This is a genomic window from Amycolatopsis sp. CA-128772 (assembly GCF_002904295.1).
GTDB lineage: Bacteria > Actinomycetota > Actinomycetes > Mycobacteriales > Pseudonocardiaceae > Amycolatopsis.
Window position 1 is genome coordinate 1 of sequence record NZ_PPHG01000071.1, and the last position, 55797, is coordinate 55797.

51 protein-coding genes, 2 tRNA genes, 3 pseudogenes and 1 riboswitch (1 of these 57 only partly in view) are annotated in these 55797 nt (G+C 72.2%); of the genes and pseudogenes, 28 read left to right on the plus strand and 28 right to left on the minus strand.

Going from position 1 to position 55797, the window contains the following annotated elements; translation table 11 throughout:
* The coding region (locus C2L59_RS24980) for a ferritin-like domain-containing protein (RefSeq protein WP_103352122.1) at positions 1-892 on the minus strand (892 nt) is incomplete at its 3' end.
* A 307-nt stretch (positions 893-1199) separates the two neighbouring features.
* Here C2L59_RS24980 and C2L59_RS24985 point away from each other — a divergent pair.
* Entirely contained in the window at positions 1200-2090 is an 891-nt protein-coding gene (locus C2L59_RS24985; RefSeq protein WP_103351946.1) for a hypothetical protein, read from the plus strand.
* A gap of 57 nt (positions 2091-2147) precedes the next feature.
* Positions 2148-3860 carry a hypothetical protein gene (locus C2L59_RS47560; protein ID WP_103351947.1) on the plus strand — a complete coding sequence of 571 codons (1713 nt, stop codon included), beginning with the start codon at positions 2148-2150 and terminating at the stop codon, positions 3858-3860.
* 501 nt (positions 3861-4361) lie between these two features.
* Here the strand turns inward: C2L59_RS47560 and C2L59_RS24995 are convergent.
* Positions 4362-4730, minus strand: a complete 369-nt coding sequence (locus C2L59_RS24995; RefSeq protein WP_103351948.1) for an ATP-binding protein — start codon at positions 4728-4730, stop codon at positions 4362-4364.
* Between the two features lie 379 nt (positions 4731-5109).
* Between C2L59_RS24995 and C2L59_RS25000 the strand changes: the two are divergent.
* From C2L59_RS25000 to C2L59_RS50415, 9 genes and pseudogenes are all read left to right on the plus strand, one after another.
* A pseudogene (locus C2L59_RS25000) lies at positions 5110-5406 on the plus strand (fasciclin domain-containing protein); the annotation flags it as partial.
* A 508-nt stretch (positions 5407-5914) separates the two neighbouring features.
* Positions 5915-6139, plus strand: coding sequence for a hypothetical protein (locus C2L59_RS25005; protein ID WP_233223658.1), 225 nt, complete (start codon positions 5915-5917; stop codon positions 6137-6139).
* 215 nt (positions 6140-6354) lie between these two features.
* On the plus strand, positions 6355-6759 hold the full coding sequence (locus C2L59_RS25010; protein WP_370444770.1) for an ABC transporter permease: 405 nt from the start codon (positions 6355-6357) through the stop codon (positions 6757-6759).
* A 78-nt stretch (positions 6760-6837) separates the two neighbouring features.
* Positions 6838-7710, plus strand: a complete 873-nt coding sequence (locus C2L59_RS25015; protein WP_103351950.1) for an SDR family NAD(P)-dependent oxidoreductase — start codon at positions 6838-6840, stop codon at positions 7708-7710.
* 46 nt (positions 7711-7756) lie between these two features.
* A complete protein-coding gene (locus tag C2L59_RS25020; protein WP_103351951.1) occupies positions 7757-8326 on the plus strand; it encodes a TetR/AcrR family transcriptional regulator in 570 nt (189 codons plus the stop codon).
* A gap of 962 nt (positions 8327-9288) precedes the next feature.
* On the plus strand, positions 9289-9486 hold the full coding sequence (locus tag C2L59_RS25030) for a DNA methyltransferase (RefSeq protein WP_233223675.1): 198 nt from the start codon (positions 9289-9291) through the stop codon (positions 9484-9486).
* A 62-nt stretch (positions 9487-9548) separates the two neighbouring features.
* A pseudogene (locus C2L59_RS49180) lies at positions 9549-9725 on the plus strand (DNA methyltransferase); the annotation flags it as partial.
* Between the two features lie 190 nt (positions 9726-9915).
* Entirely contained in the window at positions 9916-10146 is a 231-nt protein-coding gene (locus C2L59_RS50410) for an Arm DNA-binding domain-containing protein (protein WP_199199246.1), read from the plus strand.
* A 152-nt stretch (positions 10147-10298) separates the two neighbouring features.
* Positions 10299-10889: pseudogene (locus C2L59_RS50415) on the plus strand (tyrosine-type recombinase/integrase); the annotation flags it as partial.
* On the opposite strand, the gene C2L59_RS49190 reads toward C2L59_RS50415, so the two are convergent.
* Both C2L59_RS49190 and C2L59_RS25045 read right to left on the minus strand, forming a co-directional pair.
* Positions 10799-10993, minus strand: coding sequence for a hypothetical protein (locus C2L59_RS49190; protein WP_233223660.1), 195 nt, complete (start codon positions 10991-10993; stop codon positions 10799-10801). The pseudogene C2L59_RS50415 and the gene C2L59_RS49190 sit on opposite strands and share 91 nt — an antisense overlap.
* Before the next feature lie 137 nt (positions 10994-11130).
* Positions 11131-11203: transfer RNA gene (locus C2L59_RS25045), tRNA-Lys, on the minus strand.
* 165 nt (positions 11204-11368) lie between these two features.
* Here C2L59_RS25045 and C2L59_RS25050 point away from each other — a divergent pair.
* Positions 11369-12565, plus strand: a complete 1197-nt coding sequence (locus C2L59_RS25050; RefSeq protein WP_199199247.1) for an Ig-like domain-containing protein — start codon at positions 11369-11371, stop codon at positions 12563-12565.
* Here C2L59_RS25050 and proP read toward each other — a convergent pair.
* The 3 genes from proP to orn form a co-directional block, all read right to left on the minus strand.
* Complete coding sequence (proP, locus tag C2L59_RS25055) at positions 12562-14013, minus strand: glycine betaine/L-proline transporter ProP (protein WP_103351955.1); 1452 nt, start codon at positions 14011-14013, stop codon at positions 12562-12564. The two genes, C2L59_RS25050 and proP, sit on opposite strands and share 4 nt — an antisense overlap.
* An 84-nt stretch (positions 14014-14097) precedes the next feature.
* Positions 14098-14173 (minus strand) — tRNA-His (locus tag C2L59_RS25060).
* A 77-nt stretch (positions 14174-14250) separates the two neighbouring features.
* A complete protein-coding gene (gene orn / locus C2L59_RS25065; protein WP_103351956.1) occupies positions 14251-14859 on the minus strand; it encodes an oligoribonuclease in 609 nt (202 codons plus the stop codon).
* A gap of 81 nt (positions 14860-14940) precedes the next feature.
* Between orn and C2L59_RS25070 the strand changes: the two genes are divergently transcribed.
* Positions 14941-16494 carry a helicase HerA-like domain-containing protein gene (locus C2L59_RS25070; RefSeq protein WP_370444772.1) on the plus strand — a complete coding sequence of 518 codons (1554 nt, stop codon included), beginning with the start codon at positions 14941-14943 and terminating at the stop codon, positions 16492-16494.
* Between the two features lie 66 nt (positions 16495-16560).
* Positions 16561-16938: a DUF3224 domain-containing protein gene (locus C2L59_RS25075; protein WP_103351958.1), complete on the plus strand. Its 378-nt coding sequence runs from the start codon at positions 16561-16563 to the stop codon at positions 16936-16938.
* A 112-nt stretch (positions 16939-17050) separates the two neighbouring features.
* Here the strand turns inward: C2L59_RS25075 and C2L59_RS25080 are convergent, their stop codons facing one another.
* From C2L59_RS25080 to C2L59_RS25090, 3 genes are all read right to left on the minus strand, one after another.
* Positions 17051-18064: a S1C family serine protease gene (locus C2L59_RS25080; RefSeq protein WP_103351959.1), complete on the minus strand. Its 1014-nt coding sequence runs from the start codon at positions 18062-18064 to the stop codon at positions 17051-17053.
* Between the two features lie 98 nt (positions 18065-18162).
* Positions 18163-19485 (minus strand): M20 family metallopeptidase, encoded by a 1323-nt coding sequence (locus tag C2L59_RS25085; protein ID WP_103351960.1) that lies wholly within the window; start codon positions 19483-19485, stop codon positions 18163-18165.
* A gap of 39 nt (positions 19486-19524) precedes the next feature.
* Complete coding sequence (locus tag C2L59_RS25090; protein ID WP_103351961.1) at positions 19525-20274, minus strand: class I SAM-dependent methyltransferase; 750 nt, start codon at positions 20272-20274, stop codon at positions 19525-19527.
* 154 nt (positions 20275-20428) lie between these two features.
* Here C2L59_RS25090 and C2L59_RS25095 point away from each other — a divergent pair, with 154 nt between their 5' ends.
* The 3 genes from C2L59_RS25095 to C2L59_RS25105 all read left to right on the plus strand — a co-directional run bounded on the left by C2L59_RS25095 (position 20429) and on the right by C2L59_RS25105 (position 23770).
* Positions 20429-21334 carry a DNA-3-methyladenine glycosylase gene (locus tag C2L59_RS25095; RefSeq protein ID WP_103352123.1) on the plus strand — a complete coding sequence of 302 codons (906 nt, stop codon included), beginning with the start codon at positions 20429-20431 and terminating at the stop codon, positions 21332-21334.
* Between the two features lie 263 nt (positions 21335-21597).
* Positions 21598-22350: a M50 family metallopeptidase gene (locus C2L59_RS25100; RefSeq protein WP_103351962.1), complete on the plus strand. Its 753-nt coding sequence runs from the start codon at positions 21598-21600 to the stop codon at positions 22348-22350.
* A 187-nt stretch (positions 22351-22537) separates the two neighbouring features.
* On the plus strand, positions 22538-23770 hold the full coding sequence (locus tag C2L59_RS25105) for an aldehyde dehydrogenase family protein (RefSeq protein WP_103351963.1): 1233 nt from the start codon (positions 22538-22540) through the stop codon (positions 23768-23770).
* A gap of 270 nt (positions 23771-24040) precedes the next feature.
* Here the strand turns inward: C2L59_RS25105 and C2L59_RS25110 are convergent, their stop codons facing one another.
* Positions 24041-24292: a hypothetical protein gene (locus C2L59_RS25110; protein WP_103351964.1), complete on the minus strand. Its 252-nt coding sequence runs from the start codon at positions 24290-24292 to the stop codon at positions 24041-24043.
* A gap of 84 nt (positions 24293-24376) precedes the next feature.
* On the opposite strand from C2L59_RS25110, the gene C2L59_RS25115 reads away from it, so the two are divergent.
* A complete protein-coding gene (locus C2L59_RS25115; protein ID WP_103351965.1) occupies positions 24377-25468 on the plus strand; it encodes a dihydrofolate reductase family protein in 1092 nt (363 codons plus the stop codon).
* 10 nt (positions 25469-25478) lie between these two features.
* Here C2L59_RS25115 and C2L59_RS25120 read toward each other — a convergent pair whose 3' ends face one another.
* The 5 genes from C2L59_RS25120 to cobN all read right to left on the minus strand — a co-directional run bounded on the left by C2L59_RS25120 (position 25479) and on the right by cobN (position 34198).
* Entirely contained in the window at positions 25479-26690 is a 1212-nt protein-coding gene (locus C2L59_RS25120) for a chitinase (protein WP_103351966.1), read from the minus strand.
* Between the two features lie 307 nt (positions 26691-26997).
* Positions 26998-28071, minus strand: coding sequence for a cell wall metabolism sensor histidine kinase WalK (locus C2L59_RS25125; RefSeq protein WP_103351967.1), 1074 nt, complete (start codon positions 28069-28071; stop codon positions 26998-27000).
* Positions 28068-28724, minus strand: a complete 657-nt coding sequence (locus tag C2L59_RS25130; RefSeq protein ID WP_103351968.1) for a response regulator transcription factor — start codon at positions 28722-28724, stop codon at positions 28068-28070. Before C2L59_RS25130 ends, C2L59_RS25125 begins: the two co-directional genes overlap by 4 nt.
* A 36-nt stretch (positions 28725-28760) precedes the next feature.
* The gene (locus tag C2L59_RS25135; protein WP_103351969.1) at positions 28761-30590 is read right to left on the minus strand and encodes a glycosyltransferase family 39 protein; all 1830 of its coding nucleotides are present in this window, start codon (positions 30588-30590) and stop codon (positions 28761-28763) included.
* A 44-nt stretch (positions 30591-30634) separates the two neighbouring features.
* Entirely contained in the window at positions 30635-34198 is a 3564-nt protein-coding gene (gene cobN, locus C2L59_RS25140; protein WP_103351970.1) for a cobaltochelatase subunit CobN, read from the minus strand.
* A gap of 50 nt (positions 34199-34248) precedes the next feature.
* Positions 34249-34322: riboswitch (cobalamin riboswitch) on the minus strand.
* Between the two features lie 86 nt (positions 34323-34408).
* On the opposite strand from cobN, the gene C2L59_RS25145 reads away from it, so the two are divergent.
* A complete protein-coding gene (locus tag C2L59_RS25145) occupies positions 34409-35137 on the plus strand; it encodes a hypothetical protein (protein ID WP_103351971.1) in 729 nt (242 codons plus the stop codon).
* Here C2L59_RS25145 and C2L59_RS25150 read toward each other — a convergent pair.
* From C2L59_RS25150 to C2L59_RS25160, 3 genes are read right to left on the minus strand one after another with little or no spacing between them, the layout of a single operon-like run.
* On the minus strand, positions 35134-35367 hold the full coding sequence (locus C2L59_RS25150; protein ID WP_103351972.1) for a helix-turn-helix transcriptional regulator: 234 nt from the start codon (positions 35365-35367) through the stop codon (positions 35134-35136). The genes C2L59_RS25145 and C2L59_RS25150 overlap by 4 nt on opposite strands.
* Positions 35368-35369: 2 nt before the next feature.
* A complete protein-coding gene (locus C2L59_RS25155; RefSeq protein WP_103351973.1) occupies positions 35370-36221 on the minus strand; it encodes an ABC transporter permease in 852 nt (283 codons plus the stop codon).
* Positions 36218-37144, minus strand: a complete 927-nt coding sequence (locus C2L59_RS25160; protein ID WP_103352124.1) for an ABC transporter ATP-binding protein — start codon at positions 37142-37144, stop codon at positions 36218-36220. The genes C2L59_RS25155 and C2L59_RS25160 overlap by 4 nt, the downstream gene beginning before the upstream one ends.
* A gap of 110 nt (positions 37145-37254) precedes the next feature.
* On the opposite strand from C2L59_RS25160, the gene C2L59_RS25165 reads away from it, so the two are divergent.
* The 4 genes from C2L59_RS25165 to C2L59_RS25180 are packed head-to-tail and all read left to right on the plus strand — an operon-like array spanning position 37255 to position 40755.
* On the plus strand, positions 37255-37569 hold the full coding sequence (locus tag C2L59_RS25165; protein WP_103351974.1) for a DUF6191 domain-containing protein: 315 nt from the start codon (positions 37255-37257) through the stop codon (positions 37567-37569).
* 5 nt (positions 37570-37574) lie between these two features.
* Positions 37575-38648 carry a precorrin-3B synthase gene (locus C2L59_RS25170; protein WP_103352125.1) on the plus strand — a complete coding sequence of 358 codons (1074 nt, stop codon included), beginning with the start codon at positions 37575-37577 and terminating at the stop codon, positions 38646-38648.
* A complete protein-coding gene (locus C2L59_RS25175; RefSeq protein ID WP_103351975.1) occupies positions 38645-39268 on the plus strand; it encodes a precorrin-8X methylmutase in 624 nt (207 codons plus the stop codon). The genes C2L59_RS25170 and C2L59_RS25175 overlap by 4 nt, the downstream gene beginning before the upstream one ends.
* Positions 39265-40755: a precorrin-2 C(20)-methyltransferase gene (locus tag C2L59_RS25180; protein WP_103351976.1), complete on the plus strand. Its 1491-nt coding sequence runs from the start codon at positions 39265-39267 to the stop codon at positions 40753-40755. The genes C2L59_RS25175 and C2L59_RS25180 overlap by 4 nt, the downstream gene beginning before the upstream one ends.
* A gap of 34 nt (positions 40756-40789) precedes the next feature.
* Here C2L59_RS25180 and C2L59_RS25185 read toward each other — a convergent pair whose 3' ends face one another.
* From C2L59_RS25185 to cbiE, 6 genes are all read right to left on the minus strand, one after another.
* Entirely contained in the window at positions 40790-43882 is a 3093-nt protein-coding gene (locus tag C2L59_RS25185) for an arabinosyltransferase domain-containing protein (RefSeq protein WP_103351977.1), read from the minus strand.
* Between the two features lie 18 nt (positions 43883-43900).
* Entirely contained in the window at positions 43901-44560 is a 660-nt protein-coding gene (gene bluB, locus C2L59_RS25190) for a 5,6-dimethylbenzimidazole synthase (RefSeq protein WP_103351978.1), read from the minus strand.
* Entirely contained in the window at positions 44557-45276 is a 720-nt protein-coding gene (locus tag C2L59_RS25195; RefSeq protein WP_103351979.1) for a cobalt-precorrin-6A reductase, read from the minus strand. The genes bluB and C2L59_RS25195 overlap by 4 nt, the downstream gene beginning before the upstream one ends.
* Complete coding sequence (locus C2L59_RS25200) at positions 45273-46289, minus strand: Gfo/Idh/MocA family protein (protein WP_103351980.1); 1017 nt, start codon at positions 46287-46289, stop codon at positions 45273-45275. The genes C2L59_RS25195 and C2L59_RS25200 overlap by 4 nt, the downstream gene beginning before the upstream one ends.
* A complete protein-coding gene (cobM, locus tag C2L59_RS25205) occupies positions 46286-47047 on the minus strand; it encodes a precorrin-4 C(11)-methyltransferase (protein WP_103351981.1) in 762 nt (253 codons plus the stop codon). Before cobM ends, C2L59_RS25200 begins: the two co-directional genes overlap by 4 nt.
* A gap of 199 nt (positions 47048-47246) precedes the next feature.
* Complete coding sequence (cbiE, locus tag C2L59_RS25210; RefSeq protein WP_233223661.1) at positions 47247-48374, minus strand: precorrin-6y C5,15-methyltransferase (decarboxylating) subunit CbiE; 1128 nt, start codon at positions 48372-48374, stop codon at positions 47247-47249.
* A 116-nt stretch (positions 48375-48490) separates the two neighbouring features.
* Here cbiE and C2L59_RS25215 point away from each other — a divergent pair, with 116 nt between their 5' ends.
* The 5 genes from C2L59_RS25215 (at position 48491) to C2L59_RS25235 (ending at position 53830) form a co-directional block, all read left to right on the plus strand.
* Positions 48491-50440, plus strand: coding sequence for a putative cobaltochelatase (locus tag C2L59_RS25215; protein ID WP_103351983.1), 1950 nt, complete (start codon positions 48491-48493; stop codon positions 50438-50440).
* Positions 50440-51054: a cob(I)yrinic acid a,c-diamide adenosyltransferase gene (cobO, locus tag C2L59_RS25220; RefSeq protein WP_103351984.1), complete on the plus strand. Its 615-nt coding sequence runs from the start codon at positions 50440-50442 to the stop codon at positions 51052-51054. Before C2L59_RS25215 ends, cobO begins: the two co-directional genes overlap by 1 nt.
* On the plus strand, positions 51048-52379 hold the full coding sequence (locus tag C2L59_RS25225; protein WP_103351985.1) for a cobyrinate a,c-diamide synthase: 1332 nt from the start codon (positions 51048-51050) through the stop codon (positions 52377-52379). The genes cobO and C2L59_RS25225 overlap by 7 nt, the downstream gene beginning before the upstream one ends.
* Entirely contained in the window at positions 52372-53388 is a 1017-nt protein-coding gene (gene cobC, locus C2L59_RS25230) for an Rv2231c family pyridoxal phosphate-dependent protein CobC (protein ID WP_103351986.1), read from the plus strand. Before C2L59_RS25225 ends, cobC begins: the two co-directional genes overlap by 8 nt.
* An 85-nt stretch (positions 53389-53473) precedes the next feature.
* The gene (locus C2L59_RS25235) at positions 53474-53830 is read left to right on the plus strand and encodes a VOC family protein (RefSeq protein ID WP_103351987.1); all 357 of its coding nucleotides are present in this window, start codon (positions 53474-53476) and stop codon (positions 53828-53830) included.
* Here the strand turns inward: C2L59_RS25235 and C2L59_RS25240 are convergent.
* The 3 genes from C2L59_RS25240 to cobT form a co-directional block, all read right to left on the minus strand.
* Positions 53814-54500: a YafY family protein gene (locus C2L59_RS25240; protein WP_233223662.1), complete on the minus strand. Its 687-nt coding sequence runs from the start codon at positions 54498-54500 to the stop codon at positions 53814-53816. The two genes, C2L59_RS25235 and C2L59_RS25240, sit on opposite strands and share 17 nt — an antisense overlap.
* A gap of 32 nt (positions 54501-54532) precedes the next feature.
* Positions 54533-55273: an adenosylcobinamide-GDP ribazoletransferase gene (locus tag C2L59_RS25245; protein ID WP_233223663.1), complete on the minus strand. Its 741-nt coding sequence runs from the start codon at positions 55271-55273 to the stop codon at positions 54533-54535.
* Between the two features lie 322 nt (positions 55274-55595).
* A protein-coding gene (cobT, locus tag C2L59_RS25250) for a nicotinate-nucleotide--dimethylbenzimidazole phosphoribosyltransferase (protein WP_103351988.1) crosses the window boundary here: on the minus strand, positions 55596-55797 show its 3' portion. 812 nt of this gene lie beyond the right edge of the window; 202 of the gene's 1014 nt are visible here — the last part of the coding sequence; its start codon lies off the right edge, out of view — the gene reads right to left on this strand; the stop codon is at positions 55596-55598.

Genomic DNA, 55797 nt, shown 5'->3' on the forward strand with positions numbered 1-55797 from the left:
TGGTCAGGTAGACGATGTTGAGGACCTGGCCGGGGGAGCGGCTGTAGGCGATGCCGTTGGCGTCGGTGGGGACGATGTTGGCGTTGCCGTGGCCGTCGATGACGCCCTGGTCGTCGTCGGCGGGGCCGTCGAGGCTGTCGCGGGCGTTGGACAGCTTGACCGTGGCCTTGCCGTCGCCGCGCTGGTAGAGGGCGCTGCGGATGTTGCCGGCGTGGTAGGCCTCGACGGCGAGGATGCCGGCCGCGGCTTCGAGGTAGGTCTTGTTGGTGATCAGCGGGGCGGCACCCTTGTAGGCGGTGACGCCGACGTCTTCGAACAGGAAGGCGGCGAGCAGGAAGTTTTCCTCGCAGGCGAAGGCGTCGAAGCTGCGGCCCGGCTTGACCAGGCCGGCGGCTTGGGCGGCGGCGGTGAAGCTGGACTGCAGGTCGATCGCCGGGCGGCTGACGGCGGCCGAGCCGAGCGCCGAGCGCAGGAACTGGACGTGGGCCTTCTCGTCGGCCGCGATTTCCTGGGCGTACTGGCGGGCGGCCTTGGTTTCGAAGCGGACCGCGCGGCCGCCGGTCACGCCGCCGCGGGTGCCGGTGCCGGTGGTCATGGCGTCGGCGAGGCCGCGGCCGGTGACGGCGTGCAGGTAGAACTCGGCTTCGAGGTACTCGAGGTTGAGGGCGAAGTTGAGGACGGCGCCGTCGCTCACCTCGGCCGCGGCGGCTTCGGCAGCAGCGGACGGCCGGGCCGTCGCGGCGGCCGCAGGTCCGGCGGCGAGCCCGCCGAGGGCGCTCGCTCCGACGACTCCGAGGCCGGTCATCCCGGCGGCTTTGAGGAAGCGGCGGCGGTCCTGGTCGTTCTCGGCACTGCGGTTGATCATCGACGCGGCATAGCGTTTGCCAAACACGGGTGATCTCCTAACCCGCCCGCGCGCGAACGAGCGGGCGTAGCCCACCGCCGGCTCCCGGCGCTGGGACGGATCCTTTCGTGGACGTTTCCCTTTCGAAGCTGACCGCGCCGCGGATGGGTCGGTCTCCCGAGCCGGTGGATCAATGACTTCACTCGCCGGAAATTGCTCGGCCGTACCCACGACTCAGCGGTAGTAAACACGTTGGAGTGAAATAAAAAACTTGGATCTCCGCCCAATCCGGTGATGCTCTTCGCCTCGAACCCTGACTGACGGTGAAGTCCAGACCGGAAAGGGGGTGAGATGGATGGATACTTCCCAGACGGATCACGCGCTGGTCCGGCACCCGGTGGTGCTTCGGGTGCTCGTGGTGGCCGGCGCGTTGTTCGGATTCACCCTGCTGGCGTTGGCCGTGTCGGCGGCCGCGGACGCTTCCGAAGGTTCGCCCCCGCCCGACCGGCCCGGCCTGCTCGAGGGCGCCGGGCACACGGTGCACGGCGTGCTTGAGCCTGTCGAACCGGTCCTGAAGCCGGTCACGGGCGCTGTGCACGAGGTGACGTCGCAGGTGGCTCCGGCGGTGAAGCCGGTGACGAGCGGGCTCGAGCCCGTGCTCGCGCCGCTGACCCGCCCGGTGCTGCGGGCGGCGGAACCGGTGCTGACGGCCTTGCGGCCGGTCACCGAGCCGGTGCTGCACGCGGTATCTCCGGTGACGTCGCCCGTGCTGCGCGCGACTGCTCCGGTGACCGCGCCGGTGGCGCGGGCGATCGGAGCCGGCCACGTGACCGGTCAGCCGGCGAAGGCCACACCACGCGGAGAAATCACTGCTCCGCCGGTGGCGGCTGCACCGGTCGCGCCGGTCATGGCGATCGACCGGACTGCTGCGGTCGTCGACGAGCAGGGCGGCGATCAGCGTCGTCGTGATGCGCAGGTCGGTGCCCGGCACGTCGCCGGGGACGCGAATGCGGATACGGCCGGCGTTGCGGGTCCGATGTCCGGATCCGGCGGCGGACCACCCGCCGACGTGGCCGGCCTGAGTGGAGCGATGTCGGCGGGCTCCGGTGGTCAGCACGGCGGCGAGTACGCCGTGACCGCGGCCGGCTCGGTCATACCGGGCGCGGATCGCACGTGGCGGGCACCGCCCGCCGGGGTGTGGTCGTTGCACTGGCTGGAGTACTACGGCAACGACCACCCGAGCTGACGGTCCCTTTCCACTTCCGGAAATCCACAACGGACAGATGGCAAGGAAAGGGAAGTCATGCACAAGTACGTGCGACGCGGCCTGACCGCCGCGGTCATCTCCGGCGGGTTCGTCCTGCTGGGATCAGCGGTGGCCAGTGCGGACACCGGCGACTCGGGCCCGCTGGGCGGGCTCGGCACCACGCTGCACTCCGTGGCCTCCGGCGTGTCGGCCGGCGGCCACGGCGGGGACTCCGGTTCCGGCGGGAACGCCACCAGCAGCAACAACGCGGTGAGCGGGAACTCCGGCAATTCGGGCAGCTCCGGCTCCACCGGGCACAACAGCGCTTACGGCGTGTGTGTGCTGGCCAAGTGCAGCACCTCGGTGTCCTCGGGCAACTCGGGGAACACGGGCGCGACCGGCTCGACCGGGAACGCCTCGAACACCGGCACCACCACCGGTGGGCACTCCGGCAACGCCGGCCACGGCGGCTCCGCAACGTCGACCGCGTCCGGCACGAACACCGCCGGCTCGCGTGGCGGCCTCCTCGGCGCCGTCACCGGTACCGCCAAGGGCGGCAACGGTGGCGACTCCGGCGACGCCGGGAACGCCACCAGCGACAACGCCGCGGTGTCGGGGAACTCCGGCAATTCCGGGAACTCCGGCTCCACCGGCGGCAACAGCGCCTACGGCCTGTGCCTGCTGGCGCAGTGCACCACCACGGTGACCTCGGGCGACTCCGGGAACACCGGCGCCACCGGCTCGACCGGCGACGCGACCAACACCAGCACCACCACCGGCGGCAACTCCGGCAACGCGGGCCACGGCGGCGACGCCACCACGACCGCGTCCGGCCACAACTCCGCCACGAACAACGGTGGCCACGGCTGGGGCTGGAACCGTCACGACCAGGGCGGCAAGACGAGCGTCCTGGGCTCGGTCACCGGCACCGCCAAGGGCGGCAATGGAGGCAACTCCGGCGACGCTGGCAACGCGAACAGCAGCAACAGCGCGGTGACCGGGCACTCCGGCAACTCGGGTGACTCGGGTTCCACCGGCGGCAACACCGCCATCGTGTGGACGCTCGGCGGCCAGAACAACGGCCGCGGCCACCACCACGGCCGGAAGCACGACTGCGGCTGGAACAACAGCGGCAGCGGGAACCACGAGGGCACGCAGTCGGCCACCACGGTGACTTCGGGCGACTCCGGTGACACCGGCGCCACCGGTTCGACCGGCGACGCGTGGAACACCAGCACCACCACCGGCGGGAACTCCGGCTGGGCGGGCAACGGTGGCGACGCCACCGTCGTGAGCACCGGCCAGAACTCCGCCACGAACAGCGGTGGGCACGGCTGGGGCTGGAACCGGCACGGCCAGGGCGGCAGCAACACCGGCGTCCTGGGTGTGGTGACCGGCACCGCCAACGGCGGCAACGGTGGCAACTCCGGCGACGCCGGCGACGCCACCAGCCACAACAACGCCGTGACCGGCACGTCCGGCGACTCGGGTGACTCGGGCTCGACCGGCGGCAACACCGCCGTCACCTCGACCCGCGGGCACGAGCAGCAGGGCCGCCACCACGGTGGCTGGAACAACGAGGGCGACCACTCGAGCACCACGGTCACCTCGGGCGACTCCGGCACCACCGGTGCCACCGGTTCGACCGGCGACGCCGGGAACGACAGCACCACCACCGGCGGGAACTCCGGCCGGGGCGGCAACGGCGGCGACGCCGGTGTCCACGCCTCGGGTTGGAACACCGTCGCGCACACCCCGCACACCGTCTGACGGTTCACCGGGGAGCATGAGGAGCGGGGGCACCGGATTCCGGTGCCCCCGCTTTGTCGTGCGGGATGGGCCCAAAGGCCGAAACCCTGGCCTCTCCGACGACACTGGTGCGGGTTCCCGCGCTCCAAGCCGGGTTCAGCTGGATGTGGTCGGCTACGCCGTCGCCGCTGCGTTCCGGGAAAACTCCCCGCCACGAGCGTAGCTGGCGGGCATGCCGGCGAGGCCCGTGCGGCTGACGTCCGTGGCGAACCTACGCGATGGACACAGCGCACCGTGCCGACCACGGCGAGCGCCCGGACGCGGCACTGCGTGGCTCAGGCCGGGGCCTGGCGGGTGGGTGCTTCCAGCGACAAGGTGGAGTGCAGGCCCAGGCTCGTCAGCTTGCGCCGGGCGGGCTCGGAGGCCACGACACGCAGCGTCGGGGGAATCGTCGTGCGTTACCGCCCGGATGGGTGGAACCTGGGGCGTGCTGTATCGAGTCGGTGGTGCCCGACCGCCGACTCACATCGCGGCCGGGAACACCTTGACGGGAACCAGCGCCCACACGACCTTGCCGCGGCTGTCGGTGCGGACACCCCAGTCCAGGGACAGCTGGCCCACCAGCCGCAACCCGTACCGCAGCGTGACGACCCGGACCGCGTCCGCCACCGGGTCTCCGTCGCCGACCTCGACCAGCACGTTCTCCGAAGTTCGGCCGGCTCGCAGCAGCCTCGGTGTCGTCGCATGACGATAGGCGTTGCCGACCAGCTCGTCGACCACCAGCAACACCGCACCGAAACGGTCGTCAGGGTCCGCATCCGGCAGCAGCGCCTCGACGATCGCCGCCCGCACCTCCCGCAGATCCGGCCGGCCGGTGAGGTCGACGGTCACATCCGCCGCCCACCTTGCCCGCCGCCTCGTTCCGCGCCCGTCGTCGATGTTCACGCCGTCCCTTCCTTCCACTCCGCCTTATCCGTGTTCGGCGCCGCTGCGGGGAATGGATGGGGGCCGATCAGGGGAGATTGCGGGACACCATCGCGACGGAGCAGTCTGCTCGGCCGAGGGTTCCGGAGAGGCATTGAAGCAGCAGCGGCCGCGGAAAAGGACCGGGGCAGGGGTGGGCGTGGACGGCTGGGGCTGCTCGCGGCCCTTCACGGCGTGATCGCAGGATTTGCCCGAGGCAGCCGGGATCCCTGTGCAACCGCGCCCAAGCTGAAGAAGTCGCGCAGGATCCGGCTGTGGACTGTGTTCGCAGCTGCCGCAGGGTTCGGCCGACCCGGCGTTCGCCGCGCTGGGTGACGCCAAGTTCACCGAGCTGGCCGGTAAGCCGGCCGAGCTGGCGCCGATTCTGCAGTACCACGTGGTCGGCAAGCGCTACGACGCCAAGGGCCTCGCCGCCGCCGAGTCGCTGGAGCCGCTGAACACCGCCGGTGGCCCGGTGAAGATCGCGGGTCCCGGCGAGAACATGACCGTCAACGGCGCGAAGATGTTGTGCAGCAACATCCCCACGAAGAACGCCACGGTCTTCGTGATCGGCAAGGTGCTGACGCCGGGCACCAACAAGTAACTCCAGCTCCCGGGCAACACACCTTTCCCCCGGGGAAGGCCCGGGAAATGCGGCGGCCGCGCCACATTGGTGCCTTCGACCGGCGGCGAATTCCGGGAGGTCCGCTGCTGAGGGACGCCAAAGCGGCGGCGTTCCGCCGGTCGTCGTCACCGCCGGATCGCTCCAGGGCCGTGCCGGCGGCCGGCCCCCTGCCGGCTGACTTTTCGTCGGATTGCTCGAGCGGGACTCTTCAGTTCGTACGAGTAAGCGCGGCTGTCGGCGATAAGCGAATCAACAAGCGATCCGTGTGCACGGGGGCGGCTCGTCGCGGGCTCGCCTGGGCGGGTGAAGTTCTGCCCGCGGCCGAGTGGCGGGAAAGTCTCCCGAGCGCGAGGCGGGGCGAGACGGGCGCCGCCGGCCGCGAGGAGGAGCCGCCGATGCTCGGCGCCAGCGACCCGACAACAGCCCCCGCACCTCCCGGCCGGGTCGAGGTCACCGTCACTGCGTCTCCGACGACGGCGACAAGGTGATGGCCGCGATCCACTTCACCCTCAGCGCGCCGGCGTCACCGCCGACCAGCTCGGCCAGCTCGGCGGCACCGACGTCGTCCGCGGCTGCTCCGTCGACGTCGGCGGCCCCGAGCGCCGCCGCGACGAGCGGAAAAATCTCGGCGTGGGTGTGGATCTTGATCGGCGTTGTCGTCGTGGTGGCCGCGGACGTCGTCGGGCTGCGGCTGCGGCGGACCCGGGAGTAGCTCAGCGGCCCGGACGTGGTCGGGCCGGCCGATGCGCTCGACGACCGTCCCGCGCTGCTCGGCTCGCATGCGGGGGAGCAGCTCGGCGCGGCCGTCCGGGTACCGGACGACCGGCCAACCCCGGCAAGATCCTCGTCAGCAGGCCGTCCGACGCGCTGAAGGCCAAGCAGCTTTCCGACACGGCGTTCTCCGGGCTGCTGCTCGGCCTGGCCGCCGTGGCGCTGCTGGTCGGTGCCGTCGGGGTGGCCAACACGATGATCATCTCGGTGCTGGAACGCACCCGCGAGATCGGGCTGCGGCGCGCGCTCGGCGCCACCCGGCGGCACGTCCGCGGCCAGTTCCTCGCCGAGTCGGTGGCCCTGTGCCTGCTGGGCGTGCTGGCCGGCGCCGCCGTCGGCACGCTCGTCACGGTGGATCACGCGGCGGCGCGGGGCTGGCCCACGGTCATTCCCCTGACCGGGGTAGCCGGTGGGGTCGGCGCCGCGCTGGTCGCCGGCATCCTCGCCGGGATTCACCCGGCGGTGCGGGCGTCGCGGCTGCCCCCCCGACCGAGGCGCTCGCCACCTGAGGCCGCCGACTGCCTTGCGTGCGTGGCAGCCCTGAGCAGACCAGCCGACTAAGTGGATAAGCCATCCGATCAATGCTATCTTCACGTTGAAACGGATGAACTATCCGTATAGCGCGAGGAGAGATACGTCATGAGGCAGACAGCGGTGGTCACGGCGGGGACCGCGGGGATCGGATTGGAGACCGCGCTGGGGCTGGCCGCGGCCGGGTTCGCGGTCACGGTCATCGGGCGGGACGCCGAACGGGGCGCCCGCGCGGTCGAGCGGATCAGCGGAACGGGTCCGGCGCATCCGGCCCGGTTCCTGCGAGCGGATCTCGCGTCGCTCGACGAAGTGCGCGGGCTGGCGGACCGGATCGCCGCCGAGCCGCTGACCGTGCTGGTCAACAATGTCGGCGCGATGTTCGCCGAACGCCGGGAGTTCGGAGGCGTCGAGGCGTCGTTCGTCGTCAACCACCTTTCGCCGTACCTGCTGACCGAACTGCTCCTGCCCACGCTCGAGGCCGGTGCGCCGAGCCGCATCGTGAACGTGACGTCCGGCGCGGTCGGCGTCGCCAAGCGGGTGTTCGACGCCGTCGAGCCGCCCGGCGGGTACTACGGCTTCCACTGGTACGGCCGCGCCAAGCTGGCCAACCTGGCCTACACGCTCGATCTCGCCGCGCGGCTGGACGGCACGGGTGTTTCGGTGTTCGCCGCGGATCCCGGCGGCGCGGCGACCGGCATGACCACCGGCACGATGACCGACCCGAAGATCGTCTCGCCCGGATTGCGGCTGCTGTGGCCACTGGTTCGGCGCAAGTTCGCCCGCTCCACTTCAGGCCCGGCCTCCGTGGCGGCGCGGCCGTCGATCGTCGCCGCCACCGACGACACGCTCACCGGCCGGACCGGTGTCGTCATCGGCCCACGGGCGCGCCCGGTTGCGCCGTTGCGCGCGGCGGCCGATCCCCGTGTCGCCGACGCGGTGCGGCGGCTCAGTGCACGGCACGCGCCGATCGCCGCCGGTTGAGGCGAAGGGGCGGCGATCCGGACAAGTCATCCGTTATCCTCGGCGTATGACGACCACGTCGTTGCGCAAGGACGCCGCCCGCAACCGGGACCGGATCGTCGCCGTCGCCCGCGACCTCGTCGATGCGGGAACGGTGTTGCAGCTCAACGACATCGCCCGTCGTGCCGGAATCGGTGTCGGCACCGTGTACCGTCATTTTTCCACCGCCGAAGCGTTGTTGGAGACCGTCGCGACACCTTGTCTGGAGGCACTGGTAGCCGAGGGGGAGAAGGCGCTGGCCGACACCGATCCCTGGCACGCGCTGGAAAGCTTCCTGCGATGCACGGTCGAAGCACAGGTGAGCGACGCGTCGCTGTCCCCGGTCACCGCGGCCGCGACGGACGCCTTGGCGCACACGACGGAACTCAAGCAGTCCCTGCGCTCGATCGGCACAACGCTGTTGGAACGAGCACGACAGGCCGGCGTCGTCCGCCCGGACCTCACCGCGGCGGATCTTGTCCCGCTCATGTGCGGTATCGCCTACGCTACGCAGATCCACAGTGAAACGTCCGCCGACGTGGTCGCCACCGCTCACCGCTACCTGACCGCACTGCTCGAAGGATTGCGACGTGTGTGATGCCGCGAGTGGAGGCGGCTGCTCAACGTGATCGCTGTGGGCGACGATCCCGGCGTCGCCCTCGACGACCACGACCACGACCACGGCTCCGCCGGCCGGAGCCGGCCGGCGCGGTCGACGAGCCGTCGCAGTTCCCGCTCCCGGCCGACCATCGGAAGATCCGCGTGCACGGTGACGGCCACGGCGATTCGCCTCCGCTCGTGATCCGGGCGAACAACACGATCGGCGATGCTCGATCAGCGGCATGTACGGATGTCCGTGATGGGGCCTCTCTTCACCAGCTTCGCCGGCCGGGTGGCCGGCGCAGGGTGGCGTGGACTCCTCATTCCGTCCGGGGGCCGGGTTCGGAGTCCTCCGCGAAGCCGGCCCGGTCTCCTGTCGTGGCGGGCGAGGGCGGGTGGTCGTCGACGGTCATGGAGTTGTGGACGCGTGCGGTTTCGGTGGTGAGGCGGAGGAGGGCGCGGCTGGGTCTGGCGGGCAGGGCGGAGATCAGGCGGGCGCCGTGTGCCAGTCCCTGTACGCCGAGGGCGAGATCTGGGGATCAGGGTCTTCGCCGCGCTCAAGGCGGACGCGTGGCTGCCGCGTACGTGCTCGGCCATCGCGCGTTCGTAAGCGGGGAAGGCGCGCTCGTGGTCGCAGCCCGCTCGCGCCAGCTCCCCGGCGAGGACGTACGCGCCGACGACGGCCAGGGTGGCGCTGCCGCCGACGGCCGGGCCGGGGCAGTACCCCGCGTCGCCGACGAGCGTCACCCTTCCGCTTGCCCAGGTGTCCATGCGGAGCTGGGTGATGGAGTCGAAGTAGAACGCCGGGGTGCGGCCGAGCTCCTGCAGCCAGCGATCCACGTCGGGGCGCAGGCGGGCGAACGCACCGCGCAGCAGCTCCTTCTGCCGGGGTAGGTCGCGGTGGTGGCAGCCGAGGTCGCGCTCGTTGCGGAACAGGAACAATGCCCGCGCCTCGTCGAGGTGCCGCGTGCCGTAGATGCCGGCGGCGCGGCCGACGCCGACGTTCTCGACCCGTTCAGTGGTGGCGGCACCACCGGAGTCGCGGCCCGCGCTCTTGGCCGCCGCTTCACCGGCATCGACACCAACCCCGACTACCACCGGATCGCGCGGCGCCGACTTGCCCACGTCCCCGGCGCCGAGCATCGGGGTGCGCAATGACGCGACCTGTAGACACGACAGTCAGGCTGAGCGTGGGCGATGCGGTGGAGGTGGTCGCCGAGATGCCGCCGGCGTCGGTGAACTGCGTGGTGACATCGCCGCCGTATTGGGGCTTGCGTGACTACCGCGTCGCCGGCCAGTACGGAGCCGAGTCCACTGTAGATGGCTACGTGTCGCACCTTGTCGGATTGTTCGACCACCTGCGTCGAGTCCTCTCCCACGACGGGACAGCCTGGCTGAACCTGGGCGACTGCTTCGGCGGCTCGTGGGGCAGCTACGTCGCCGACGGATCGGCGGCACGGACAGCGTCAGCGCGAGCCGCAACCGGCTACGGCGTGCATCGGCCGCCCCAATCGGCTCACCGAAGCAAAGACCTGGTCGGGGTCCCTTGGCGGGTGGCGCACTCGTTGCAGCAGCGAGGCTGGATCGGTGTACAAACGCTGCTCCTGCAAGGACGGCAACGGCCGAAGCCTGGGGGCGGAGTGCCCGAGGCTGGAGCAGAGCAAGCACGGGCAGTGGTGCTACCGGATAGAGCTTCCCGCCGACCGTGCGGGAAAGCGCAGGCCCAAGCGGCGCAGCGGGTTCGCAACCGCGAAAGAGGCGCAGAAGGAGCTGGATCACATCAGCGCGCCGGGGCCGAGGTGCTGGAGCACCCGCTGATGGACGATGTGTTCACCGGGTTCCTGGCGAAGAAAAAGAAGACCCGCAGCCGCAACACCTACCGCTCGTACGAGTCGCACGTGCGCCTCTACCTCCGGCCGCACCTCGGGCACATCCGCCGGGACAAGCTGCGGGTGGCGCACCTGGAGGGGATGTTCGATGCGATCGTCGAGCACAACGACGTGATCGCCGAATACCGGGCCAGTGGAGACCCCCGCAAGATCGAGGCGGTGAAGTGGCAACGCCCGGTCGGACCCACCTCGATCCGGCGGATCCGCGAGACGCTGCGAGCGGTGCTGAGCCCTGCGGTCAAAGAGGGCCTGATCGCGCACGTCGGGCTCCGTCGCGGGGAGGCGTGCGGGCAGCGGCGTTCGGACACCTACCTGGATGCGGCCACGCTGGAGGTGGCAAACCAGATCGTGCAGTACGGCTGGGAGACCGGCGAGTCCGCGCCCAAGACCACCTCGTCCGAAGGGCTCGTTGCCCTGGACGCTGACACTGTCGTCGTGCTGCGCCAGCATGAGGCCAATCAGGACGCGGCTCGTGCCCGGCTTGGCAGCGACTGGGTCGACACCGACCTGCTGTTCACCCAGCCTGACGGCAGCCCGCTGCACCCGGCCGATGTCACCGCCCGGTTCCAGGAGCTGACTCGTCAGGCCGGGTTGCCGCCGATCCGGCTGCACGATCTGCGGCACGGCGCGGCGACGCTCGCCCTAGCCGCGGGCGCGGACATGAAGGTCGTGCAGAACATGCTGCGGCACTCGTCGATCACCGTGACGATGGACACGTACACCACCGTGCTGCCCGAAGTCGCGCTGGCCGCGGCCGAGGCAACCGCCAAGATCATCCCGCGGACGGCATCGCGACCGCTCGGGCACATCTCGGGCTCTTCACCGACCATTGTGGACGGAAGGGAAGTGGAAGAAGCGATTCCGGATACCACAAAACCCCAGGCCGAAGAGAATCAGACCTGGGGAGTGGGAGTGCGCCATCAGGGACTCGAACCCCGAACCCGCTGGTTAAGAGCCAGCTGCTCTGCCAATTGAGCTAATGGCGCCGGTGTCTGCCGTGGTTTCCCTTGGCGACGTGGAAAAGATTAGCACCCCGTCCGGACGGCCGTTCCAGGGGGGTCCCCTTACCGGGTTCCGACGTTGCCGCCCCGGTGTCGCGGCTGGTCGGGCACACTGTAGTCGGACATCGACGACTAAACAGGCGGGTGGGCATGCGGGGTTCGATCGGCTCGGGGGCGCGGCTGCTGGGGGCCGCTGTGGTGATCGGGCTCACTGTGGGTGGTTGCAGTAGTAGCCCTTCGGGTGAACTTCCGCAGGCGACAGCGCCCGCGAGCACCAGCGCCGCCGCCCAGCCGAAGGCCGCCGTGCTTGCCTTCGCGCCCGCGAAGGACGCCAAGAACGTCGCGCCCGGGGAGCCGGTGAGCGTCACCGTCACCGATGGGAAGGTCGGCGACGTCGTCCTCACCGGTGCCGACGGCAAGGTCGTGGCCGGGAAGGCGCGGGCCGACGGCTCCGGGTGGGACTCCGCCGAGCCGCTCGGCTACAACAAGGCCTACAAGCTGACCGCGACCGCCACCGGCACCGACGGCAAGCCGGTGACCCAGGAGTCGTCGTTCACCACCGTCAAGCCCGCGCGGCAGCTCGGCGTCTCGGTGAACCTCGTCGACGGCGAGACCGTCGGCGTCGGGATGCCGCTGATCTTCACCTTCACCGGCAACGTCACCGACAAGGCCGCCGCCGAGAAGGCGCTGAAGATCACCGCAGAGCCGGCCACCGAGGGTGCCTTCCGATGGTCCGGCGACAAGCAGGTGACCTGGCGGCCGAAGGACTACTGGAAGAGCGGCACCCGGATCAAGGTCGACGCCGCCGTCTACGGCAAGCCGCTCGGCGGCGGCAGCTACGGCCGGGAGGACAAGGGCGCCGGTGCGACCGTCGGCGACAAGCTCGTCGCCGTCGCCGACGGGCAGACCCACCAGATGACGGTCACGATCAACGACAAAAAGGTCAGGACCATGCCGACCTCCATGGGCAAGCCCGGCCACACCACGCCGCAGGGCACCTACACCGTGATCAGCGAGCACACCGGCTACACGATGAACTCCGCCACCTACGGCGTGCCCGAAGACGCGCCCGGCGGCTACAGCACCTTCGTCCAGTACGCCGTGCGCCTGTCCTACAGCGGCATCTTCTACCACTCGGCGCCCTGGTCGGTGCGGCAGCAGGGGCACAGCAACGTCAGCCACGGCTGCCTCAACCTGTCCACCGAGAACACGAAGTGGCTGATGGACACGTCCAAGAAGGGCGACGTCGTCACGGTCCAGAACAGCGGCGGCCCGAAGCTCGAGCCGACCGACGGCTGGAGCGTCTGGCAGCTGTCCTGGGACGAGTGGCGGACGGCGGCGAACTAGCCCGATCCGCGCACCAGGTCCCGCGCCTCGGCCTCGGTCGACACCGCCGGCCCCGAGCCCCACAGCGGCTTGTTCGCCGTCTCGCGGCTGAAGTACACCGCGACGGCGCCGATCGCGCCCGCCGCCATCAGGTACCAGGCCGGCCAGAAGTCGTGGCCGGTGGCGGAGATCAGCGACTGCATCACCAGCGGGGTCGTGCCGCCGAAGAGCGACACCGAGATGTTGAACGCGATGGACAGCGCGCCGTAGCGGATCGCCGTGGGGAACAGGGCGGGCAACGCCGCGGGCATCGACACCTCGAAGCAGAGCAGCAGCAGGCCGAGCCCCATCAGCCCGAGGAACGTGAGCACGACGCCGCCGTCGTGCACCAGCAGCATCAGCGGCCACGACAGCACGAGGAACCCGAGGCAGCCGGCCATCATCACCGGCTTGCGTCCGACGTGGTCGGTGATCCGCCCGCCGACCATGATGATCAGCATCATCACGACCATGACGACGATGATCAGCAGCAGCCCGTGGGTGGCGTCGAGGTGCAGCTGCTCGGACAGGTACGTCGGCATGTACGACAGCAGCATGTAGTCGGTGACGTTGAAGACGAGCACCAGGCCGACGCAGATGAGCAGCGCGGGCCAGTATTCGGTGAACATCTTCCAGAACGGCTCCCCGGACCGCCCCCGCTTCTCGGCCTCCTCGGCGTGCTTCTGGAACGCCGGCGTCTCTTCCAGCTTCAGTCGCATGTAGAGCCCGATGATGCCGAGCGGCCCGGCGACCAGGAACGGGACGCGCCAGCCCCAGTCGAGCAGGGTCTCGTGCGGCACCCAGGCCTTCATCCCGGTCACGACGGACGCGCCGAGCACGTACCCGGACAACGTCCCGAACTCGAGCCAGGACCCCATGAACCCGCGCCGCTTGTCGGGCGAGTACTCGGCGATGAAGGTGGTCGCACCCCCGTACTCGCCACCGGTGGAGAACCCCTGCACCATCCGCGCGACGACGAGCAGGATCGGCGACCAGACGCCGATCGAGCTGTACGACGGGATCAGCCCGATGCACAGGGTCCCGATGGCCATCATGATCATGGTGACGGCGAGGACCTTCTGCCGTCCGACCCGATCCCCGAGCGGCCCGAAGACCAGTCCGCCGAGCGGCCGCATCAGGAAGGCGGCGGTGAAGGCCCCGAAGGTCCCGATCAGCCGGACTCCGGGCGCCACGGTGGGCGGGAAGAACACCTCGGCGATGGTGTCGGCGATGTAGGCGTAGACGCCGAAGTCGAACCACTCCATGGCATTGCCGAGCGCGGCGGCTCCCACCGCACGCTTGAGCAGCGACTGGTCGACGACGGTGATGTCCTCGTACCGCAGCTTCTTCTTACGACCCCGGATCTTCGGTGCTGAACGTGCCACGAGAACACCGTGCACCGACGTTCGGCCGCTCGCACGCTGAGCCATCCGGTCGTGAGCGTTGCCACGAACGGCGCAACGCAAAAACCCCGGTCGAGTCCAGGCCGCGAACGGCCCGACCAACCGGGGTGTTGGGGTGAGCGACGGGTTTCGAACCCGCGACCTCCTGGACCACAACCAGGTGCTCTACCAGCTGAGCTACGCCCACCATCGCCGAGGGGATCTGCTTGCGATCACCTCGCTGGGAGTAATCGTAGCGGGTGCCCTCGACCGCTTTTCAGGGGGTCACCGTTGGTGCTGTTCCTGCACTTCAGCGGCGGCGGCCTTGGCTTCTTCGCTGGTCGGCCCGGGCTGGGGGACGAAGGCGACGCGCCGGTAGTAGTCGAGTTCGCCGATGGACTCGCGGATGTCGGCGAGCGCGCGGTGGGCGAGGCCCTTCTCGGGCTTGGCGTAGTAGATGCGGGGGTACCAGCGGCGGACGAGTTCCTTGACGGAGGAGACGTCGACCATGCGGTAGTGGAGGTGGGCGTCGAGGGCCGGCATGTCGCGGGCGATGAAGCCGCGGTCGGTGGCGATGGAGTTGCCGGCGAGGGGGGCGGTGCCCGACTCGGGGACGTGCTCGCGGATGTAGTCGAGCACGCGGCGTTCGGCTTCTTCGAGGGTCACGGCGGAGGCGCGGACTTCTTCGGTGAGGCCGGAGTGGGCGTGCATCTCGCGGACGACTTCGGGCATCCCGGCGAGTTTTTCCTCGTCGGCGTGGATGACGATGTCGACTCCTTCGCCGAGCACGTTCAGGTCCGCGTCGGTGACGAGGGCGGCGATTTCGATCAACGCTTCTTTGCCGAGGTCGAGCCCCGTCATCTCGCAGTCGATCCAGACTAGGCGGTCGGTCACCTGGTGACCCTAACCCGACACGGGGATGTGAAGGGCGTTACCTGCGCGTACGGCGCGTTACGCTCGCCAAGCCGGGGTTCGATGTGGTGCAGAACACAGATCGAGGAGCGGGCAGTGACCGAGCAGGAGTCGCCGGCGAGCGAGATCGCCGCGGGTTACGCGAGTGAGGGCGCCGCGCTGGAGCTGGGTGCGGCGGTGATCGACGGGCGGGTGGACGCGGCGGCGGCCGTGCGGCTGCCGCTGGCGACGTTGAACCGGCACGGCCTGGTGGCGGGGGCGACCGGGACGGGCAAGACGAAGACGTTGCAGCTGGTCACGGAGCAGCTGTCGGCGGCCGGGGTCCCGGTGGTGCTCGCGGACGTGAAGGGCGACCTGTCCGGCCTGGCCGCGGCCGGGGAGGCGAACGACAAGGTCACGCGGCGTGCGCAGGAGCTCGGCGACGACTGGGCGGGCGCGGCGTTCCCGGTGCAGTTCCTGTCCCTGGGCACCGGCGGCAAGGGGGCGCCGACCCGGGCGACGATCACGAGTTTCGGGCCGGTGCTGCTGTCCAAGGTGCTGGGGCTGAACGAGACGCAGGAGTCGACGCTCGGGCTGATCTTCCACTGGGCCGACCAGCGCGGCCTGGCGTTGCTGGACACGAAGGACCTGCGGTCGGTGATCACGCACCTGACCAGCGACGAGGGCAAGGCCGACCTCAAGGGCATCGGCGGGGTCTCGGCGGCGACGGCGGGGGTGATCCTGCGCTCGCTGTCCAATCTGGAGGCCCAGGGCGGCGAGGACTTCTTCGGTGAGCCCGAGCTGGACGTGCACGACCTCATGCGCCAGGCCGACGGCAAGGGTGTCGTCACGCTGCTCGAGCTGGACAACCTCCAGGCGAAGCCGGCGTTGTTCTCGACGTTCCTGATGTGGCTGCTGGCCGAGCTGTTCGAGGAGCTGCCCGAGGAGGGCGATCTCGACCAGCCGAAGCTTGTGTTCTTCTTCGACGAGGCTCACCTGCTCTTCGCCGACGCGTCGAAGGCGTTCCTCGAGCGCATCGAGCAGACCGTGAAGCTGATCCGGTCGAAGGGTGTCGGCGTGTTCTTCTGCACGCAGCTGCCCACGGACATCCCGAACAACGTGCTCTCGCAGCTCGGCGCCCGGATCCAGCACGCGCTGCGCGCCTTCACCCCGGACGACCAGGCGGCGCTGGCCAAGACGGTGAAGACCTACCCGAAGACGAAGTTCTACGAGCTCGACACGGCGTTGACGTCGCTGGGCATCGGCGAGGCCATCGTGACCGTGCTGTCGGAGCGGGGTGCGCCGACGCCGGTGGCGTGGACGCGGCTGCGGGCGCCGCGGTCGAAGATGGGCTCGATCGGCGCCGAGGCCGTGGCCGCCGCGGTCGCGTCGTCCGACCTGCACGCGAAGTACGGGGAGACGATCGACCGGGAGTCGGCCTACGAGAAGCTGGCCGCCAAGGTCGCCGCCGCGCCCACTCCCGAGGCCGCACCCGAAGCTCCGGCGCCCGGGAAGGACGAGCCGGGTTTCCTCGAGTCAGCCATGAAAAACCCGGCCGTGAAGTCGTTCATGCGGTCCGCGGCGAGCGCGCTGGGCCGGGAGATCACGCGCGGGCTGTTCGGCAACCGGAGGCGCTGACAAAACCTGACGCAAGCTGTCAGGTATGGCTGGCAAGCTGGTGCCACCTTCGAAAGGAATCCAGCCATGACCAGCACTGCCACCGCGTCGTTCGTCCTGGACAAGTGGAACCCGCAGGCGACCGACGAGGCCGCGGGCACCGAGTTCGCCCGGGTGGCGATCGCCAAGACGTTCACCGGCGCGGTCGAGGGGACCAGCACGGTCGAGATGCTGACGGCGTCCAACGCGACTTCGCGCGCGTACGTCGCCTTCGAACGTCTCGAAGTCTCGGTCGACGGCCGCAAGGGCGGCTTCGTCCTGCACCATTCGGCCGACGACTCGGGCTTGACGCTGAAGGTCCTCACCGGCTCGGGATCCGGTGAGCTGACCGGGATCTCCGGCACGGCGAGCATCGCGATCGACGAGGAGAAGAACCACGTCTTCACCCTGACCTACACGCTCTGAGCAGCACGAAGGCCGTTTCGAGAGCCCCCGATCGACTCTCGAAACGGCCTTCGCCTGATCTCCCGCTCCCCGAAGCGGGGGACGGGCCGCCCCGACCACGGCCCGTCCGCGTCTAGTTGTTCACGATCTGGTCGACGATTTTCTTGGCGTCGTTGATCGGGATGGCGAAGCCGATCCCGACGCTGCCCGCCGCGCCGTTGGCCGAGGCCGAGGGGCTGTAGAGCGCCGAGTTGATGCCGATGACGTTGCCCTGGGCGTCGACCAGCGCGCCGCCGGAGTTGCCCTGGTTGATCGCCGCGTCGGTCTGGATCGCGGTGTAGCTCGGCGAGTCGCTGCTCTGGTTCGACGTGCGGCTGAACGGCGAGCGCTGCTGCTGCTCGCCCTGCCCGATGTCGGACAGGTTCCGGTTGAGCGCGCTGACGATGCCGGTGGTGACGGTGTTCTGCAGGCCGCCCGGCGAGCCGATCGCGACGACCTCCTGGCCGACGGCGAGCTTGCTCGAGTCACCCAGGCTGGCCGCGGTCAGGCCGCCGGCGTTCTGGGCCTGGACCACCGCGATGTCCGCCTTGGTGTCCGCGCCGACCACGCTGGCCTGGTACTTCTTGCCGTCGGAAGTGGTGATCACGACGTTCTGGGCGCCGTCGACGACGTGCGCGTTGGTCAGGATCCGGCCGTCGGCGGTCAGGATGACGCCGGAGCCGATGGCCTCGCCCTGCCCGGTCGTCACGTTGATCTGGACGACGCTCGGCGTCACCTTCGCCGCGACGGCGCTGACGTCACCGGAAGCCGGGTTCGCGACCGTCTGCCCGTTCGCGGCCGGCGTGCTCACCGATGTCGTGGCGCCGTCCGCCGAAGTCGTCGAGAGCCCGACGATCGCCGCGCCGCCGACGCCGCCGACCAGCGCGGCGCCGAGCGCGGTCGCGCTGACGATCATCGCGACCCGGCCGCCCTTGCGCGGCTTGGTCTTCAGGGCCTGCGGGCCCGGCTGCTGCGGGGTGAAGAGCGGATTCGGCGCGGCCTGCTGCTGGTAGCCGTACTGCGCGTACGGCCCGTACTGCTGGGTGCTGTGGTGCGGCTGGTGCCCACCGGGTGAGGCGGGGCCGGGCCGACTCTCGTTCTCGGTCATGGGACAAGGTTCGCGCCCGCGCTTGTGAACAGCCTGTGGAAACACCTCAGGCTTTGCTGAGAAGAATCAGCTGAGAAAACTCAGCCGATCCTCAGGTGTCAGCCGAAGAACGACGGGACGTCCAGTGCTCCTCCCGCCGCCTCGAACTCGTCGTGCACGGCCTGCCGCAGCCCGGCGTCACCGAGGTAGTCGGCGGCGGTCAGAGCCAGGCCGAGCGCGCCGTCGCGGACGCCCGCGTCGCCCGTCTCCGAACCGGCCGCGGCCGCGAACTCCTTGGTGTGCAACGCCACCGTCGGCCCCGAGATCGCCAGCATGGGGTGCAGCGACGGGACGCGGTAGGAGATGTTGCCGAGGTCGGTCGAGCCGGTGAGCGACTCCGGCACGATCCCCGGCGGGAGTGGCCTGCGGCCGGTGAGCACCTGGTTGGCCGTCCAGCGCCCGGCGAGCGCGGTGTTGAACCGGATCGGCAGGTACGCGGCCTGCGCGTCCCAGATCAGCTCGACGCCGCAGCCGGTCATCGCCGCCGCGCCTTCGGCGATCGACGTCATGCGGGCGGCGAGGTCGCGCAGGGTCTCCGGGGATTGCGAACGGAGGTAGAACAGCAGCGCGGCGCGGGCCGGGATGACGTTCGGGCGGGCCCCGCCGTCGGTGAACACGCCGTGCACGCGGTCGCTCTGCGGGAGCTGCTGGCGCAGGGCCGAGACGCCTTGGTACGCCGCGACGGCGGCGTCGAGCGCGTTGCGGCCCATGAACGGCTGGGCGCTCGCGTGCGCGCCGACGCCGTGGAAGACCATCTCCAGCTGACGGCGGCCGAGGAACGGGTGCAGCGCGATGTCGTGGCTGAACGGGTGCAGCATGATCACCGCGTCGACGTCGTCGAACACGCCGGCCCGGGCGAGGATCTCCTTGCCACCCCCGCCTTCTTCGGCGGGTGTGCCGATGAGGCTGACGCGGCCGCCCAGCCGCTCGGCGACGGTGGCGGCGCCGAGGAAGCCGCCCGCGGCGGTGGTGCAGATGACGTTGTGGCCACACGCGTGGCCGAGCCCGGGCAGCGCGTCGTATTCGGCGAGGACGGCGATGTGCGGGCCGTCCCGCGGTGGCGTGCTGACGCGGAGGGCCGTGTCGAGCCCGCCGACGCCGACCGTGGCTTCGTGACCGTGGCGGCTCAGGAGGCCGGCGAGCTCGCGCACGGACCGGTGCTCGGCGAACCCCTCTTCCGGATGGGCGTGCAGATCTTGGCTCAACGCCACCAGATCGGGTGACGCGCGCTCGACCGCGGCGGTCACTTCGGCCCGCGTCGCCTCGTCCGCGCCGGGGTGCGGCGAGGACAGCGGTTCGGCGGCCGCGACGGCGTCGGCGGTGGCCTCGACCAGGGAACGCAGGTAGCTGTCGTCGGGCGGGACGGGTTCGGCGTGGGTCATGGGGCGATGCTAACCGCCGCCCCCGACAGTTTGCGGCGCTCAGCCGAGCCGGCCCGCCACGATCTGCGTGACGCCGGCGTACCGTTCGGTGATCTCCGTGAAGCCGCGGGCGCGCAGGCTCGCCGCGATTTCGCCGCGGTCGAACATCTTTTGCCCGCTCACGATCCCGCCCGCGGACTCGAGCACGCGCGCGGGTTGCCAGCCGCGGCGGGCGCTCGTCAGCAGCACGACCCGGCCGCCGGGGTTGAGCACGCGCGCGAAGGAGTCCAATGCGGTCTCCGGCTCGGCGAACATGTGCAGCGCGGCGAAGCAGCAGACACCGTCCACTGTGGACGCTTTCAGTGGCGGGTGCACGGCGTCGGCGCGCAGGTAGGCGACGGTGTCCGGGCCGCCTTCGGCGACGGCCTTGGCAAGCATGGTGCGGGCGCCGTCGAGCCCGATCGCGAGGCCGTCCGGGCCGACGGCGGCGCCGAACGCGCGGGTGAACCGGCCGGTGCCGCAGGCGACGTCGAGGACCGTGTGCCCGGGTTGCAGCTTCAGGAGCTTCGTGGCGAGCCGGACTTCGCCCGCCATGCTCGGCCCGAACGGGCCTTTGAGCGCGCGGCCGAGGGCGGGGCGCCAATAGCGCTCGTAGACCTGGGGGAGCAGGGTCGTGCGCATCAGGCGCTGGGTGAGCCCGGTCGGCGGGCCCGCCTGGTCCGCGGCGCCCAGCAGGTCGAGGTAGCCGCCGCCGGCCTCGGCCGGCGTCTCGAGCAGGGCCTGGAGACGATCGGATGCGCTGGTCGACACGGGTTCTCCTCACCTTCGGATACCGGCAGTATGCCAACTCTGTGGCCACTCGATCGAGTGAACAAACCCGAGCTCAGGCGTTCGACGCCCGAAATTGTCGGTCCCCCTTCCTAACGTCGCAGGCAAGGTTCCGATCCGATCCGAGGAGGACATGATGACGACGATTTCCCGCCCCTGTGGCGAGATCGCGGTGCACGGCGAGTTCGACCTGGCCGCGGCGGCCGGGTTCCTGACCGGCTTCGCCCCCGCGGGGCAGCCGGAGTCCGAGCCGGGCGCGCTGCGGGTGGCGTTCGCGCTCGACGGCGAGTGGACGCCGGTGGGAGCGGTGCTCCGGCAGAGATCGCCCGGCGAGGTCACGGTCGAGGTGCACGCCCCGCCCGAGCACACCGATGCCGTGGTGGCGCAGGTGCGGCGGATGTGTTCCCTGGACGTCGACGGCACGGCGTTCCCGGAGGCCGGCGCCCGGGATCCGGTGGTTTCGCTGCTGCAGGCCCTGCACCCGGGGCTGCGCCCGGTCCTGTTCGCGTCGCCGTACGAGGCGGCGTGCTGGGCGGTGCTGAGCCACCGGATCCGGATGACGCAGGCGGTCCGGCTGCGCCGTCGCCTGACCGAGCGCTACGGCACCGAGGTCGACGTGGGCGGCAGCCGGCTGAGGTCGTTCCCGGCGCCGGCCGCGTTGGCGAAGCTGGAGTACCAGCCGGGGCTGCCGGGCCCGAAGCTGCCACGCCTGCGCGCCATCGCCGAGGCGGCGGCCGGGGGCATGCTGGACGCGGCCGCGCTGCGGGCGATGCCGGCCGAAGAGGCGCTGAAGCAGCTGCAGCTGCTGCCGGGCGTCGGCCGCTTCAGCGCGGAGCTGATCCTGATCCGCGGAGCCGGCCACCCGGACGTCTTCCCCCGCGGCGAAACCCGCCTCCACGAGATCATGCGCGACGCGTACCACCTCCCGGACGCGGGAGCCGCGGAGCTGGCGGAGATCGCGGAGGCGTGGGCGCCGTTCCGGAGCTGGGTGTCGTTTCTGTTCCGCGTCGAGGGCGAGGCGCGGATGCGGGAGTCGCGATGAGCTGAGCCGAGGCGCTGCTCGGGGCGTCCGCTGTGGCTGGGCGTTCTCGTACGAGTCTGTCCGCCCGCCGGGCTCGGATCCGCCTCCGGAGCGGCCCCCTCGCGAGTCCGCGCCTCGGGAGGTCTGGCTTTACTGCCCTTCGACCTCGCCGTGCCAGGAACACCGACCGAAAGGAGACCGCAACGACCCGATACCGGAAGCCGCGAAGCGGCGAGCGGTGGGGACTCACCGTAGCCGGATATCGCCTGTGGTGAGGTGTCCGGGTGAGCTCGCCCGTTCATCTTGCGCTCGGCCGCGCGGCCGCCACCGACACCTCGCCGGCCGGTTCATTGCTCGAACAGGCCCAGACCCCGGCGGTGATCACCCTGGTCGCCGGCGGCGTGGCGCTGCTGGTGGTGCTGGTCGGCGGAACGCCGTGGCGGCGGGCGCGCAACGTCGTGACGATGGTCCACGAGGCCGGCCACGCCCTGGCGGCGGTCCTGGTCGGACGGCGCCTGCAGGGCATCAAGCTGCACTCGGACACCTCGGGCGTCACCGTCTCGCGCGGCAAGCCCGAGGGGCCGGGCATGGCGTTCACCGCGATGGCCGGGTACCTGGCGCCGTCGGTGCTGGGGCTGCTGTTCGCCAGCCTGCTGGGCGCCGACCTGGTCGGCACGGTGCTGGTCCTGATCGCCCTGCTGCTGCTCGGCGTGCTGGTGATGGTGCGCAACGCCTACGGGGTGTTCACCGTGGTGGCGAGCGCGGTGGTGCTGGCGCTGGTCGCGTTCGTCGCCCCGGTCGAGGTCCAGGCCCCGTTCAGCTACCTGCTGACGTGGTTCCTCCTGTTCGGCGGCGTCCGGCCGGTGGTGGAGCTGCAGGTCAAGCGCCGCCGGGGCCAGGCCCGCGACTCCGACGCCGACCAGCTGGGCCGCCTCACGGCGGTCCCGCCGGTGCTGTGGGTCCTGGTCTTCGCGGTGGCGACGATCAGCTGCCTCTTCGCCGGCGGGCTGTGGCTCCTGCAGCCGGTCGCAACGTAGCCCGCGACCGCGGTCGGGGTTGCGCCGCCGGTGAGCTCGCCACCCGCGGGGTTCGGCCGGTGCTGCGTTTGCGGGCAGCGTTCCCGTCCGGTGTTCCTGGCGTCGCCGTGGTCAGGGCCGTCGCCGGGCCGGGGCGGTGGATGCGGCAGACTGGGCGCTGGCTGGTCCGCGCGGAGGGAGACGAACGATGGACGAGGTCGGCAAGGCCGTTGAAGCGTGCGCGCGGGCGGCGAAGGCGGCCGCTCCGTCGCTGGCCGCCGCCAGTGCCGAGGCCGTCGATGCCGCCCTCGCCGGGATGGCCGAGCGGCTGCTCGCGCACCGGGATGTCATCCTCGAGGCGAACCAGGCCGACGTCGCGCGGGCCACGGCCGACGGGATGAGCGCCGGGCTGCTCGACCGGCTCACCATCACCCCCGAGCGGCTGACCGGCATGGCCGAACAGCTGTGGCTGCTCGCCGGCGCTCCGCACCAGGAACGCACCGTCGACGTGTCCACCCTGGACGGCGGGCTGCGGCTGGTCGAACGGCGGCGTCCCGTCGGCGTCATCGGCGCGAACTACGAGGCGCGGCCGAACGTGACCGTCGATGTGGCGTCGCAGCTGGTCAAGTCGCGCAACGCCGGCGTGCTGCGGACCGGCTCCGCCGCGCTCGGCTCGGCTCAGCGGCTGCGTGAGGTCGTCATCGCGCCGGCGCTCGCCGAGGCGGGCATCGACGCCGACTGCGTGCAGCTCGTGCCGCGGGTCGAGCGGGAGGCGGCGTCCGCACTCGTGCGGCTGCCCGACCTCGTGCCGCTGGTCATTCTCCGGGGCAGCGGCGACAGCACCCGCGCCCTCGCCACCGAGGCGGCCGTCCACGGCGTCCGCACCCTCGCCCACGCCGACGGTGGCGGCGTCCTGTACGTCGACCGCGGAGCGGACGTCACCAAGGCGCGCGACCTCGTCCACGCCAGCCTCGACCGGCTCGGCGTCTGCAACCGGCTGAACCTGCTGCTCATCCACGAGGACCTCCACGACGAAGCCTGGCCCGCCATCTCCGAGGCCCTCGCCGACCGCGGGGTCACGCCGTCCCTCGCGCCGCACGAGCACCCCATCGGGTACGAGTGGGCGCTGGACTCCGACCGCGAGGCAACCGTCACGGTGGCAACCGTCGGCTCGCTCGCCGACGCCGTCCAGATCGCCAACGAGCGGACATCGGGCCTCGCCGCCGGCATCGCCACCGAAGACGAGTCGGCCGCCGACGCGTTCTTCGACGGCTACACGGGCACGGGCGTCTTCTGGAACGCCCCGACCCGCCTCCTCGACGGCTTCAAGCTCCTCGCCGTCCCGGAAACCGGCATCAACCTCGACAAGGTCCCCGGCCCCCGCGGCCCGGTGACCTACACGGACCTCTACGTCCGCCAGTACGCCGTCCTGCCGGCCTGAGCCCCGCGCGCCGAGGAAAACGCCCGGCTCCGCACACTGGCACGCTCGGCCAAGCCAGCCCAGCTCGAACACGCGGAGCCGGCCACTCCGGCTCCGCCACTCCGGCCGGCTCGGCCATGCCGCCCGGCCGGGGACACCGGCCGGCCGGCCGGGCTCGGCCAAGCCGGCCCAGCTCAGCCAAGCCGGCCGGGCTCGGCCAAGCCGGCCCAGCTCAGCCAAGCCGGCCCGGCTCGGCCAAGCCGGCCCGGCTCAGCCAAGCCGGGCGGCCGGTCAGCGGGTCGGTGGCAGCTCGGCCAGCTTCCGCAGCTCCGTCACCGTCTCCGCCGCGTTGGTCACCAGCTCCGTGGTCTCCCCGGTGTCGCCCGCGTAGCGGTAGATCGCCGTCGGGCCGTCGCTGATGGCTATTGCTGCTACCAGGCGGCCCTCCGGGTCGCGGGTGAGTCCGGTGGTCACCGACACCTCCCGGCCGACCGTGTCGACCGTGGTGAGCGTCCGCTCCTTATACCAGCCTCGCGTGGTCATGTTCCGCAGCTCCGGGGGATGGGCTTGACAGGGATACGTCGTAGGACGCCGGGATCGGCCGTGGCGTTACGGCATACTGGCCCGGTGATCTCCCGGCCGCACGTTCTGCTGTCCGCCGCGCAGTCGCTCGACGGCTTCCTCGACGACACCTCACCCGAGCGGCTGGTGCTGTCCACTGAGGACGACTTCGCCGTCGTGGACCGGTTGCGGGCCGAGGCCGACGCCGTTCTCGTCGGGGCCGGGACCGTCCGGGCCGACAACCCGCGGCTGCTCGTGCGTTCCCCGGAGCTGCGGCGGAAACGCCTGGAGCAGGGCAAGCCCGAACAACCCGTGAAGGTCACCGTGACCACCCGCGGCCTGGACCCGGACGCGCAGTTCTTCACCGTCGGCGACACCGAAAAGATCGTCTACGCGCCGCCCGGGGCCGCCGGCGGGCTCGCGCACGTCGCCACCGTCGCCGACGCCGGGAACCCGGCCGACTTCGGGCGCGTGCTCGATGACCTCGGGGCACGCGGTATCGAAAACCTGCTGGTCGAAGGCGGCGGCGGGATTCACACCCGGTTCCTCACCGAGGGCCTCGCCGACGAACTGCGGCTCGCGATCGCGCCCTTCTTCGTCGGGCAGCCGGACGCGCCGCGGTTCGTCGGGGCCGGGCTCTACCCGCGGCCGCTGACCCTGACCGCCGTCCGCGAACTGCAGGGCATGGCCATCCTCGAGTACCGCGCCGCCGCCGAACCGACCGGCCGGGACGTCCAGCGTCTCAAGGAAGCCATCGCGCTCGCCGCGCTGTGCCCGCCCAGCCACACCTTCCGGGTCGGGGCCGTGATCACCGACGCCGAAGGCGAGGTCGTCGCCACCGGGCACTCCGGTGAAGGCGACCCCGCCAACCACGCTGAGGAAGCCGCGCTCGCCAAGTGCGCCGGCGATCCGCGGCTGGCCGGCGCCACGATGTACAGCTCGCTGGAACCGTGCAGCCACCGCAGTTCGCACCCGCGCAGCTGCACCCAGCTCGTCCTGGACGCCGGCATCCCGCGGGTCGTGTTCGCCTGGCGCGAGCCGCCCGTCTTCGTCGACGCCCGGGGGACCGAGCTGCTGCGGGAGGCCGGGCGGCACGTCGTCGAGGTGCCCGCGCTGACCCGGGAGGTCCAGCGCGAGAACACCCACCTCGACTTCTGAGAAGGAACCGCTAGCAGGCGCCGTTGTCCTGCCAGACGCCCCACTGGCCGGTGGTGCCGGGCTCTTCGCCCTGCGTCCACCACTTGGCCGTCCACTTGTGGCTGTTGTGCGAGACGACGTTGTCCTTGACGTAGACCTTCGTCCGGTCCCACTCCGCCGCGGTGCAGCTGCCGCCGCCCGGGGTGGTCGGGGTCGTCGTCGTCGTTACCGGCGGCGTCGTCTGCGGCGGGGTCGCGCCGGCGAACCGGACGCTGAACTTCGTGAAGTCCCAGTCGTTCTGCGGGACGTTGCTGCAGACACCGTTGTCCGTCGTGCCGACGCAGGCGCGGTCGCGGTTGACCGACCAGAACGTGAAGCGGCCGAGGCCGTGGCTGGTCGCGTAGTCGTACACCGTCTGGAAGTCCGAGGTGTAGAACATCTCGGCCGCGTCCGACTTGCCGTTCATGCCGGAGAAGCCTTCGTGGGCGTACGCGGTCGCGCTGTCCCAGCCCATGTGCGACATCAGCAGGCCGTGCAGGGCCTCCAGCGCCGACACCTGCGACGAGCCGCCGTTGAAGCCGCCGTCGAAGGGCATGATCGAGAAGTTGTTCGGCGTGAAGCCGATCGACTTCGCCTGGTCGAGCAGCTGCGTGCCGAACCAGCCGGTGCCGGCCGCGGTGCCCGGCATGGTCACCGACACGAACAGGCCCGGGTTGTTGGCCTGCAGCGTCTTCGCCGCGCCGAGTTCGTTCGCGATGGCCGCGGTGTTCTCGTACTCGGGTTCTTCGAGGTCGAAGTCGATCGCCTTGAGCGAGTACTTCGTGATGACCTGCTGGTAGGCGGCGGCCGTCGCGGCCACCGTGCCGCAGGTCTGGCCGAGTTTCGTGCCGCCGTAACCGCCGACGGACACCGAAACGTCGCCGCCCGCGCCGCGGATCCGCGAGATCACGCCCGCGACGGCGGTGTCGGAGGAGACGGCGGACGTGCCGTCCCAGGTCGGGCTGCAGCCGCCGCCGTTCGGGGCGAGGATGAACGCCAGCTGGAACGCCTTGAGCCCGGTCGCGTTCATCACGGTGATCGGGTCCGGCGGGTTGTTGCTCTGGGGCATCAGGTACGGCGCCGCGGCGTACCAGTTGTTGCTCAACGCCGCGGTCGCCGACGGTGCGCCGAGCACGAGGCTGACGGCGGTGGCGGCGAAAGTGGCGGCGGCGAGCCCGACGGCGGCCAGTCTGCTCCTGCGCATGAGCTGTCCTCCCGGTGAGGGTCGAGGTGGACAGATCATTGGACTAGACCATTGGCGAAGTCAAGGCGCGAAAGTCGGTTCGGGGGAGCGCGCGGGCGAAAAGCGCCGGAATATCCGAAATTTGTCCGCGGGACTCACGCCGCGGGCGGCGAAGAGGGGCGCGAACGGGCCGCCGTCCACGGGGCTCACGCGGCGGGCGGCGAAAGGGGGAAGCCACCTTCGGCACTCACGCCGCGGGCGGCGAAGAGGGGCGCCACCCTCGGCGATCACACCGCCGGCGGCGAAAGGGGCACGCCACCCTCGGCGATCACGCCGCGGGCAGCGACACGACCACCACCAAGCCACCCTCCGCGCGCGCCCGTGCTGTCACCTCGCCGCCGTGGGCGTGGGCCACCGAGCGGACGATCGACAACCCGAGTCCGGTTCCCTCCGCCGCCACCCGGGCCCGGCGGTGGAACGGGTCGAACAGGGCCGGGACCTCCGCCGGGGGGATCACCGGGCCGCTGTTGGCGACCGCCAGTTCCACCCACCCCGGGCGCGACCGGGTCGTCACGCGCACCCAGCCGCCGGGCACGTTGTGGCGGATCGCGTTCTCCACCAGGTTGCCGGCCAGCCGTTCCAGCAGGACCGCGTCGCCGGCCGTCACCGCCTCGGCCAGCGACTGGTCCACCTCCGGCGGTGTCACGTGCGCGACGAGCGCCGCCAGGTCGACCGGACCCGGCGTGGTCAGCGCGCTCTCCGACTTCGCCAGCAGCAGCAGTCCGCTGATCAGCTTCTCGTTCCGCGCGTTGATCTGCAGCAGCTTGCCGCCGAGCTCCCGGACGTCGCTCCCGCGGCGCATCGCCACCTCGACCAGCGACCGGTTGAGCGTGAGCGGGGTGCGCAGCTCGTGGGACGCGTTCGCGACGAACCGGCGCTGGGCGTCGAACGACCGGTCGAGGCGCTCGACCATCACGTCGAACGCGTCGGCGAGGTCCTTCACCTCGTCGTCGGGCCCGCGCAGCGCGATCCGCGCCTGCCCGCCGGGGTCGGCCGCCGCGGCGATGCGGCGTGCCGTGTCCGTGACCTGCCGCAACGGCGCCAGCGCTCGGCCCGCCACCAGCCACCCCAGACCGGCCGCCAGGACCGCCACCGCGCCGAGGGCGATCGCGCCCTGCGTCAACAGGGACGTCGCCGCCGCCGCGCGCAGCTGCCGGGCCTGCTCGTCGAGGGCCTCCAGGGACGGCAGCGGCGGCGCGTCCGGGGGCGGCGCGCCCGCGAGCACCGTCACCCGCCGGCCGACCTGCCGCGTGAACAGCAGGTACGTCGCGCCCAGCAGCACCACGCCGGCCAGCAGGAACAGGCCGCCGTAGAGCACCGTGAGCCGCAGCCGGAGGTTCACCGGAGCCGGTAGCCGACGCCGGTGACCGTCTCCACCTGCGGCGGGTCACCGAGCTTGCGGCGCAGTTTCAGGATGGTGAGCCGGACCGCGCCGGTGAACGGGTCCGCGTGCTCGTCCCACACCTTCTCCAGCAGGTGTTCGGCGGACACGGCGGCGCCGTCGGCGCGCAGCAGCTCGGTGAGCACGGCGAACTCCTTTCTGGACAGCGGGAGGCGGCGCCCGTCGCGGAACGCCTCGTGCCGCGCGGGATCCAGCGTGACGCCGCGGCGGCGCAGCACCGGCGGGGCGGCCGGGCGGCAGCGCCGGCCCAGCGACTGGATGCGGGCGGCCAGCTCGGGGAACGCGAACGGCTTCGCGAGGTAGTCGTCGGCGCCGAGGGACAGTCCGGCGACGCGGTCGGTGACCTGCGCCGCGGCGGTCAGCATCAGCACCCGCGTGGCCGCTTCGCCGGACACCAGCTCGCGGCAGACGTCGTCGCCGTGCACGACCGGCAGGTCCCGGTCGAGCACGACGACGTCGTAGTCGTGCACGGCGATCCGCTCCAGCGCCGCGCCGCCGTCGAGCGCGATGTCGACGGCGTGGGCGTCCTCGCGCAGCCATTCCGCGATCGCGTCCGCGAGCATCGGCTCGTCCTCCACCACCAGGACCCGCATGCCCCCGATGATCGCCGCGGCGGTGTTTCTTCGCCGTTAGCGGCAGCGGTAGAGCGTGTCCGCGCCGCCGAGGAACCGCCCGCGGGCCGCCCGGCCGCCGTAGCCGGCGGGGTCGACGACCGTGCAGTGGCCCTCGATCCAGCGTTGCCGTTCGCGCTGGACGGGGCTCTGCGGCGGCCCGGGCGGCGCGCCCGTACCGCTCAGCACGAAAGGCAGCTTGCCTTCGGCGAGCCACCGGTCGAGCTGCGCGACCGACGGCGCGTCGTCGCGGCCGCCGAACCCGCCCATGCCGATCACGGTCGCGTCGGAGTCGATCAGGAACGGCGCGACCGCGCCCGCCTCGGCGTTCACCGCGAGGGTGATCTCGGTGCCGTTGCGGCGGGCGTAGCCGAGGATGCGCCGCTGCTCGTCCGACAGCGTCGTCGCGCCGTCGCCACCGGCGAGCAGCGGCCGCGGTCCACCGGGTGACGGCGGCGGAAGGGCTTCGGGGCCGGTCGGGGGCCCGGCGGCGGGCAGCGTCCCGGCGGACGTGCTCTGCGCGGCGGCGTACGACCACACGGCGGGCGTGAGCAGCAGCGGCACCAGTGCGGCGACGAGCGTGAGCCGGCTGCGCGCGGAGAGGAGCCCGGCGATGGCGGCGACGCCCGTGCCGAGCACCGCCCAGCGCGTCCAGCCGTGGAAGGAGGTGTCACGCGAGGCCAGCACGAACGCCCACGCCGCGGTGAGCGCGATGGCCAGGGGGAGCAGGGTGCGCCGGTACCGCCGCCACAGCAACGCCAGGCCCGCGGCGGACACCGCGGCGACGGCGGGGGCCATCGCCGTCGTGTAGTACGGGTGCCAGATGCCGCCGGCGAAGCTGAAGACCACGCCGGTGACGAGCAGCCAGCCGCCCCAGAGCAGCCAGCCGGCGTCGCGCCACCGGCGCCCGATGACGACCAGCACGAGGAGCGCGAGGGGCAGCAGCCACGAGATCTGCCCGCCGACGACGTCGTTGAACATCCGGCCGGGTCCGGGGTCGCCGCCGAACGACGACAGGGTCTGCTGCCCGTTGCGCATGATCATCATGCCACCGCCTTCGCCGTTGCTCCTGAGGCGGCCGAAGCCGTTGTAGCCGAAGACGAGGTCCCACGCGGAGCCGTCCTCACTGCCGCCCATGTACGGCTTGGCGCCGGGCCACCAGTCGTACAGGGCGACCCACCAGAACGACGAGACGGCCAGCACGACCCCGGCGCCGAGCAGGTCGAGGAGCCTTCGCCGGACGGGCGCGGCGGTCCCGGCGAAGGAGGCGAGCGCGAACGCCGGAACGACGATCCACGCCTGCAGCATCTTGGTCAGGAAGCCGCAGCCGAGGAAGAAGGCGCACCAGAACAGCCACTTCCGCCCTTCTTGGAAGGAGCGGGTCAGCGCGTACGCGGCGGCCACCAGGAAGAGGACGAGCAGGGCGTCGGGGTTGTTGTCGCGGTTGATGATCACCGTGACCGGCGTGAGCGCCAGGATGACGGCGGCGAGCAGGGCGACGTTCTCGCCCGCCCACCGCCGGACGGTCCGGTGCAGCAGGAAGACCGCCGCGACGCCTTCGAGCACCTGGGGCAGCAGCAGCGCCCAGCCGTGGTAGCCGAAGACGAGGACGGAAAGCGCTTGCGGCCACAGCGCGAGCGGCGGTTTGTCGACGGTGACGACACCGTAGGGGTCGAAGGAGCCGAAGAGGAAGTGGATGAAACTGCTCGTCATCGACTCCGCGGCGGCGGCGTAGTAGGTGTTGCCGAGCTGGCCGGCACCGATCTTCCAGGCGTAGAGAACGGCGGCGCCGAGGCAGACGAGGAGAATCGCCCGGGAACGCGTCTTCGGAGGGGCGGCGGTGATCATGCCGCCACCCCACTCCGGCGCGCGTTTCCCGGGCGTTTCGGGCGTCAGTCGGACTCGAGGTCACCCTCCAGCGACAGGTACACCTCGCGCATCTGCGCCAGCAGCTCCGGGTCCGGTTCCGCCCACAGCCCGCGGTCCGCCGCCTCGTTCAGCCGCTCCACGATCCCGCGCAGGGCCCACGGGTTCGCCTGGCGGAGGAACTCCTGGTTCACCTCGTCCAGCACGTACGACTCGGTCAGCTTCTCGTACATCCAGTCGCCGACCACGCCCGCGGTTGCGTCGAAGCCGAACAGGTAGTCCACTGTGGCCGCCAGCTCGAACGCGCCCTTGTAGCCGTGACGCCGCATCGCGGCCAGCCAGCGCGGGTTCACCACGCGGGCGCGGAACACCCGGGCCGTCTCCTCGCCGAGCGTCCGCGTGCGGACCGCGTCCGGGGACGTGCTGTCGCCCACATAGGACGCCGGGGCCGCGCCGGTCAGGGCGCGGACCGTCGCGATCATCCCGCCGTGGTACTGGAAGTAGTCGTCCGAGTCCGCGATGTCGTGCTCGCGCGTGTCGGTGTTCTTCGCCGCCACCACGATGCGCTTGTACGAGCTCTCCATGTCCTCGCGCGCCGGGCGGCCGTCCAGGTCGCGGCCGTACGCGAAGCCGCCCCAGACCGCGTACACCTCGGCGAGGTCTTTGTCGTCGCGCCAGTTGCCGCTGTCCATCAGCGGGAGCAGGCCGGCGCCGTACGCGCCCGGCTTCGACCCGAAGATCCGGGTCGTCGCGCGCCGGGCGTCGCCGTGGGAAGCCAGGTCGGCAGCCACGTGCGCGCGGACGAAGTTCTCCGAGTCCGGTTCGTCCAACGAGGCCACCAGCCGCACGGCGTCGTCCATCAGCGCGATCACGTGCGGGAAGGCGTCGCGGAAGAAGCCGCTGATCCGGATTGTGACGTCGATCCGCGGCCGGCCCAGCTCGTCCAGGGGGATCGCCTCGATGCCCGTGACGCGCCGCGAAGCCTCGTCCCAGACCGGCTGGACGCCCAGCAGGGCCAGGACTTCCGCCGCGTCGTCGCCGGACGTCCGCATCGCCGACGTGCCCCACACCGACAGCCCGACCGACCGCGGCCAGTCGCCGGTGTCCTCGCGGTAGCGCTTCAGAAGCGAGTCCGCCAGCGCCTGCCCGGTTTCCCAGGCCAGCCGGCTCGGGATGGCCTTCGGGTCGACGGTGTAGAAGTTCCGCCCGGTCGGCAGCACGTTGATCAGCCCGCGCAGCGGCGATCCGCTCGGCCCGGCCGGGATGTACCCGCCGTCCAGCGCGTGCAGCACGGCGTCCAGCTCGGCGGACGTCCCCGCCAGCCGGGGCACGATTTCCTCCGCGGCGAACGAAAGCACCCGCGCGACCTGCGGGTCCGGGGCGACCGACGCGACCGCGGTCGCGTCCCAGCCCCGCATCTCCATCGTCTGTACGAGCTCGCGGGCCGTCTTCTCGACCGCGTCCACTTCGGTCATCGGCGCGTCTTCCTTGAGCCCCAGTGCGGAGCGCAGGCCGGGCACCGCGCCCTGCTTGCCGCCCCACATCTGCGATGCGCGCAGCATCGCCAGCACCAGGTTGACGCGGGCCTCGCCGGTCGGCGCCGCGCCCAGGACGTGCAGCCCGTCGCGGATCTGCGCGTCCTTGACCTCGCACAGCCAGCCGTCGATGTGCAGCAGGAAGTCGTCGAACTCCGCGTCGTGCGGCCGTTCGTCGATGCCGAGGTCGTGGTCCAGCTTGGCCGCCTGGATCAGGGTCCAGATCTGCTGGCGCACGGCCGGCAGCTTCGCCGGGTCCATCGCCGCGATGTTCGCGTGCTCGTCGAGCAGCTGCTCCAGCCGCGCCATGTCGCCGTAGGACTCCGCGCGGGCCATCGGCGGGATGAGGTGGTCGACGATCGTCGCGTGCGCCCGCCGCTTCGCCTGCGCGCCCTCGCCCGGGTCGTTGATCAGGAAGGGGTAGACCAGCGGCAGGTTCCCGAGCACGGCGTCCGGCGCGCACGACGCCGAGAGCCCCGCGGTCTTGCCCGGCAGCCACTCCAGCGACCCGTGCTTGCCGAGGTGGACGACGGCGTGCGCGCCGAACTCCTCCTCCAGCCACCGGTACGCGGCCAGGTAGTGGTGGCTCGGCGGCAGGTCCGGGTTGTGGTAGATCGCGACCGGGTTCTCGCCGAACCCGCGCGGCGGCTGGATCATGATGATCACGTTGCCGCTCTGCAGGGACGCCAGCACGATGTCGCCGTTGTCGACGTACAGCTCGCCGGGCGCCGGGCCCCAGTGCTCCTCGACGCCTTCGCGCAGCTCGGCGGGCAGGGCCTCGAACCACGAGCGGTACCGCGCGGCCGGGACGCGGATCGGGTTCCCGGCCAGCTGTTCCTCGGTGAGCCACTCCGGGTCCTGGCCGCCGGCGGCGATCAGCGCGTGGATCAGCGCGTCGCCGTCGGGCTGGTCGGTGCCGGTCGGGTCGACGCCCGGGAAGGCGTCCGGCCCCAGGTCGTAACCCACAGCGCGCATCCGCCGCAGCAGCTCGATCGCCGACGCGGGCGTGTCGAGCCCGACCGCGTTGCCGACGCGCGAGTGCTTCGTCGGGTACGCGGACAGCATCAGCGCGATGCGGCGTTCCGCGGGCGGCGTGTACCGCAGCCGGGCGTGCGCCAGCGCGATGCGGGCGACGCGGGACGCGCGTTCGGCGTCCGGCACGTACCGGGGGAGGCCGTCTTCGTCGAGTTCCTTGAACGAGAACGGCACCGTGATCAGCCGTCCGTCGAACTCGGGCACGGCCATCTGGTTGCCGGCGTCGAGCGGCGAGAGGCCGTCGTCGCTGGCCGCCCACGTCTCGCGGTCGCTGGTCAGGCACAGCGCCTGCAGGATCGGCACGTCGAGCGCGGCCATCTCGGCGACGTCCCACGCCTCGTCGTCACCGCCCGCGCCCACCTCGGACGGCCGCGTGCCGCCCGCCGCGAGCACGGTGACCAGCAGGGCGTCCACGGAGGCCAGCTCGGCCATCATCTCGGGCTCGCGCGTACGCAGCGAAGCACAGTAGATCGGCAACGCGCGCCCGCCCGCCGCCTCGATCTCGTCGGCGAGCGCGTGCACGAACGCCGTGTTCCCGGACAGGTGGTGCGCGCGGTAGTACAGGATGCCGATGACCGGGCCCTCGGCGCGTGACGGCCGCTCGAGGATGCCCCATTCGGGCTGGCGAGCGGGCGGCTCGAAGCCGTCGCCGGTGAGCAGCAGCGTGTCGGAGAGGAACCGGTGCAGCTGGGTGAGGTTCGCCGGGCCGCCCTGCGCGAGGTAGGCGTGGGCCTCGGCGGCGATCCCGGCCGGGACGGTCGAGAGCTTCATCAGCTCGGCGTCCGGCGTCTGCTCGCCGCCGAGGACGACGACGTGCGCGCCCGACGCCCGCAGCGCGTCCAGGCCGTCCTGCCAGCTCCGCGGCGTGCCGAGGATCCGCGCGACGACGATCTTGACGCCGTCGAGCAGCCCCGGCAGCTCGGCGACGTCGAGCCGGGACGGGTTGCCGAGCCGGTACTCGCGGTCGCTGGAGCGGGCGCTGAGCAGGTCGGTGTCCGAAGTGGACAGAAGCAGGATCACGAGGTTCCTCCTCGGGGTCCGCGCCCCGGGTAGTGCGGGCGCGCCGGCCGGAGTTCCTGGCTCCCGGAGAGCACCGTCTCCGGTCACAGTGGCGGGACCGCCCCGGATTTCCACCGGGTTCCTCCACCTGCCGACGCGTGGGTATCGCACCCACTCTCCGGTGCCGGTCGAGGCGCGTCAAGGTGACGTTGCCCCGGGTAACCTGACGGCTTGGAATCCCTTCTCCGGAGCTTCACCGCCGCGCAGTCGACCGGGCAGCCGTACCGCCACCCCACGGCGGCCGAGCTCGAAACCGCCGAAACCGGCTTCGCCGCCCTGCTCGATGGCCGTCCCCATCGCCTTTCCGACCTGGGATTCTCCGTGACCGGCGACGCCCTCGCCGTCCAGGAGCCCGGCTCCGAGCGCGCGTGGGGGCTCTACGCGATCGACCGGTCCGCGCCGCCGTCGCTGGTGATCGAGGTGCCGCACGCCTCCTCGGACCTGCGCACGGACCGGCTCGGCCTGGCCCTGTTCCGGCGGGTCCCCGGCGCGGTGCTGGCCGTCGCGGGCGCCCACCGCCGCCGGGAGGACCCCGCGCACGACGTACGGACGGTCTTCCACGTCGTCACCACGCTGCTCGCCCGGCGCGGCCTGCCGCAGGTCCAGCTGCACGGCTTCAACGACCGCACCCTCCCCACGGCCGACGTCGTCCTCTCGGCCGGCGCGGCCGAGGCCGGGGACGCGGCCCGCCGGGCAGCCGACCGGCTGGAGACCGCCGGCTTCCGCGTCTGCCGGGCCTGGGCCGAGCTCTGCCGCGGCCTGGCCGGGACGACGAACGTCCAGAGCCAGGCCGCCGGCGCGACGCCGTTCCTGCACGTCGAACTGAGCCGGACCGCCCGCGAGACCCGCCGCGACGCCGTCGTCGACGCGCTCGCCGAGGCCGACCTGCGCAAGCCCTAGGCGGACCGCTCGCCGAGCCGCGGGAACGGCTTCGTCGAAAACAGCACCTCGACCGAGACCTCGAAGAACTCCGCGATCCGCAGGGCCAGGTACAGCGACGGGCTGTACTCGCCGCGCTCCAGGTAGCCGATCGTCTGGTAGTGCACGCCGAGGGCCTCCGCCAGCTGCCGCCGCGAGATCGACCGCTCCGCGCGCAGCATCGCGATCCGGTTGTAGACGGCCTCACTCATGACTACCCCACACGCTGCATGGCCCGCTGCCGCCGTTCGGCCAGGGACGAACCCGCCTCGCGCCGCGCCATGCGGCGCAGCAGGACCGGGGCCAGCGCGAAGCCGGCCACCGCCCACGCGAGCAGCACCGCCACGGTCGCCACCGGCCGCCACGACTGCCCGATCTCGACGACCACCGCGCCGTCCGGCAGCAGGGCCGAGCGCATCCCGAGGCCCAGCCAGTACATCGGGAACGCCTGCGCGATGTCCTGCAGCCAGCCCGGCAGGGCCGTGATCGGGTAGAAGATCCCGGAGATCGCGCCCAGGCCCATCACCGGCAGGGTGATCAGGCCGATGGACCGCGGGCTGTTGGTCAGCGCGCCCAGCGCGGCGCCGATCGGCATCGTCGCGGCCATGCCGAGCAGCAGCACCCCGAGCAGGTGCAGGTACGACCAGCCGCCGTCCGGCGCCAGCGCGGAGAAGGCGAACAGGCACGGGATCAGGACCGCGGCCATGGACGTGAGCTGGGCGAGCGACAGTGCCGTGGTCTTCCCGACCAGGTAGCCGAGCATCCCGTTCGGGGTCGCCTTCGCGCGCAGCAGCGTGCCGTCCTCGCGGTCGACGGCCAGGTAGCCCGCCGCGCCGGTCAGGCCGTTGAACACGATGCCGGCGCCGAGCACGCCGGGCACGGTCGCCGCGCCGAGCGAGAACGAGGTGCCGGGCAGCGTGGCGTTGCGCATGAAGAACAACGTACCGAGGAAGAGCACCACGAAGACGAGCTGCCCCATCACGTCGTCGAGGTTGGTCCACGTCTGCTTGAACTCGATCCAGCCGCGGGCCAGCCCGGAACGCAGGGCTACGGTCGTGCCGTTCATCGCGCACCCGCTTCCTGGAGCCCGAGCTCCGTCTCGCCGCCGGTCTCGGCGCGGTGGACCAGCGTCATGTAGGTGTCCTCCAGCGACGCCCGCCGGACCTCGAGGTCCTCGACGGCGTCGCCGTGCTGCTTGAACAGGTCGTGCACGTACTTGGTCGCCTCGGTCGTCGAGTGCACGAACCGCTGGCCGCCGACGCTCCAGCGGACCTCGGCCTCGCCGGCGATCTGCCGGCTGAGCTGGTCGGCCGAGCCGTCGGCGATGATCCGGCCGCCGTTGAGGATGAGGATCCGGTCGGCCAGCTTCTCGGCCTCGTCGAGGTCGTGCGTGGTGAGCAGGATCGTCGTGTCGAGCTCGTCGGACAGCCGGTGCACCAGGTCGTGGAACTCGCGCCGCGCCTCCGGGTCGAAGCCGGCGGTCGGCTCGTCGAGGAACAGCAGCTCGGGCCGCCCGACGATGCCGATGGCGACGTCGAGCCGCCGCCGCTGGCCGCCGGAGAGCTGCTTGAGCTTCTTGCCCGCGTGCTCGGTGAGCCCGACGGTCTCGATCAGCTCGTCGGCGTCCCACGGCCGCGGGCGCGAAGGCGTCGAGTACGGCGCGTAGTACCGGCCGAGGTGCGCGAGCAGCTCGCGGACGCGCCACTTCCCGTGGTCACGCCAGGACTGGAGCACGACCCCCAGCCGTGCCCGCCAGTCCTCGCCGCCCTGGGCCGGGTCGGTGCCCAGCACGCTGACCTCGCCGGCCGACCGCATGCGGAAGCCCTCGAGGATCTCGATCGTCGTGGTCTTGCCCGCGCCGTTCGGCCCGAGCAGGCACACGACCTCGCCCCGGTACGCCTCGAAGCCGACGCCGTGGAGCACGTCGTTGGTGCCGTACCGCATCCGCAGCTCGCGTACGCGGACGACGGGATCGGCAGGATCTCTCATCACGGTCACCCCCATCTGACTGATGCGATCGAATGTAGCACACCTACTACGTTCGATGAGACTTCTGCTGCCTTGGGAACTTGACCGGCGGTCACCCGGTTCGCCGGGGCATGGGAACCTGGCTGGGCCTGGCGTTGCCGGGCGGTGTGGTGATCCTGCTGGTCATGGCGGCGATCGAACTGCGCCCGCGCAAGGACGGCTCGCGCTTCAAGGCGCGGCTGTCCTCCACCTACCTCGAAGAGACCACCGCGTTCCTCTACGGCACCAAGCGGCGTGAGCTGGAACACCGGGAAACGATGTCGATGCTCGTCGAGCAGGACGCCGAGGGCGCGCCACCCTGGCGTGACGTGGACCTGGACGCCGGAACGGCCCGGATCCGGCCCCGTCCGGACCCGCCGGAGCCGGAGAACCGCCAGCTACAGTGACCCTCATGCCGACCCCAGCACGCGTGCGAGCCGACGCGTGCCCCGGTGTTTTCGCACCGCACGACGCCGCCGACGGGCCGTTGGCCCGGGTCCGGCTGCCCGGCGGCACGATTCCCGCAGTGCAGCTGCGCGCGCTGGCCGACGCGGCCGAGGCGTGCGGCGACGGCGACCTCCACCTCACCTCGCGCGGCAACGTCCAGCTGCGCGGCGTCACGCGGCCCGGTCTCGCGGCCCGGCTGACCGACGCCGGCCTGCTGCCCTCACCGTCGCACGAGCGGGTCCGCAACGTCCTCGCGTCGCCGTTGAGCGGGGTGCGCGGTGGGCTCGCCGACGTCCGCGGCCTGGCGGCGGCGCTCGATCTGGCGCTGTGTGCGACGCCCGAGCTGGCGTCGCTGCCCGGACGGTTCCTCTTCGCCTTCGACGACGGCCGCGTGGACGTCGCCGGGGAAGGCACCGACGTCTGCTGGCTGGCCACGGGCCGGTCCGAGGGAACGCTGCTGCTCGCGGGCGGCGACACCGGACGGCGGGTGTCCCGCGCCGGCGCCGTGGCGACGCTCATCGACGTCGCGCTGGAGTTCTGCCGGGTCCGCGGGGCCGCCTGGCGCGTCGCCGAACTCGACGACCCGGCGTGGCGGGGGACGCCGGTGCCGCGGGGCTCGTCGTCCGTGCCGGCTGGGCTCATTCCCCGGGACGGCGGTTTCGCGGCCGGTGTCGTGCCGCGCTTCGGGCAGCTGTCCGCGACGCAGGCGCGAGCGCTGGCGGAGTTCGGGACGGCGCTGGTCACGCCGTGGAAGTCCGTCATCCTGCCGGACGTGCCCGCGGACGTCTTCGAGCGGCTGGGGTTCGGCGGTTCCGCACTGGGGACCTCCGCGTGCATCGGCCGTCCGGGCTGCGCGAAGTCGCGCGCCGACGTCCGGGCCGACGCGGTGTTCCGGCCGGGCCTGCGCGCGCACTTCTCGGGCTGCGAACGGCGGTGCGGGAAGCCGTCGCAGTCCCATGTGGACGTTGTCGCCGAAGCGGGGGGCTACCGCATCGACGGCCGCTGGGTGCCGCTCGACGAGATGGAAGGGAACCTGTGATCGACTACCTGCGGGACGGTGCCGAGATCTACCGGCACTCGTTCGCCACGATCCGCGAGGAGGCGGACCTGGCGATCCTGCCCGACGACGTGGCCGGGCTGGCGGTCCGGATGATCCACGCCTGCGGCATGGTCGATCTGGTCGACGACCTGCGCTACACGCTCGACGTCGTCGAGTCCGGCCGCGCGGCCCTCGAAGCCGGCGCCCCGATCCTGTGCGACGCGCAGATGATCGCCAGCGGCGTCACCCGCCGTCGCCTGCCGGCGGGCAACGAGGTCCTCTGCACGCTGTCGGACCCCGGTGTTCCTTCGCTGGCCGAACGGATGGGCACGACGCGTTCGGCGGCGGCGCTGGAGCTGTGGCGCGACAAGCTGCCCGGCTCGGTGGTGGCGATCGGCAACGCGCCGACGGCGTTGTTCCGCCTGCTGGAGATCCTCGACGAAGGCGTCGGCGCACCGGCGGCGATCATCGGCGTCCCGGTCGGCTTCGTCGGCGCGATGGAGTCCAAAGTGGAGCTGGCCAAACGTGCTCCGGCCCCGTACCTGGTGGTCCACGGCCGGCGCGGCGGCAGCGCGATGGCCGTCGCGGCCATCAACGCACTCGCGAGCGCCGAAGAATGAGCGTGGGCAAGCTGTACGGCGTCGGCCTCGGCCCCGGCGACCCGGAACTGATGACGGTCAAGGCGGCGCGCCTGATTTCCGAGGCATCGGTGATCGCCTACCACTGCGCCCGGCACGGCCGCAGCATCGCGCGATCGGTCGCGGAGCCGTACCTGCGTGAAGGGCAGATCGAGGAAAAGCTCGTCTACCCGGTGACCACGGAGACGACCGACCACCCGGGCGGCTACGAGGGTGCGATCGCCGACTTCTACGAGCTGAGCGCAAAGCGCCTGGCGGAGCACCTCGACGCGGGGCGCGACGTGGTCCTGCTCTGCGAGGGTGACCCGTTCTTCTACGGCTCGTACATGTACATGCACGAGCGCCTGTCCGGCCGGTACGAGGCGGTGGTGGTCCCGGGCGTGACGTCGGTGAGCGCGGCGTCGTCGGTCTTCGGCCGCCCGCTGGTCCAGCGCGACGAGGTCCTGACGGTGCTCCCGGGCACCCTGCCGGCCCCGGAGCTGGCGCGCCGCCTGGCGGACACCGACGCGGCGGCGGTCCTGAAGCTGGGCCGGACGTTCTCGTCGGTGCGGGAGGCGTTCGCGGAGGCGGGGAAGCTGGACGAGGCTGTCTACGTCGAGCGTGCGACGTGGGGGGAGCAGCGGATCGAGCCCCTGGCTTCGGTGGATCCTGCTTCCGTGCCGTACTTTTCGCTGGCGTTGCTGCCTTCGCCGGGTTACGCGTCACGCCAGTCTCCGGGTTCGCCCCCTCCGGCTCCTTCTTCCGGTGGCGAGGTCGTCGTCGTGGGCCTCGGCCCGGCCGGCCCGGAGTGGCTGACCCCCGAGGCGGCTGCGGAGCTTTCGGCTGCGGAGCACGTCGTCGGGTACGGGCCGTATGTGGCACGGGTGCCGCAGAAGGCGGGCCAGCAGCGGCACGCGTCGGGCAACCGGGTGGAAGCGGACCGGGCCCGCGAGGCCCTGGACCTGGCTGCTTCGGGCGCGCGGGTCGCGGTGGTGTCCTCGGGCGACCCGGGGGTGTTCGCGATGGCGTCGGCGGTGTTGGAGCAGGTGTCCGCGGGGCACGGAACGGGCGTCCGGGTCCGGATAGTCCCGGGCGTGACGGCAGCCCAGGCGGCGGCGTCGCGGGTGGGGGCGCCGCTGGGCCACGATTATTGCGTGCTCTCGCTGTCGGATCGCTTGAAGCCGTGGGACATCATCGAGAAGCGCCTGGACGCGGCTGGGGCGGCGGATCTCGTGCTGGCGTTGTACAACCCTGCTTCGCGGACCCGGACGACTCAGCTGGCTGATGCTCGTGCGGTGCTGCTGCGCCACCGTTCTGCTTCCACGCCGGTCGTGGTGGCGCGGGACGTGGGTGGGCCGGAGGAGGACATCCGCATCACGACGCTGGGCGAGCTGGATCCGTCCACAGTGGATATGCGCTGCCTGCTGATCGTGGGTTCGTCCCGCACTCGCGCCGAGAACGGCATCGTCTGGACACCGCGCAGCTACTGACGTGAGGCCGGGCTCCGGCCCGGCCTCACGCTTCTCAGCGCGTCGGGTCCTTGCCGTTCGGCTGCCGCGGTCCCGGACCCGGTGACCACCAGCCCGGCACCGTCTTCTCCCCGTGCACCACCGTCGGCGCGATGCCCTCCGTGAACGGCTCGATCTGCAGCAGCTGGCCCCACGACTGGCTCGGCTGGCCGATCAGGTAGCTCGGCACCTCCGGCTCCTCGGCCAGCTCCTCCAGCCAGCCGATCGGGCCGCCGTTGGTCGAGGACGCCCACTGGGCCTCGTCCGCCAGGCCGCCCGCCGTGATGCGGTAGTCCGGGACCTGGGAGATCCCGTCGTGGGACGTCACCGGCTGGACGCACGGGTACACGAACGACGCCGGCCAGTCCACGTACACCGGCTTCGAGCCGATGCGGTCCGTCAGCGTCGTGAACGTCGGGACGCGGGGGGCCGACGCCGCGATCCAGCCGTCCTCCGTCAGGTCGTTGTCCACGATGTTGATGCGGACCGCGTTCGTCTCCGGGGGGAGGTCGCGCAGGTTGATGCGGGTGTCGTTCCAGCCGCCCGTGCCCGAGCCCGGCGGGAGCATGAACTGGCTGCGCAGGACCTTCACGCCGTCCGGGGTGTCGACGCCGTAGTCGAGGCTGACCGACGTCGGGCGGCGGGCCGCGCCCGCCGTGGCCACCACCACCTGGCCGTCCGCCGGCTTCTCCGTCAGCGCGAACCAGTCGCTGCGCAGGCGCCCGGCGCGCGTCTCCGGGTCGAGGTAGCTCGACCACATCGGCACCTTTTCCGGCGTGAACCCGTGCGGCGGCTCGGCCAGGGGGTCCTTGTCGTCGACCGGGCGGGTGTGGAAGCCGGTCTGGACGCGGCCGTTGTCCTGGTCCGGGTTCGGCAGCGGGGAGCCGGTCTCCTTCGGCTTCTCCGCCACCGTCCGCTGCTCGGCCTGCGGGTGCAGGATGCTCGTCGCCGCGTCGCGCTCGACCATCACGTGGTCGGAGAGGTTGCAGCTCTTGCCGAACAGGTGCCCGACGTTCGCCGCGCCCAGGCTGTAGCTGCCGGACTGGTTGTGGATCGCCCACGCCATCGTGACGAACTCGCCCGCCGCCACCAGGCCGCAGACCACCACCAGCGACAGCGACCCGAGCCGCAGCGCGCGCCGCTTGCCTTCCTGGGGCTGGTCGGGCAGGCCCGGCCGGTGCGCGCGGACGTTCTCGACGAACGCGTAGATCCCGGCGATCGCGGCCGCCGCCAGCAGGATGGTCGACAGCGGGATGCCGCCGACCGACGGCGCCACGTTCGTCCACTGGACGCCGAGACGCGAGACGAACCAGTACGTGTTCGGCCCGGTCGCGGCGAGCGCGGCGACCACCAGCAGCGCCGCCAGGAAGGCCGCGCGGTTGCGTTTGGACCGCAGCACCGTGGAGCTGGTCGCGAGCGCGGCCAGCGCGGCCATCGACGCGCCGACCGCGGCGAACGCGCCGAAGTGGTGCGTCCACTTCGTCGGCGTCAGGGCCAGCAGCAGGAAGAACACCGCCGTCGTGCCGATCAGGCGGCGGGCCGGCCCGAGCGACGCGCCGGGGATGCGGCCGCGGCGCAGCAGCATCACCAGGCAGGTGGCGGTGCACAGCACGACCAGCAGCACCGGGAACCGGCGCGGTGCCGAGCCGTCCGGCAGGTCGGCGAACAGCAGCTGGTAGCGCGCGAGCTCCTGGAACCACGACAGGTTCGGGCCCACCTGGGTGCGGATCCGGGTCGCTTCCTGGACGGTCGCGAACGTCTGGTCGGCGAACACGACGACCAGCACGAGCAGCCCGGCGGCGGCGACCGGCGCGAGCACCGGCAGCCAGCCGTTTTCGTTCGCGCGCTGGCGGATCAGCTTGAACAGCGGGCGCGCCGCGACCAGGAAGGGCGCCACCGCGATCAGCCCGGTCGGCGTCGCGGCCAGGGTGAACCCGGCCGCGGTCAGGCCGAGGCACAGCGGCAGCAGCCGCCGCGTCACCAGCGCGCGCTCCACCGCGCAGATCGCCAGCAGCGAGCCGAGCGCGGCGACCGGTTCCGGGCGGACGCCGTTGTTGTAGGGCATCCACCAGATCAGGAACACCGTCGCGGCGGCCCAGCTCGCCGGGCGGCTGGTGCGGATCTGGGTGCCGAGGCGCGGCATCACCTCGCGGCTGATCAGCAGCCAGCTGAGCACGCCGAGCAGGAACGAGGGCAGCCGGATCCACGGCGGCACCACGCTGACGTGCGCCATCAGCTCGAACAGGTGGTAGAACCAGCCGAACGGCGCTTCGGCGACGCCGAACCAGCGGTGGTAGTTCGTGAGGAACCCGGTCTGCTCGGTGACCCGGGCCATCGTGAGGATGTAGCCGTCGTCCGAGGTCACCGGCCCGATGAAGACCCACGCGCCGAGCGCGACGATCACCGTCACGTCCCGCGCGGTCAGCCGCCACCAGCCGACCGGCGCCCAGCGCGGCGCGCGTCTCGCGAAGCCGGAGTCGCGGCGCCAGACCGCGATCATGCAGCCGATCAGCGACAGGATGGCGAGCACGCCCACGCTGATCTTCAGCGCGGTCGGCGACGTCTGGTAGCGCGTGTCCGGCACGACCGAGACGTGCAGGCCGGCGATCGGGTCCTTGCTCGAGTTGATCGAGGAGTAGATGCCGACCACGCGGGGCCGGACGTCGCCGCCGGCGTGGAAGATCGGCGTCCCCGCCACAGCGAGGGTCATCTGCGTAGCGTCGACGTCCAGCTCGACGTCGCACTTCTCGGCGGGCAGCGGCTGCTGGGCGATCTGCTGGCCCTGGCTGGAGGCGAGCAGCACGCCGTTGTCGACGCGCAGCTGCAGCCCGACGCCGTTGCCGGCCTTCGGGTCGGTGCGGCCGTCCGGCACGGTGGCGAACAGCAGGCCGGGACCGTTCGTGCGCGCGTCGACCGAGCGGATGGCCGCGCACGGCAGCTCGGCCCGCAGGTCCTGGGCCCAGTACCCGGTCAAGGGCGCGTTGACGGAGCGGGTGTCGCTGCCGGTGGGCCAGACGACCTCCGCCGTGTCCTGCACCACCGGCAGGAAGGGGAAAGCCAGCGCGCACAAGGCCGAGAGCAACCCCAGCGCTACGGCAATCAGACGCATCGGCGCAACGCTAACGGGTCAGATGCGGGCGGTTGACGCAGCCCCCGGGTCACGCCGGGTGAACCGGCCGTGGTGTATCGCCGCGGCCAGGGGACGACGGCTCCGCCAACCGTGGCGCTCCAGGTCGGGCACGGTTTCCAGGGAGCTGACCGGCCCGACGCACAGCCACGCGACCGGCCGCACACCGTCGGGCACGCCGAGCAGCTCGCTCAGGAACGGTTCGCGGTAGAAGCTCACCCAGCCGACGCCCAGGCCCTCCGCGGTCGCGGCGAGCCAGAGGTTCTGGATCGCGAGGCACACCGAGTACAGGCCGGCGTCGGCGATGGCGTGCCGGCCGAGCACGTCGGGCGCGCCGCGCGCCGGGTCGTAGGTGACGACGATGCCCAGGCTCGACTCCAGAATGCCCTCGATCTTGATGTTCGCGAAGGTCCTCGCGCGGTCCTCGCCGAGCTGCCCGGCGAAAACCTCCCGCTCTTCGTGGACGTGCTTGGCGAACTTCTCGCGCGTCACGACGTCCTCGACCAGCACGAAGTCCCACGGCTGCGTCAGCCCGACGCTCGGCGCGGCGTGCGCGGCTTCGAGCACCCGCATCAGCGTGGCTTCGGGGACGGGCGCGCCGGTGAACTCGCCGCGGACGTCCCGCCGCTTGCGCAGGACTTCGTAGAACTCTTCGATCATCGGTGAAGGACCCATTCGACGGCTTCGGGGACGGTTTCGGCGGTCTCGGTCTCGGGGCGGCCCGGCCGCCTGACCAGCAGGACGGGCCGGCCGAGCTCGCGGGCGGCGGTCAGCTTGGCGCTGGTCTGCGGGCCGCCGGAGTCCTTGGTGACCAGGACGTCCACCCGGCCGAGCAGCTCCCGTTCCGCGGCCACCTCGTACGGCCCGCGGGCGAGGAGCAGCTCGTGGTGGCGCGGCAGCGGCGGCTCGGGCGGGTCGACGCAGCGGATCAGGAACCACAGGTCGTCGAGGTGCGCGAAGGCGGGCAGCCCCTGGCGGCCGCTGGTGAGGAACACGCGTTTTCCCAGGTCGGGAAGCATTCGTGCCGCCTCGGCGAGGTCGTCGGCCCAATGCCAGTCGTCCTGCGGTCCGGCCTGCCAGCCCGGCCGCGCGAGCCTGAGCAGGGGCGTCCCCGTCGTCCGGGCTGCTTCCGCCGCGTTGGCGCCGATGCGCTCGGCGAAGGGGTGTGTGGCGTCCACTACCGCTTCCACGTGGTTCTCGCGCAGGTACCGCGCGAGCCCCTCCGGGCCCCCGAAGCCGCCGACGCGCACTTCGCCGACGGGAAGTCTCGGCCGCGCGACCCGCCCCGCCAGCGAAGAGACAACGCGCACTTCGCGCGCGGCGAGCTCTTCGGCGAGCTGCCGGGCTTCGCCGGTCCCGCCGAGGATGAGGATCACGAGGGACGCCCGTAGCCGACGGCTTCGCGCCACCGGTCCAGCGTCCGCAGGTTGGCGAGGGTCTCGGCCCAGGACAGCTCGGGTGCCTGGCGGTCGCCGATGTGGGCGGCGACGTGGTCGGCTTCGCGAGCGAAGACGCCCTGGGTCGCTTCGACCTCGATGACCTCCGGCGCGCCGCCGGCCGGGGTCAGGATGATCCGCGAAACGCCCGGGTCGCGCAGCGGGTGGATCCACGCGGGCTGCGGGATGTGGATCTGCCCGCGCGAGCCGAACACGCGGATGCCGTCCTCGCGGGTGAGCCGGATCCCGCACGAGATCGTGGCGAGGATGTCGCCGGGCAGCCGCAGCAGGCCGGTCGCCCACTCGTCGACGCCGGTGGCGGACAGGTGCGCCATCCCGCTGACCTCGGCCGGCTCGACGACGTCCTGCCCGGTCGCCGCCTGCGCGACCAGCCGGGCCAGCGACGTGCAGTAGCAGCCGACGTCGAGGATCCCGCCGCCGCCGAGCGCCGGGTCGCTCAGCCGGGCGGTTTCCTCGGGGTTGCTGTCGAAGGAGAAGGTCGTGTCGACCGCGCGGACCTCGCCGATCGCGCCGGAGGAGATCAGCTCGGCCAGCCGCCGCGTCTGCGGGTGCAGCCGGTACATGAACGCCTCCATCAGGAAGACGTCGTGCGCGCGGGCGGCCTCGATCACCTCCTCGGCGTCGGCGGCGGTGATCGTCAGCGGCTTCTCGCAGAGCACGTGCTTGCCGGCCTCGGCGGCCGCGATGGCCCACTCCTTGTGCAGCGCGTGCGGCGTCGAAACGTAGACGGCGTCGACGTCCGGGTCGGCGAGGAGGTCTTCGTAGCTGCCGTAGGCCTTCGGGATGTCGAAGCGCGCGGCGAACTCCCGCGCTCGTTCGCCGTCACGGGCGGCGACGGCGGTGAGCACGCCGTGCTTGCTTTCCTCGACGCCCGCGGCGAAGTGGGCGGCAATGGTCCCGGCGGCCAGCAGGCCCCAGCGCAGTTCCGTCACAACGACTCCGGTTGGTTCGCCCGGTCACGGGCACTCGAATAGAGGAAGCTGTCGGGAAAGCCGGTGGCCCCCAGCGCCCGCCCGACGAAGATGGTGGCGGCGCGCGTCATCCCGGCCTCGCGGACCAGCGCCGGCAGTTCCCCGAGCACGCCCCGCACGACGGTTTCCCCGGGCTGGCTCGCGAGCGCGACGACGGCGACGGGGCAGTCTTGGCCGTAGTGCGGCGTCAGCTCGTCGGTGACCCGCTCGACGTGGTTGATGGCGAGGTGCAGCGCGAGCGTGGCCCGCGTCGCGGCGAAGGCGGCGAGGGTTTCACCCGGCGGCATCTTGGTGGAGCGCGCCTGCACGCGCGTGATGACCAGGCTCTGCCCGATTTCGGGCACGGTGAGCTCCCGCTTCAGCACGGCGGCCGAAGCGGCGAAGGCGGGCACGCCGGGCACGACGTCGTAGGGCACGCCGGCCGCATCGAGCCGCCGCGCCTGCTCGGCGACCGCGCTGTAGAGCGACGGATCGCCGGAGCACAGCCGCGCGACCTCGTGCCCGGCGCGGTGCGCGTCGACGAGCTTCCCGACGATCTGCTCGAGGCTGAGGTTCGCCGTGTCGACGAGCTCGGTCCCGGGCGCGCAGTGGGCAAGCAGGTCGGGCGGGGTCATGCTGCCGGGGTAGAGGCAGACGCCGCAGCGCGCCAGCAGGTCCCGGCCCCGCACGGTGATGAGGTCGGCAGCCCCGGGCCCGGCGCCGATGAAGTGCACGGTCATCGGCTGCTCCCGACCGGAGTGCGCAGTGCGGACGGACGCCTGCGGCCGCCGGCCGGACGCTCGCCGGCCGGACGCTCGCCGGCCGGATGCCTGCGGCCGCCGGTCGGATGCTCGCCGGCCGCATGGCCGCCGGCTGCATGCCCGCCGACCGAATTGCTGCCGGCCGGATGCCTGCCGGTGACCGCCGCCATCGGGCCCGTCACCGGTTGCTCCACTGCGTCACGACCCGCGCCGGGGTCCAGCCCGTGAACCCGCCCAGCGGCGCCGCCCGTTCCACACCGATCCGCAGCAGCTCTCCGCCGTGCTCCTCGTACGCGCGCGCCAGGACCTGCTCGGCCTCCAGCGTCACCCCGTGGGCCACCACCCGCGCGCCCGTCGCCAGGCACGCGTCCAGTACGCCGGGCGCCGTCACGCCGCCTCCGATGAAGACCGCGTCCGGCGCCGGCAGCGCGCTCAGCGCCTCCGGTGCTTCCCCCGTCACCACCTCCAGTTCCGGTACTCCCAGGTCCAGTGCGTTCCGGCCGATCCGCTCGGCGCGCTCCGCCGAGCGCTCGATCGCGACCGCGCGGTTCAGGCCGTTCAGCCGCGACCACTCGATGCCGACGCTGCCCGCGCCCGCGCCGACGTCCCACAACAGCTCGCCGGGACTCGGCGCGAGGCGGGCCAGCGCCGACACGCGGAGGTCGCGTTTGGTCAGCTGCCCGTCGTGGGCGTACACGTCGTCCGGGATGCCGATCAGCGGCAACGCCGGACCCACGCACGCCAGCGCGAACACCGTCAGCGGACCGGGATCGCCGGTCCAGCCGTCGGAGACGCGCTCGTCGGGCCCGCCCAGGTTCTCCAGCGCGATCAGCTCACTCTCGCCATAACCCCGCACGGTGAGCAGGGAGCGCAGAGCGGTCGCGTCGGCACCCAGGACGAGCACCCGCCGGCGCGGCGCCAGGACCCGGGCGACGCGGGCCGACGACCGGCCGACGATGGTGACCACCTCGGTCTCCTCGGCGGACCAGCCCAGCCGTGCCCGGGCCAGTGTCACCGACGAGAGCGCGGGCAGCGCCTCGACCTCGTATCCATGGGCCACCAGTGTGGCACCCACCCCCGACAAAAACGGATCTCCGCTGGCCAGGACGCAGATCCGGGCGCCTTCGTGCTCCGCGATGACCGCGTCCAGCGCGGGCAGCAGGGGTGTCGGCCACGCCTGCGCCGGCACCGTCTCGGGCAGGTAGCCCAGCTGCCGCGGCGCGCCCAGCACGACGTCGGCGGCGAGCACCGCGGACTTGGCCCGCTCCGACAGGCCCGGCCAGCCGTCGGCTCCGATCCCGACCACGGTCAGGCGGTCCGCTCCGGCAGCCGGTGGACGTGATTTTTCGCGCACGATTTCCCACCCTAAGCGAGCCGGGCGCTGTGCGATGATCGGCCGGTCGCCGAGCTGGAGGAGCGCTGTTGAAGCCGTACCCGTTCACCGCCGTCGTCGGGCTGCCCGACCTGCGCCTGGCGCTGGTCCTCTCGTCGATTTCCCCCGCCGTCGGCGGGGTGCTGGTGCGCGGCGAGAAGGGCACGGCGAAGTCGACCATGGTCCGCGCGCTGGCCGGTCTGCTGCCCGGGGTCGACGTCGTCGACGGCTGCCGGTTTTCCTGCGACCCCGCGGCTCCCGACCCGCGCTGCCCGGACGGCCCGCACGACGGCGCGAAGAGCCACCGGCGGCCGGCGAAGCTGGTCGAACTCCCCGTCGGCGCGGCCGAAGACCGCGTGATCGGCAGCCTGCACCTGGAACGCGCGCTCGCCGAAGGCGTCACGGACTTCCAGCCGGGCCTGCTGGCCGCCGCGCACCGCGGGCTGCTCTACGTCGACGAGGTCAACCTGCTGCACGACCACCTCGTCGACACGCTCCTGGACGCCGCCGCGATGGGCCGCGCGACCGTGGAACGCGAGGGCGTTTCGGTGTCGCACGCGGCGCGGTTCGTGCTGATCGGCACCATGAACCCCGAGGAGGGCGAACTGCGGCCGCAGCTGCTGGACCGGTTCGGGCTGACCGTCGAGGTCGCCTCCAGCCGCGACCCGGAGCAGCGCGTCGAGGTCGTCCGCCGCCGCCTGGCCTACGAAGCCGATCCGGACGCCTTCGCCGCGCAGTACGCGGACGAAGACGCCCAGCTCGCCGCGGACATCGAAGCGGCGCAACGGCTCCTGCCCGCCGTCAAGCTCCCCGACGACGCGCTGCGCCAGATCGCCGAAATCTGCGCGTCCTTCGAGGTCGACGGCATGCGCGCGGACATCGTCACCGCCCGGACCGCGGTCGCGCACGCGGCCTGGGCCGGCCGCGACGAGGTGACCACCGACGACGTCCGCGTCGCCGCCCGGCTCGCGCTGCCGCACCGGCGCCGCCGCAACCCGTTCGACGCCCCCGGTATCTCGGAAGAGCAGCTGGAGCAGGCCCTGCAGGACGCGCAACCGGACCCGGGGCCCGAGGACGACGGTCCCGGTTCGGGGTCGCCGCCGCCGGAGGCGCCCGAACCGCCGCAGGGCAGCGAAAGCGCGCCGCAGGGCCAGTCGCAGCAGGACGCGGGCGGGCAGCAGAAGACCGTCGGCGCCGGCGAGACGTTCAAGGCCCGCGTTTTCCGCGTGAAGGGCATGGGCGAAGGCGAGCGCGGCCGCCGGTCGCGCGCGATCACCGACAGCGGCCGGACCATCGGCGTCCAGCCCCCGAGTGTCCACGAAGGACGGCCGCACCTGGTCGCGACCGTCAAAGCCGCGGCGCCGCACCAGAAAGCCCGCGGCCGCGACGGCGCCGGCCTGAAGCTGCGCCCGGAAGACCTGCGGTACGCGCTGCGCGAAGGCCGCGAAGGCAACCTCGTGCTGTTCTGCGTGGACGCGTCCGGCTCGATGGGCGCCAAGGCCCGCATGCGCGAGGTGAAGTCCGCGGTGCTGTCCCTGCTGCTCGACGCCTACCAGCGCCGCGACAAGGTCGGGCTCGTCACCTTCCGCGGCGCCGCGGCCGAACTCGCGCTGCCGCCGACGATCAGCGTCGACGCCGCCGCGTCGCGCCTGGAAGGCCTGCCGACCGGCGGCCGCACGCCGCTGGCCGAGGGGCTGCTGGAGGCGGCGCGCGTGCTGCGGGTCGAGGAGATCCGCGACCCGCGGCGCCGTCCCCTGCTGGTCGTCGTGACCGACGGGCGAGCCACCAGCGGCCCGGACGCCGTCGCGCGCGCCCAGGCCGCGGCCGGGCTCCTGACCGGCGTCACGGCCGTCGTGATGGACTGCGAGAGCGGCAAAATGCGGCTCGGGCTGGCCGCCGAGCTCGCCGCCCACCTCGGCGCGGACCACGTCCCCCTCGCCGACGTCGCCGCCGGATCGCTGGCGGACGCCGTCCGCGCCCGCACCGGAAGGGCCGCCTGATGCCGCAGGGCAAACCGGACGCCGTCCCGAACGACGGCCTGACCACCCGCCAGCGCCGCAACCGGCCGCTGCTCGCCGTGCACACCGGCGAGATGAAGGGCAAGTCGACCGCCGCGTTCGGGATGGCGTTGCGCGCCTGGAACCAGGGCTGGTCGATCGGCGTGTTCCAGTTCGTCAAGTCGGCGAAGTGGCGCGTCGGCGAGGAAGCCGCGTTCAAGGCGCTGGGGAAGCTGCACGACGACACCGGCCAGGGCGGCCCGGTCGAGTGGCACAAGATGGGCGAAGGCTGGAGCTGGGCGCGCAAGTCCGGCACCGAGGAGGACCACGCCGAAAACGCGCGCGAGGGCTGGGCGGAGATCAAGCGCCGCCTCGCGGCCGAGACGCACGGCTTCTACGTCCTCGACGAGTTTTCCTACCTGCTGAAGTGGGGCTGGCTCGAAGTCGACGACGTGGTGTCCACTTTGGTCTCGCGGCCGGGGCACCAGCACGTCGTCATCACCGGCCGGTACGCGCCGCCGGAGCTCGTCGAGGCCGCCGACCTGGTCGCCGAGATGACCAAGGTCAAGCACCCGATGGACGCCGGCCAGAAGGGTCAGCGGGGGATCGAGTGGTAGCGCGGGTGGTCGTCGCCGCGCCCGGTTCCGGGCACGGCAAGACCACGATCGCCGCCGGGCTGATGGCGGCGCTGAAGGCGGCCGGGCACCGCGTGTCGGGGCACAAGGTCGGGCCGGACTTCATCGATCCGGGCTACCACGCGCTCGCCACCGGACGGCCGGCGCGCAACCTGGATCCCTTCCTGCAGGGCGAGGACCGGCTGGTTCCCTTGCTGCGGCACGGTTCTCACGGCGCCGACATCGCCGTGATCGAAGGCGTGATGGGCCTGTTCGACGGGGCGCTCGGCACCGAAGGGTACGCCTCGACCGCGCACGTGGCCCGGGTGTTGGACGCGCCGGTGGTGCTGGTCGTCGATGCTTCGGCCGCCTCGCGCAGCGTCGCCGCGACCGTGCTCGGCTTCGCGCACTACGACAACCGCGTGCGGCTCGCCGGGGTCATCCTCAACAAGCTCGGCTCGCAGCGGCACCGCGACGAGATCGCGTCCGCGCTGGAAGCCACCGGCGTCCCGCTGCTGGGTGCCTTGTACCGCAACGAAGAGATCCACGCGCCGAGCCGGCACCTCGGGCTCGTGCCGGCGGCGGAGCGGGCCACCGAGGCGCAGCACGTGCTGCCCGCGCTCGCCGCGTGGGTGCGCGAGGGCGTCGACATCGAGGCGATCGTCCGGATCGCGTCGGCCGCTCCGCGGCTTTCGGCCCCGGCCTGGGAACCGTCCGGTGTGGACGGTCCGCGGGTGACGGTCGCGGCGGCCGGTGGCGCGGCCTTCACCTTCCGCTACACCGAAAACGTCGAGCTCTTGGCCGCTTGCGGGGTCGACGTCGTGGACGTCGACCCGCTGCGCGACGAAGCGTTGCCCGAGGGCTGCGCCGGGCTGTACTTCGGCGGCGGGTTCCCGGAGGTGCACGCGGCCGAGCTGTCGGCGAACACGGCGTTGCGCGCGGAGGTCGCTTCGGCGATCGAACGCGGGATGCCGGTGAGTGCCGAATGCGCCGGGTTGCTGTACCTCTGCCAGTCCCTGGACGGTGTGCCGATGGTCGGTGCGGTGCCCGCGGACGCGAAGATGACCGCCCGCGGCAAGCTCGGCTACCGGCGCGCGGTCGCCGTCGAGGACAACGTCCTGGCCGTGGCCGGGCAGCGCGTCACCGGGCACGAATTCCACCGCACCGAGGTGACGCCGTCGCACGGCGCCTCGGCCGCCTGGGGCTGGGACCGGCAGCTGGACGGGTTCGCGTCGCCGACGCTGCACGCGTCCTACCTGCACGTCCACTGGGCCGGGTACCCCGAGCTGGCTCACCGGTTCGCCGCGCGGGTCCGGGCTCATGGCTGACTACGACCTGCACCACCACGGCGACCGCGAAGTCGGGCCGGGGCTGGTGGACCTGGCGGTCAACGTCCGGCTGCCGCGGCCGCCGGCGTGGCTGCGGGCGGAGCTGGTGTCCGCTGTGGACTCGCTGGCCGCCTACCCGTCCTCTGTGGACGCGGTGCGCGCGGTGGCCGCGCGGCACGGCCGGCCGGTGGAGGAAGTCCTGGTCACGGCGGGGGCCGCGGAGGCGTTCACGCTGCTGGCGTCGGCGCTGCGGCCGCGGCGGGCGGTGGTCGTGCACCCGCAGTTCACCGAGCCGGAGGCCGCACTGCGCGCTGCCGGGCACGCGGTCGAGCGGGTAATCCTGTCCGAAGTGGACGGATTCGTGCTCGACCCGGCGCTGGTGCCCTCCGACGCGGACCTCGTGTTCGTGGGCAACCCGACCAATCCGACGTCGGTGCTGCACCCGGCTTCCGTCGTGCGCTCGCTGGCGCGACCCGGCCGGCTGCTGGTGGTCGACGAGGCGTTCCTCGACGCGGTTCCCGGCGAGGCGGAGAGCCTGGCCGCCGGGCACCCGGGTGTCGTCGTGCTGCGCAGCCTGACGAAGACGTGGGGGCTGGCCGGGTTGCGGGCCGGATACGTGCTCGCCCCGGCGGACATCGTCGAGCGGCTGCGGGCGGTGCAGGTGCCGTGGTCGGTGTCGACACTGGCCGGGGTGGCGACGGTGGCGTGCTGCCGTCCGTCCGCTTTGGAGGAGGCGGAGAAGCTGGCGGTGCTGGCCGAAGCCGACCGCGAGTACCTGGTGTCCGGCTTGGCGGCGGCGGGTGTCGACGTCCTGGGCGACCCGCGTGGCCCGTTCGTGCTGGTCCGCGTCCCTGACGGGGCGGTGGTTCGCGAGCGGCTGCGCGAGGTGGGTTACGCGGTGCGCCGCGGGGACACGTTCCCCGGGCTGGGGCCGGATCACCTGCGTCTCGCGGTGCGCGACCGCTCGACGACGGATGCGTTCCTCGCCGCGTTGGAAGAAATCCGGTAAACACCGACAGGGGGTTGTCGCTGCCGTCGCCGAGAGTGGGCGGAGACCGGGAAACGCCCGGCGAGGCAGCGAAAGGACCACCACCATGCCCGGATTCAACGACGTCGCCTGGTTCGAGATCGGCACCACCGACCCGGCGGCCGCCGAACGGTTCTACGGCGAGGTCTTCGGCTGGACTGTTGCGCAGGACGAATCGGCGAGCACCGACTCGGCCTACCGCGTGATCAACACCGGCGGCTCACGCGGCGGCCTGTCCACCGGCGCGGAGAACTACGCGGTCTTCACCGTCCTCGTCGAGGACGTCGAAGCCGCCTGCAGCCGGGCCGAGGCGGCCGGGGGCACCGTGCTGCGGCCGCCGGCGGTGAACCCCGTCGGGGTGGCGTTCGCCCACCTGCGGGACCCGGCGGGCAACCACTTCTCGGTGTTCACCCCGCCAAGGTGAGCGGCTCGGCGTCGCCGTACGGGATGTCGAGGTCCTCGGGCCGCAGCCGGCGGAGCGGGGCCACCTCGGCGGTCACGGAGAACGAGGCGATCCGGTCGGTGCGGAACGCCCGGATCGCCTTGCGCAGCCGGCACCAGGCGATGAGGTACCAGTGGTCCGGCTTGCCGACGTAGCCCAGCGGCTCGATCTCGCGGCGGGTGACGGTGCCGTCGCGGTCGGCGTACCGGATGCGCAGGACCCGGCGGATGCCCAGCACCTGCGGCATCGGCGGGATGGGGCCGTCGCCGAGCAGGTGGATGCTGGCGGCGAGGTCACGGGCCATGGCGGCGTCCTCCTGCCGCATCGCGGCGACGAGCTTGCGCAGCGCCGAGCGCCCTTCCGCCCGGAAGGGGGTGCCGTCGAGGTGCCTCAGCGCGAGGGCCATGGCGACCGCTTCGGCGGCCGTCAGGTTGACCGGCGGCATGGTGTGGGCCTTGTCGAGGCAGTAGCCGCCGGTGCGGCCGGGTTCGGCGTAGATGGGCACGCCGGACTCCTGCAGCGCGCCGATGTCCCGTTCGACGGTGCGCGTGCTGACCTCGAACCGGCTCGCCAGCCACCGCGCACTCCGCGGCCGGGGCGCGACGGCCCGCAGTTCTTCGACAAGGGCGTAGAGACGATCGGTCCGGTTCACGTGGCCGACTGTAGGAGGGAGGTACGACAGTTTCAGGCGAGCGCGAGCAGCGCGGCCGCGACGGCGGCTTCGACACCCGCGCCGAGGACGTCGCCGGTGACGCCCCCTAGGCGTTGGGTGCACCTGAGGAGGAGGGCGCCGGCGGTGGCGTAGGCGAGGAGCACGGCGAGCGGCCCGCGCCACCACGGGACGCCGGGAAGCAGGGTGGCGAGCCCGGCGGCGGCCACCCCGACGGCAACCGCGGCGACGCGCGGAACCGACCCGGCGACGGTGGCGCCGAGCCCTTCGGGCCGGGCCGAGGGAACACCGCGTGCGCACGCCATCGAGAGCGTGCACCGCCCGATGAGGACGGCGGCAGCGGCCGTGAAGGGGTTGGCGGCGGCGAGCGCGCCGACCTGGACGAGGAGGACGAGAACGAGAGTGGCAACACCGGTGGGCCCGGAGTCGCCGCGGCGCATGACGTCGAGGGCTTTGCCGCGGTCGTAGGAGGCACCCAGGCCGTCGGCGGTATCGGCGAGCCCGTCGAGGTGCAGCCCCCGGCTGCCGAGCGCAACGGCCCCGAGGGCAACAGCCGCGGCGGCGAGGGCCGGAACGTCAAGCGTCCGGCCGGCGGCGACGACGAGCCCGGCGGCCACGGCCAGGGGAAGCGCGGCCAGCGGCGCAAGCAGCATGGCCCCGCCGGCAACCCGCCGATCGATGACACGGGGCGCCGGAACGCGGACGGTGGTCAACGTCCCGACGGCCATCCGCGCGGAGTCGAGCCAGCGGCTCATGCCGGCCCGTCCACAGCGCAGGGGAAAGGAGCCGGGGCGGCACGGTCGTGGCGCCGCCCGCAGCTGCTCGGCTGCGGGTGGCCGGGCAGCGGCGCGCCCTCGCGCGACGGCCGGCGGTACCGGGTGCGCGGTTGGCGCGGTCCGGCGCTGCGGCCTGGCCTCATGCCGGTACGCCCATGTCGGTGAGGATGGCGCGGGCCGTCCGCCGGGTCGCGCCGGCCCCAGCTGTTCCGCTGCGGGTGGCCGGGCAGCGGCGCGCCCTCGCGCGACCGCCCGCGGTACCGGATGCGCGACCGGCGCAAGCCGGCGCTGCGGCCTGCCCTCATGCCAGATCGGCCAGCAGGCCCATGTCGGCCAGGATGGCGCGGGCCGCCCGCAAGGTCGGGACGGCCTGGACCGCGCCGCTGCCCTCGCCGAGGCGGAGCCCGAGGTCCAGGATCGGCTCCAGGCCGAGCGCCTTCAGCGCGAACGCCTGCGAGGGTTCCGTCGATCGGTGGCCGGCCAGCCACCACTGCTCCGCTCCC

Excerpts from the sequence above, each read along its gene's own strand:
- C2L59_RS25085 (WP_103351960.1), bottom strand. The coding sequence starts at position 19,485 with ATGACCCACGCCGAACCCGTCCCGCCCGACGACAGCTACCTGCGTTCC.
- C2L59_RS25165 (WP_103351974.1), top strand. The coding sequence starts at position 37,255 with ATGGGAACCTGGCTGGGCCTGGCGTTGCCGGGCGGTGTGGTGATCCTG.
- C2L59_RS25075 (WP_103351958.1), top strand. The coding sequence starts at position 16,561 with ATGACCAGCACTGCCACCGCGTCGTTCGTCCTGGACAAGTGGAACCCG.
- C2L59_RS25235 (WP_103351987.1), top strand. The coding sequence starts at position 53,474 with ATGCCCGGATTCAACGACGTCGCCTGGTTCGAGATCGGCACCACCGAC.
- C2L59_RS25005 (WP_233223658.1), top strand. The coding sequence starts at position 5,915 with ATGGCCGCGATCCACTTCACCCTCAGCGCGCCGGCGTCACCGCCGACC.
- C2L59_RS25105 (WP_103351963.1), top strand. The coding sequence starts at position 22,538 with ATGGACGAGGTCGGCAAGGCCGTTGAAGCGTGCGCGCGGGCGGCGAAG.
- C2L59_RS47560 (WP_103351947.1), top strand. The coding sequence starts at position 2,148 with ATGCACAAGTACGTGCGACGCGGCCTGACCGCCGCGGTCATCTCCGGC.
- C2L59_RS25080 (WP_103351959.1), bottom strand. The coding sequence starts at position 18,064 with ATGACCGAGAACGAGAGTCGGCCCGGCCCCGCCTCACCCGGTGGGCAC.
- C2L59_RS25245 (WP_233223663.1), bottom strand. The coding sequence starts at position 55,273 with ATGAGCCGCTGGCTCGACTCCGCGCGGATGGCCGTCGGGACGTTGACC.
- C2L59_RS25070 (WP_370444772.1), top strand. The coding sequence starts at position 14,941 with ATGTGGTGCAGAACACAGATCGAGGAGCGGGCAGTGACCGAGCAGGAG.
- C2L59_RS25050 (WP_199199247.1), top strand. The coding sequence starts at position 11,369 with ATGCGGGGTTCGATCGGCTCGGGGGCGCGGCTGCTGGGGGCCGCTGTG.
- bluB (WP_103351978.1), bottom strand. The coding sequence starts at position 44,560 with ATGATCGAAGAGTTCTACGAAGTCCTGCGCAAGCGGCGGGACGTCCGC.
- C2L59_RS25135 (WP_103351969.1), bottom strand. The coding sequence starts at position 30,590 with ATGATCACCGCCGCCCCTCCGAAGACGCGTTCCCGGGCGATTCTCCTC.
- cobO (WP_103351984.1), top strand. The coding sequence starts at position 50,440 with ATGCCGCAGGGCAAACCGGACGCCGTCCCGAACGACGGCCTGACCACC.
- C2L59_RS25155 (WP_103351973.1), bottom strand. The coding sequence starts at position 36,221 with ATGAACGGCACGACCGTAGCCCTGCGTTCCGGGCTGGCCCGCGGCTGG.
- C2L59_RS25020 (WP_103351951.1), top strand. The coding sequence starts at position 7,757 with ATGACGACCACGTCGTTGCGCAAGGACGCCGCCCGCAACCGGGACCGG.
- proP (WP_103351955.1), bottom strand. The coding sequence starts at position 14,013 with ATGGCTCAGCGTGCGAGCGGCCGAACGTCGGTGCACGGTGTTCTCGTG.
- C2L59_RS25120 (WP_103351966.1), bottom strand. The coding sequence starts at position 26,690 with ATGCGCAGGAGCAGACTGGCCGCCGTCGGGCTCGCCGCCGCCACTTTC.
- cobC (WP_103351986.1), top strand. The coding sequence starts at position 52,372 with ATGGCTGACTACGACCTGCACCACCACGGCGACCGCGAAGTCGGGCCG.
- C2L59_RS25180 (WP_103351976.1), top strand. The coding sequence starts at position 39,265 with ATGAGCGTGGGCAAGCTGTACGGCGTCGGCCTCGGCCCCGGCGACCCG.
- C2L59_RS25130 (WP_103351968.1), bottom strand. The coding sequence starts at position 28,724 with ATGCGGGTCCTGGTGGTGGAGGACGAGCCGATGCTCGCGGACGCGATC.
- C2L59_RS25160 (WP_103352124.1), bottom strand. The coding sequence starts at position 37,144 with ATGAGAGATCCTGCCGATCCCGTCGTCCGCGTACGCGAGCTGCGGATG.
- C2L59_RS25150 (WP_103351972.1), bottom strand. The coding sequence starts at position 35,367 with ATGAGTGAGGCCGTCTACAACCGGATCGCGATGCTGCGCGCGGAGCGG.
- cobM (WP_103351981.1), bottom strand. The coding sequence starts at position 47,047 with ATGACCGTGCACTTCATCGGCGCCGGGCCCGGGGCTGCCGACCTCATC.
- C2L59_RS25015 (WP_103351950.1), top strand. The coding sequence starts at position 6,838 with ATGAGGCAGACAGCGGTGGTCACGGCGGGGACCGCGGGGATCGGATTG.
- C2L59_RS25185 (WP_103351977.1), bottom strand. The coding sequence starts at position 43,882 with ATGCGTCTGATTGCCGTAGCGCTGGGGTTGCTCTCGGCCTTGTGCGCG.
- C2L59_RS25170 (WP_103352125.1), top strand. The coding sequence starts at position 37,575 with ATGCCGACCCCAGCACGCGTGCGAGCCGACGCGTGCCCCGGTGTTTTC.
- C2L59_RS49190 (WP_233223660.1), bottom strand. The coding sequence starts at position 10,993 with ATGATCTTGGCGGTTGCCTCGGCCGCGGCCAGCGCGACTTCGGGCAGC.
- C2L59_RS24985 (WP_103351946.1), top strand. The coding sequence starts at position 1,200 with ATGGATACTTCCCAGACGGATCACGCGCTGGTCCGGCACCCGGTGGTG.
- C2L59_RS25110 (WP_103351964.1), bottom strand. The coding sequence starts at position 24,292 with ATGACCACGCGAGGCTGGTATAAGGAGCGGACGCTCACCACGGTCGAC.
- C2L59_RS25095 (WP_103352123.1), top strand. The coding sequence starts at position 20,429 with ATGACGACGATTTCCCGCCCCTGTGGCGAGATCGCGGTGCACGGCGAG.